Source organism: Pseudomonas fontis, from assembly GCF_028656955.1.
Lineage (GTDB): Bacteria > Pseudomonadota > Gammaproteobacteria > Pseudomonadales > Pseudomonadaceae > Aquipseudomonas > Aquipseudomonas fontis.
In genome coordinates this window covers 1-56,752 of the sequence record NZ_JAMDGY010000032.1, presented here as the reverse complement: position 1 = coordinate 56,752, position 56,752 = coordinate 1, and the positions used below count along the sequence as shown (strand labels likewise).

The window sequence follows — 56,752 nt, the reverse complement described above, 5'->3', positions numbered from 1 at the left end:
AGCCGCATGTTCAGCCGCAACCCCCGCCCACTGTTCTGTGCCCACAACTGCCCGGCCTGACGCTGCAAGGCATTGCGCGCAATACTCAAGCCCAGGCCGAAGCCGCCATCGCCAGGCCGCGAATCGTCGAGCCGGGCAAACGGCGCGAAAATCCGCTCCAGCTCTTCTTCAGCCACACCACCGCCCTCATCTTCCAGCCACAGCAACCAGTAGTCCCCCTGGCGCCGCCCCTCCAGACGAATCACCCCGTCCGCCGGCGAATGGCGGATGGCGTTGCGCAAAATGTTCTCCAGCGCCTGCGCCAGGCTGTTGAGGTTGCCCTGCACCCAGCACTCGGCACCCAGGCCACAATGCAGGCGCTGCGGCGACCAGCCACTTTCATAGCAGGCGTCCTCGCACAGCATCTCCCATAACGCCTGGACCTGAATCGGCTCGCGCGACAACGGCGCCCGCTCGGCATCCAGCCAGGCCAGTTGCAGGCTGTCTTCGACCAAACGCTGCATGCAGTCGATCTCGCGGTGCAAGCGTTCGCGCAGGCAATCGGCATTCTGCTCGCCCTCACAGGCCACCTTCAGCCGGCTCAGCGGCGTGCGCAGTTCATGCGACAAATCGCGCAGCATTTGCTGCTGCAAGGCCACCGTGCCCTGCAAGCGCTCAGCCATATGGTCGAACGCCCGCCCCAACTCACCGAACTCGTCCTGCCGACGCGTGGTTGCACTGTCCACCCGCGCCGTCAGTTGTTCGGCGCGCCAGGCGTTGGCCTGCTCGCGCAACTGGTGCAGCGGGCGGATCAGCATGCGGTACAGGCCGACACAGAACAGCAAGGCCAGCAGCCCGGGAATCAGGCCATTGGTGACCATCTTCCAGAACAGCAGGGTCCAGCGGTCCGGCAGCAACCGTTGCGGCAGCTCGATCACCAGGCTGCCCAGGCTCGGGTCCTGCGGGAACGGTACTTTCATCCAGGGTATGCGCTTGGAGTTGCGGCTCATCGGCCAGTCGGGCCCGCGCAGGAAGGTCAGGTGCTGCATCTGCACATCGCTCAGCGGCTCGCTGGCCAGGCTTTGCAGGTCGCTACCGATCACCCCGACAAAGCCCGGCTCACGCTCGCGCATCTGCGCCAGCCAGGCATCCACGCCCGGGCGTCCGTCACGGCGCAACGCGCTCTCGGCCTCCTCGGCATAGTGGTGCAAGGTCGCCCGCGCCTGCGGCGAAAGGAAACCGTTCTGCACCTCCATGTGCTGGCCCCACGACCAGCTCAGGCCGATCATCAGCAGGCAGAAGCCCACCATGAGGATCGCCAGCCTCCAGAACAGCGAATGACGGTTGGGCACCCTAGCTGACCTCACTGGCGCTCAGTACGTAACCTTTGCCCCACACCGTGCGCACTTCACGCTCGGTGTAGCCGATGGCCTTGAGCTTGCGGCGGATCTGGCTGACATGCATGTCCAGGCTGCGGTCATGCCGGGCATAACCACGTTGCAGGACATGCTGATAAAGGAAGGCCTTGCTCAGCACCTCTTCATGGCTGCGCTGCAAGGTGTCGAGCAGGCGGTACTCGCTGGGGGTGAAGCCGGCCGGCTGCCCTTTGAAGGTGACATCGCAGGCTTCGTCGTCAAACTGCAACGCGCTCGCATCGGGTTCCTGCACCGGCTGGAAACGCCGCTCCAGTGCCACCCGACGCAGGATCGCTGCAATGCGCACTTCCAGCTCGACCATGCTGAACGGCTTGGGCAGGTAATCGTCCGCACCACGCTGGAACCCGCTGATGCGGTCCGCCTCGGCGCCCAGCGCCGACATCATGATCACCGGGATCGAACTCTGTCGGCGCAGTTGCTCCAACGCATCCAGCCCGGTCATGCCGGGCAGCAGGATATCCATCAGCACCACGTCGAAACGGCCGGTGCGCGCGGTTTCCAAGCCCTCGCGACCATTGCGGCACCAGGTCACCTGAAAGCCGCTGCGCTGCAGCTGCTCGTGCAAATAGGCACCCAGGACCGGGTCGTCCTCGATGGCGAGTATGTTTGAAGGCTGCATAGCGACGGGAGTCATTGGCGGGTGCTATCAATTCTCAATTGCACGATTATTGAGCATTCCCTCCCTAGCAGGCAACTTAAGCCTACAAAAGAATTAGATCCGTCCTGCAAATCTACAAAAGCAGATACAAATGAGTGCATTGAATCGGCAGGCGCGGTAATTTTCCGGATTGGTTTGTCAGTTACGTCTGATAAACGTCCTACAGAATTGCCGTACACAGGAGAGTGGGCGTGCTGAATCGTTTGGGAATCAGAAGTCGCGTGCTGCTGCTCGCCCTGTTGCCTGCCGGGATGATGGCACTGGTGCTGGGTGGCTACTTCACCTGGTTGCAACAGAGCGAATTGCAAACCCAGCTGTTGCAGCGCGGCAAGATGATCGCCGAACAGCTGGCGCCACTGGTGGCCCCGGTACTGGCGCGCCACGAGCCGGCGCAGCTTGAGCGGATTGCCGCCCAGGCCCTGGAGCAGACCGACGTGCGCGCCGTGGCCTTCCTCGCCCCCGACCGCAGCAGCCTCGCCCACGCCGGCCCGAGCATGCTCAACCAGGCCCCGGCGGGCGGCGGCACGCAAATGCTGCAACGCACCGGCAATGACGCCACGCGCTACCTGCTGCCGGTGTTTGGCCACCACCGCGACCTGGCCGGCGAGTTGATCCCCGGTGAAAGTGATCGCCTGCTTGGCTGGGTCGAGATCGAGGTGTCCCACGACGGCACCCTGCTGCGCGGCTACCGCAGCCTGTTCACCAGCCTGCTGCTGATCTTCTTCTGCCTGGCGGCCACCGCCCTGCTGGCCCTGCGCATGAGCCGCACGATCAACGGCCCGATCGGGCAGATCAAATACGCGGTCAACCAGCTCAAGGACGGCAACCTCGAGCAACGCCTGCCTGCCATGGGCAGCTATGAGCTGGACGAGCTGGCCTCGGGCATCAACCGCATGGCCGAGACCCTGCACAACGCCCATGAAGAGCTGCAGCACAGCATCGACCAGGCCACCGAGGACGTGCGCCAGAACCTGGAGACCATCGAGATCCAGAACATCGAGCTGGACATGGCGCGCAAGGAGGCCCTGGAGGCCAGCCGGATCAAGTCCGAGTTCCTCGCCAACATGAGCCACGAGATCCGTACCCCGCTCAACGGCATCCTCGGTTTCACTCACTTGTTGCAGAAAAGCGAGCTGACCCCGCGCCAGCTCGACTACCTGGGCACCATCGAGAAGTCCGCCGACAGCCTGCTCGGGATCATCAACGAGATCCTCGACTTCTCCAAGATCGAGGCCGGCAAGCTGGTGCTCGACAGCATTCCGTTCAACCTGCGCGACCTGATCCAGGACACCCTGACCATCCTCGCCCCGGCCGCCCACGCCAAGCAGTTGGAACTGGTCAGCCTGGTCTACCGCGACACGCCGCTGTCGCTGGTCGGTGACCCGCTGCGGCTCAAGCAGATCCTCACCAACCTGGTCAGCAATGCCATCAAGTTCACCCGTGAAGGCACCATCGTTGCTCGCGCGATGCTTGAAGAAGAACACGAAGACAGCGTGCAACTGCGCATCTGCGTGCAGGACACCGGGATCGGCCTGTCCTCGCAGGATGTACGCGCGTTGTTCCAGGCTTTCAGCCAGGCCGACAATTCATTGTCTCGCCAGCCCGGCGGGACCGGCCTGGGCCTGGTGATTTCCAAGCGCCTGATCGAGCAGATGGGCGGCGAGATCGGCGTCGACAGCGTACCGGGCGAAGGCTCGCAGTTCTGGATCAGCCTGAGCCTGCCCAAGGCCCGCGACGATGCCGAAGACCTTCCGCTGCAACCGCTGCAAGGCCGCCGGGTGGCCATCGTCGACGGCCATGCGCTGTCCTGCCAGGCACTGGAACACCAGCTTGAAGACTGCGGCCTGGCGGTAACTACCTTCGCCAGCATCGACCAACTGCTCACTGGCGTCGAAGCCGCCGGCCTGGGTGGCCAGCCCTTCGAACTGGCGGTGCTCGGGGTCAACCTGCACGACCTCTCGCCGGAACGCCTGGGCTTGCATATCCAGCACCTTGAGCACTTCGCCTGCCAGGCACTGGTGCTCTGCCCCACCACCGAGCAGGCGCTGTACCACCCCTACCTGCCTAACGCCCACGGCCAACTGCACGCCAAGCCGCCGTGCACGCGCAAGTTGCGCCGGGCGCTGGTCGACCTGGTGCAACCACGGCGCAGCAGCTCGGGCGAAGTGCGCATCCCGACCGGGCAGCGCTTGCCCAAAGTGCTGTGCGTCGACGACAACCCGGCCAACCTGCTGCTGGTGCAGACCCTGCTCGAAGACCTCGGCGCCGAAGTGCTGGCCGTGGACACCGGCCTTGCGGCAATCAAGGCGGTACAGGACGACGCTTTCGACCTGGTACTGATGGACGTGCAGATGCCCGGCATGGACGGGCGCGAGTGCACCGAGCAGATCCGCCGCTGGGAAACCGGCCAAAGCGGTGCCGCGCTGCCCATCGTGGCGCTGACCGCGCACGCCATGGCCAACGAAAAACGCGCCTTGCTGCACAGCGGCATGGACGACTACCTGACCAAGCCGATCAGCGAGCGCCAGCTGGCCCAGGTGGTGTTGAAATGGACCGGGCTGCAACTGGGCAAGCCGCGCACCGAGCGCAGCAGCGAGCGGGCCGAGGGCAGCCAACTGCTCAAGGTGCTCGACCCGGAAGAAGGCTTGCGCCTGGCGGCGGGCAAACCGGACCTGGCCGCCGACATGTTGGCCATGTTGCTGGCCTCGCTGGAGGCCGACCGCGAGGCGATTCGTGCTGCGCGCCTGGCCGAAGACCGCAGCGCGACCATCGAGCGCGTCCACCGCCTCAATGGCGCCACCCGTTATTGCGGCGTGCCGCAGTTGCGGGCCGCCTGCCAACGCAGCGAAACCCTGCTCAAGCAGGATGACCCGGATGCCCAGCAGGCCCTGGATGAGCTGGAGCAGGCCATCGACCGCCTCAGTAGCGAGGCGCGCCTGAGCGCCTGACCTGAGGCAAACCCCACGGCCCGCCGCCTGGCTACACTGGCGGCAATCGACTTCGGGAAGTACACCATGCGCGCCTTGTTCTACAGCAGCCAGCCCTATGACCAGGACAGTTTCAACCAGGCGCCGGCCGTGCCGGGCCTGGAGTTGCACTTCCAGCCCGCGCGGCTGAGCGAAGACACCGCGCCGCTGGCCGAGGGCCACGAGGTGGTCTGCGCGTTCATCAACGATGATTTGTCGGCCCCGGTGCTGGAACGCCTGGCGGCCGCCGGCACGCGGTTGATCGCGCTGCGCTCGGCGGGCTACAACCATGTCGACCTGCCGGCGGCCAAGCGCCTGGGGCTGACCGTGGTGCGGGTGCCGGCCTATTCGCCGCATGCGGTTGCCGAACACGCGGTGGCGTTGATCCTGGCGCTCAACCGGCGCCTGCACCGCGCCTACAACCGCACCCGCGAGGGCGATTTCAGCCTGCATGGCCTGACCGGCTTCGACCTGCATGGCAAGACCGTCGGCGTGGTCGGCACCGGGCAGATCGGCCTGGCCTTCGCGCGGATCATGGCCGGTTTCGGCTGCCAGCTGCTGGCCTACGACCCCTACCCCAACCCGCAACTCGAAGCCCTGGGCGCACGTTACCTGGCCTTGCCGGAGCTGCTGCGCGAAGCGCAGATCATCAGCCTGCATTGCCCGCTCACCGAGCACACCCGCTACCTGATCAACCAGCAGAGCCTGGCGACCCTGCAACCGGGCGCGATGCTGATCAACACCGGGCGTGGCGCGCTGGTCGATACCCCGGCGCTGATCGAGGCGCTGAAGAGCGGCCAGCTCGGCTACCTGGGGCTGGATGTTTATGAAGAGGAAGCGCAGATCTTCTTCGAAGACCGCTCCGACCTGCCCTTGCAGGACGATGTGCTGGCCCGCCTGCTGACCTTCCCCAATGTGATCGTCACCGCGCACCAGGCCTTCCTCACCCGTGAGGCGCTGGCGGCCATCGCCGCGACCACCCTGGACAACATTGCCCGCTGGACGGCAGGTAATCCGCAGAATCTGGTCGAGGGTTGATGCTAGGATACGCGGCAGATTTGGAGGACCCATGGTCGAACACGATTTCCGCTACACCCTGTTTAACCCGCAACACACCTTGATCGAATGCCGTTCGCTGGTGCCGGGGCGTTATCAAGTCACCGGCAACGGTGGCTCGATCCAGAAAGGCGACGTCCTGCTGGTCAGCCTCAAAGGCAGCAAGACCCTGTCCATGCGCTTGTTGGTGGAGTCGGTGCGTCACCTGATCAACCCGACCGGCCAGTGGGTTGCCGTGGCCAGTGGCCCGGTATTCGGCGAGTTGGCGATCCACAGCTGGCAGGTCAACTGCGACAGCTGCGAGGCCACCCTGGACTTCGAGTTCGCGGTCGATGCCAAGCTGGGCCACAAGGCGCAGAAGCCGGCGGCGGTAGCGCGGATTGCCGAGCTGGGCTGGCGCAGTCAGGGCGAGAAGCATCAGTGCCCGAAATGCCAGGAGGCGGCAAAGTGAAAGCCTTGCTGGTCAGCGGCCTGATCGCCGCCGCGTTGGTGGGGTGCGCCGCCGAACCGATGAAACTGGAGCAGGAACGCAGCTATGTGCTGGAGTGGATCGGCGAACGTCCGCTGATCGACTACAGCCATTTGACCCTGACCCTGGCCGAAGATGGCCGGGCGTATGGCAATGCGGGCTGCAACCACTGGTTCGCGCCGTACACCCTGCAGGGTGACAAACTCAGCTTTGGCGCCGTGGGCAAAACCCGCAAGCTGTGTGCGCCAGCGCTGATGGAGCAGGAAAAACACTTCCTGAAGGCACTGGAAACCGTGCAACGCTGGGATGTTTCGCCCATCGAGCAGGTGCGTTTCTGGCCTGAGCAGGGCAAGCCGCTGCGCTTCTGGCCTGAGGAAGGCTGAAGCCTTGCAGTGAAGCTATCGCCGGCCAGGCCGGCTCCCACAGGGTTCAGTATCACACCGACCACTGTGGGAGCCGGCCTTGCCGGCGATGGCCCCAACAGAATCAAGCGCCTTTCAGTGCCTTGATCTTCTCGTGCAAACCTTCTGCCGTTTGCTCGCCCATCAGTTGCTCACGCACCTTGCCCTTGTCATCGATGATGTAGGTCACCGGCAAGGCTTCGCTGCGTGGCAGGTCATACCGCTCGGCCGGGTCATCGGCCAGAACGGTGAAGCTGATCCCCAGCGCATCACTGGCCTTCTTCAGCTCATCGCCCTGCAAACCGTCGAAGTTCACCCCGACCACGGTCACACCCTGCGCCTGCCAATCTTTGGCGGCCGCATTCAATTCCGGTATCTCGGTACGGCACGGGCCACACCATTCTGCCCAGTAGTTGAGCACTACCCATTTGCCGTCGAGTTGCTCGGCCTTCACCGTGCTGCCGTTCTGGTCCAGGCCGTAGTCCGCACCGCAACCTGCGAGCAACAGGCTCGCGGTAATGGCCAGGGCTGCTGCCAATCGCCTTGTCATGGGTCAATCCTTCTTCAAGATTCAGGCAAAATGCCAATTCGCTGCGGTTAGAATAGCTGCCACCCCCTGCTGGATGCGACCCTTACATGACCGATATGACCCTGTACCACAATCCAGGTTGCTCGAAATCGCGCAGCGCCCTGGAACTTCTGCAAGCCCGCGGCCTGACCCCTAGCGTGGTCCGCTACCTGGAAACCCCGCCAGATGCCGCCACCCTCAAGGCCATCCTCGGCAAACTGGGCATCAGCGCCCGCGCCCTGCTGCGCACTGGTGAAGACGAGTACAAAAGCCTCGAACTGGCCAACCTGGCCCTCAGCGACGAACAGCTGATCGCCGCCATGGTTGCTCATCCGAAGCTGATCGAGCGGCCGATCCTGGTTGCTGGCGACAAGGCGGTGATTGGCCGGCCACCGGAAAACGTCCTGGAGCTGGTCTTGTGAGTGCGCCGTACATCCTGATTCTGTTCTACAGCCGCCACGGCTCGACCAGCGAGATGGCCCGGCAGATTGCCCGTGGCGTCGAAATGGCCGGCTTTGAAGCACGCCTGCGCACCGTACCGGCGATTTCCGCCGAGTGCGAGGCTGTCGCCCCGGACATCCCGGAAACTGGCGCGCTGTACGCCAGCCTCGACGATTTGCGCCATTGCTCGGGCCTGGCCCTGGGCAGCCCGACGCGTTTTGGCAACATGGCGGCGCCGCTCAAGTACTTCATCGACGGCACCAGCAGCCTGTGGTTGAGCGGTGGCCTGGTCGGCAAGCCGGCGGCGGTGTTCACCTCCACTGCCAGCCTGCACGGTGGGCAGGAGTCGACCCTGTTGTCGATGCTGTTGCCGCTGATGCACCACGGCATGCTGATCATGGGCTTGCCGTACAGCGAGTCGGCGCTGCTGGAAACCCGTGGCGGCGGCACGCCGTATGGCGCCAGCCACCATGCCGGTGCCGACGGCAAGCGTGACCTGGACAGCGACGAAATCGCCTTGTGCCGTGCGCTGGGTCAGCGCCTGGCGAGCACCGCCAAACTGCTGGAGAACGGCCGTGGCTAAGAAGCCGAAGATCCTCCCGTCAATGGAGTGGCTGGCGCCACGTTTGCGCCTGAGCCGGGCCTTGAGCCTGGCCGGATTCTTCGGGCTGATTGCCTTGCTGACGGTCAACAACCTGCTGTTTGCCGACCTGCACGGGGCCCGGCCCGGGGTGATCCTGGCGATCGAGCTGGTGCCGTTGCTGCTGTTGTTGCCGGGCATGCTGATGGGCAGCGCCCGGGCACATGCCTGGACCTGCTTTGTGGTGAATGTGTACTTCATCAAGGGCGTGCTGGCAGCGTTCGACCCGGCGCGAGCGTTGTTTGGCTGGGTGGAAGTGGCGGTCAGCCTGCTGCTGTTTGTCAGTGCGCTGCTGTATGTGCGCTGGCGCTTCCAGTATGAGCGGCGGGTGGCCGGGGAAGGCTTGGTCTAGGGGTGCGGCTATCGCCGGCAAGGCCGGCTCCCACAGGGTTCAGTATCCACGCCGCCCCTTGTGGGAGCCGGCCTTGCCGGCGATGCGGGCAACACAGCACTCAATGATTGACGGTATACGCCAGCATCAACGACAGCTGGCACAACGGCCGCCCGCTCTCCCCCTGCCACTGGTTGAACGCCTGCTGCACCAGCGCCAGGTCGCGCTGGCTGGTCGGCTGCTTGTCGATGATGCCCTGGGCCACCAGCGCCGCAACCATGTCATCCGTCGGGATGAAGGTATCCTTGCCGACCATGCGCAAGAAGCGTGGCGCCGACAACCCGCCCATCTGGTTACCATGCTTGGCCAGGTACTTCCACAACCCGACGATATCGCTCACCGGCCAGTCGGCGATAAACGCGCCGAAACTGCCCTTCTCCTGCGCCACATCGAGAATCATCTGCGCATTGCGCGGCACGCTCTTGAGCTTGCCCAAGTGGCGAATGATGCGCGTGTCCTGCATCAGCCGCTCCAGGTGCTCGGCGCCCATCAGCACCACCTTGTGCGGCTCGAAGCCGAAGAACACCTGCTCGAACGCCGGCCACTTGGCGTCCACCAGGCTGTGCTTGAGCCCGGCACGGAACACCCGCAAGGCCAGGGTCGACAGGTAGCGGTCATCACTAATCGCTCGCAACTGAGCCGCTGACTTGGGCTGCGGCAGGTGCGCTTCAAGCGCCGCCACCGAGCCGAAGCGGTTCAGGCAGTACTCATGCAGCCACTGATAGTCGCGCATGCCGGGTCAGATATTCAGCACGTTGACGAAGCGCGAGGCAGCGCTCTCGTCAATGCGCAGGTTGGTGAAGTCGAACAGGTTGCGGTCGGCCAGCTGCGACGGCACCACGTTCTGCAAGCCACGGAAGATGCTCTCGGTACGGCCCGGGGTCTTGCGCTCCCACTCCACCAGCATGTCCTTGACCACCTGGCGCTGCAGGTTCTCCTGCGAGCCGCAGAGGTTGCACGGGATGATCGGGAATTCCTTCATGTCCGAGTAGGCCTGGATGTCCTTCTCGTTGCAGTACGCCAGCGGGCGGATCACCACGTTGCGCCCGTCGTCGGCGCGCAGCTTCGGCGGCATGGCCTTGAGCGTGCCGTTGAAGAACATGTTGAGGAAGAAGGTCTCGACGATGTCGTCGCGGTGATGCCCCAGGGCCATCTTGGTCGCGCCGATTTCGTCGGCGAAGGTGTACAGGGTGCCCCGGCGCAGGCGCGAGCACAGCGAGCAGGTGGTCTTGCCTTCCGGGATCAGTTCCTTGACCACCGAGTAGGTGTCTTTCTCGACGATGTGGTACTCGACGCCCAGGGTTTCCAGGTAGGCCGGCAGCACGTGCTCGGGGAAACCCGGTTGTTTCTGGTCCATGTTCACCGCGACGATCTCGAACTTGATCGGCGCCACTTTCTGCAGGTGCAGCAGAACATCGAGCATGGTGTAGCTGTCTTTGCCGCCGGACAGGCAGACCATGACCTTGTCGCCCTCTTCAATCATGTTGAAGTCGGCGACGGCTTCGCCGGCGAGACGACGCAGGCGTTTTTGCAGTTTGTTCTGGTTGACCGAAAGGGTGCCCATAGCGCTTGGAATCCGCGAGGTATGACAAAAGCCGCACATTTTACGCATAAACCCCGGCGGGGCGAAGACCCCTCCGATAAAGACTGCAAGGGAATCAAGGGGGGCCCTTAGAGCGCGATTTGCTCTAAAAAACCGGTTTTATGCGGTGAACACCTTCCTATACTGCGACATAGGGCCGCAGTACCTGTGACCTCATGTCAGGCCTCACCGTGGAGGCCTGCAGACGCTCCGCTGGGGGGCGATGGCAACGATGAAGGAGTGACTGGCATGATCCATCACGTTCTGGGGCTGTTCACCCATCCCGATCAGGAATGGCGAGAGATTCGTGGCGAAGAAGAAACCATCAGCCACATGTACCTGACACACACCTTGGTATTGGCGGCTATCCCCGCCGTTTCGGCATTTATCGGCACCACCCAGGTCGGCTGGGTTATTGGCGGCCGCGAACCGGTCATGCTGACCGTCGAAAGCGCGGTGTGGATGACCGTCATGTCGTACCTGGCCATGCTCGGCGGCGTGGCCGTGATGGGTGCCTTCATCCACTGGATGGCGCGCACCTACGATGCCAATCCAAGCCTTGCCCAATGCATCGCCTTTGCTACCTACACCGCCACCCCGCTGTTCCTCGGCGGCCTGGCGGCGCTTTACCCCCACCTGTGGCTGGGGATGATCATCGGCACGGCAGCCATTTGCTACACCGTCTTCCTGCTGTACGTCGGTTTGCCGACTTTCATGAACATCCCTTCCGATGAAGGCTTCCTGTTCTCGAGTTCGGTGCTGGCGGTGGGCCTGGTGGTGCTGGTCGCCATCATGGCCTTTACGGTGATCGTCTGGGGACTGGGCGTGGGGCCCGTCTACACCAACTAGAATCAGAAAATACGCCAACATAGGTGCAGTAGTACCCTCAGGCCGCCGCAAGGCGGCCTGATGCTGTGTGCAGACCAGCGGTCTCGGCAGCGCCGCCCCGCTTGCGGCATAATCGCCGGCCAGGAGTGCGTACCCTATATGCCAGAGTTGCTCAATTCCCGTGTCGAACGCTGTTATCAGCAAGCCGAAGACTTCTTCAAACGATCCTTCCCCCGTCCCGAGGTCAGCTTCAAGCTGCGCGGGCAGAAAGCCGGTGTGGCCCACCTGCATGAGAACCTGCTGCGCTTCAATCTGCAGCTGTATCGTGAAAATGCCGAACACTTTTTAAAGCAGACGGTGGCCCATGAAGTGGCCCACCTGGTCGCGCACCAGTTGTTTGGCGAGCGTATCCAGCCCCATGGCGAGGAATGGCAGCTGATCATGCGCGGGGTGTACGAGTTGCCACCGGACCGCTGCCACAACTATGCGGTGAAGCGCCGCACGGTGACCCGCTATATCTACAAGTGCCCGTGTGCGGGCAGTGATTTTGCGTTTTCGGCGCAGCGCCATGGGTTGGTGCGTCAGGGGCGGCGGTATTTGTGTCGGCGGTGTCGGCAGACCCTGGTGTTTACCGGGGAAAGTCGGGTGGAGTGAAGGGCATCGCCGGCAAGGCCGGCTCCCACAGGTTGATGTCTAGCCACTGAATGCTTAGCCACAATCCTTGAAACGCCCCGGCGTCACCCCGACCACCTTCCTGAATGCCCGCGCCATATGGCTCTGGTCAAAGAACCCGGCGCAAAACGCCGCATCGGCAATGCCCATGCCTGCGCGCAAAAGCTGCTGCACATGGGCCACGCGCTTCTGGATCTGGTAGCTGTGCGGTGACACCCCGACGCTCTTCTTGAACACCCGGATCATGTACAGCGGGTCCATGCCGACCAGCCCCGCCAGTTCATCCAGGCTGACCGCCCCGGCCACATCGTCATCCAGCCGGCTGCGAATCCGCCGCACCGCCTCGCGCTCGCTCGCCACCCTGCACTCCCCCACTGCCCCGCAGCGCTGGAACAACGCCGCCAACAGCGTCAGCAACAGGCTGTCGCGTTCAAGCTCCGAGGCTGATGCCTCGATCAGTTGATGGTGCTGCAAAAACACCTGGGCAAACACTTCATCGCGGCTGAAGGCATGCTGGAACAAATGGATGTGATCCTCCGCGCAGCGCCCCTGCAGCACTACCCGGTTGAGCCACTGCGGGTCGATGTAGAGCATGCGGTACCTCCAGCCCTCAGCGCTGCCTGGCAGCCCGTCGTGGATCTCGCCGGGGCTGATGGTCACCACGCTGCCGGCACTGCCCAGGTAGCCGGCGCCGCGGTAATAGAGCTTTTCAACCCCGCCACTGATGGCCCCCACGGCATAGCGCTCATGGGCATGGCGGCCGAACGACTGGGTGCTGAAGCGCGCGCTCAGCAGCTCGCAATGCCCTTGGGCAATGCGCTGGAAGCGGGTGAAATCCGTGTCGTGGCGCGTGTCCATCATGACCTGTCCAGTTTCGTCCAATACGCCGGCATGGCGGCTCGGCAAAATTAGCACTCACTTCTTCCGTCAAACAAGTCGAGACGCCGTTCATGTCACCCAACCGCGCAATTGCAGAACTGACCATCGGCGGCCTGATGCTGAGCCTCTCTGCACTGGCCGTCGCCTTCGCCAACATCGGTGCCGGGGGCGCGGGCTTCTACCGCATGCTGATCGCCTCGTTGCTGTTCTATATCGCGCTGAGGGTACGCAAGGTGCCCGCAGCACTGAAAAATCCCAGGGCCCGGCTGCTCACCGCCCTGGCCGGCGTGTTCCTGGCCATCGACCTGATTCTCTGGCACCAGAGCATCTACATCGTCGGCCCGGGCATCGGCTCGATCCTGACCAACTGCCAGGTGTTCTTCATGACCCTGCTGGGGCTGGCGCTGCTCAAGGAGCGCCCGACGGTGTACTTCGTGGTGTCGATCGTGCTCGCCTTTGCCGGGCTGTACCTGTTGCTGATTCCGGAAATGAGCAGCACTGCCGGCGCCAAGGGCGTGGCCTATGGCGTGCTGTCGGGCCTGGCGTATGCGGTGTGCGTGTACTTCATGAAGCTCAACAGCGCCCAGCCGGAATCGGGCGGCGATACCCTCGCGCAGATGCTCAACCTCAGTGTCTGGGCGGCCCTGGTGCTGCTGGGGTATGCCCTGGCCAACGGCGAAAGCCTGGTGATCGTCGATGGGCAGACGCTGTTGATGCTGGTGATCTACGGGGTGCTGGTGCAGTTCGTCGGCTGGTTGCTGGTCAACCGCTCGATCGGCGCGATCAGCCTGGGGCTGGCCGGGTTGATCCTGCTGCTGGAGCCGGTGATCACCTATGCCATCGATGTGGTGTTCCTCGGCAAGGCCAGCTCGCTGATGCAGATTGCCGGGGCACTGTTGACGCTGGGGGCGGTGTATATCGGCTCGATCAAGCCGCCGCAGAAGTCTCCCGCCAATCACCCCGAAGCAGCCTAATGGTGCGGGGCTGCGGCGATCCGCTGGCCCCGCGATTCAGGCCTAGACCTTACGTATTTCCCAGATGTGGTTGATGCCCTGGTAATCGCCATCCAGCAATTTGTTCAGGGTCTTGATCATCTCCGCCCGCCCATTGCTGAGGAGCATCGCCTTCAAGTTTGAGTCGTAGTAGTAAACCATGCCATTGGTACCAAAAAGCCAGGGGCTCTTGGTACTGACCAGCCCCAGCACATGGGAAGCATCGGCCCTGGCCTTTACACTGATCAGGTAATAACGCGGCGTGTCTTCCACGCGTTGAAGCTCCTCACCCAACGTCTTGAGGCTCGCCGGTTCCTTGACTGCCAGCACCTCCAGACGACGCATCTCCAGTAGCTTGACCTTATCGGTGGTCTTGTTCAGCAAGGACTGCGTGATCAGCGACGTACTTTCCACCACTGACAGTTCCTGGGCCAGCACAGTTTGGAACGTCGTCTTGAAGACGGTCACATCTCGCCGGATACCTTCAAGTGTGGCGGCGTCCTGCTCGTCTACCGGCAACCGCTGGTAGTCCTCAAATCGCTGGAGGACGTCTTTTTGCTTCAGCCTCATCTCTTCCTCGAGCTTTTCACGCTGTACCTGCTTCGCTCTGGCATCATCGATGACGACCATGCTGGTCAACTCGGCCTGTTCACGCAGGTGCCGGGTATAGAAAGCACTGTGTTCCTGCTCACGCGAAGCCTTTCGGCACCACTCCAAGCCAGCGTCCGGGCTGGTCATCATGTGCACCAGCCACTCTGAAGTCAGTGACAGGCAGATATCAGGTTGATGTGCATTGGCCGCTTGCTTGTACATGGTCGCGCATCCTTGTCGGTGAGTGTTGCTTGGGGTGCAGATCAGGTCGCGCCGTCAAAGGCTCAAAGCACCCCCATCAAGGTCCACAAGCGCCGCGCCTCGGCATCCGAGGCAATCAGCTCGGCGAGCAGTTCGCGCAACGGCTTGTTGCCCCACTCCACACCACGCCGGATCAGGTACGGCACCGGGCTGTGCGGTTCGCTGCGGGCCAGGTAGTCGGCAATCACCAGCAACTGCCGATACGCTTCCTCGCGGTTGCGTGGTTCGGCAAAGGGTTGCCTGGGTTGCGATGCGGGCACCTCCATCTCTGCCTCCGTTTCCAGCGGTTGGGTTGGCTCGGGAAAGTCCTGTGGCGGGTGCAGGGCAATGAAGTCCTTGAGCAACCCCTCCAAGGTCTGCATGACCTTGCGCAGCGGCGCAAAATTCGGCGCGCAATCGAGCAGGTAGCGATCGCACCAGCCTTCGAGCAACACCAGTTGGGCAAGCCCCAGTCGGACTGCCGCGGCCCCTTGCAGCCACCAGGCCAGAGGCGTGTTGCGAACCCGTTCATTGACCTTTTGTTGCAGGCTCTGCGCCTCTTGCGCGGCGACCTTGGCCGGCTTGCTCTCATTGATCAGCACCTGGCGCAACTTCATCTGTTGCCAGTCATGCAGGGTGAAAGGCTCCTGCTCGTGCGCCGACACCGGGAACAACGCCAGGCGTGCCAGCAATAGCGGCTCATAGCACCGCACCATCGACTCAAGCGGCGCCGCTCGCCACTCCAGATCGCCGTCTTCGGGCAGCGGATGCACGTCGTCGGGGTAGCGCTCGCACAGCCCGCCCACCAGCGCCAGGGCGTCAACGATGCTTGCCAGGCCGTCCTTGTGCAGCCAGGCCTCGCCCAGCCACACGGCGACCATCAGCTCTTTGCTGCGCTCACGCAGAATCTGCGTGGCCAGACGCTGGAGTTCGCCCCAGTCCGCGCGCTTGGGGTCGGAGGACCAGATACCCGTGGGCAGGCTGGTATCGTCTTCCCTGCGCAGCTCGCGCAGCCGGTCGAAGGCAGCGTCGTAGCGCATGCTCACGCCGCAGGGCGGGTCGGCGTCGATGGGCTCGAGCAAAGGGCTGACCCGCGGGGAAAAACCTGATGATGACGCGGTCATGGCTGCTCTCCGCTGTCTGCCAGCGAACGTGGTTCGTAGCCGAACGGTGACAGCGGCGCCTGCTCCGGCAGTGGGTGAATGGCCAGCGGGGCCTTGCCACCCTGGCTCATCAGCGACAGGCGCAGGAACATCAATGTCTGGTTCACTTCAGTGGGCTGTGCATGCACAGGCACCTCCAGGCTCAAGGGGAACTCGGTGTAGTTCAGGTTCGGCTGGCGCACCCTCGAACCGTGGGCATTCATCAGCCGCAGCAAGGCCCAGGGCCCCCGGTAGTACCATTCGGCTTCCACTCCGCTGACGTGCAACTGCTGCTGCAACGGGTCGTTCACTGGCCGCTGGGTACCGTCCTTGGCCCAGCGCAGGCGCAGGTTGACCGGCTGCCCGACATTCCAGTGCAGCACCTGGTCTTCGCCGGGGTGGGCGATTTCGCGGTTGCCAGCGCCCAGGGTCCAACTGATCACCTGGTCGGCACCGCGCTCGCTGTCGCGGTCGGTGCGCCAGCGGACTTCCAGGTCGACCCCCGACAACCCGGCCGGGTCACGCATCAACATCGCCCCCAGCCACGGACGGGCCTGGGCCAGACGCTCGAGAAAGGCCTGTGCGGGGCCCCGCTCAGCAGAGGTCAACTGGCGCAGGCCGTCTTGTGCCAGGGGTAGGTGGCTGTCGATCAGGCTCAGCAAGTACTGCACCCGCGCCGGGTCGGCATCGGCAGCGCGCAGGTCGTTGCTGAACGGAAAGCGTCCGGCCAGATACTGGTTGAAGTAGCCCGCGAGCGTGTTCCAGGCACTGGAAACGGCTTGCCGCTGCAAAACCTGGCAACGCTGCAATGCCGTCTGCTGCAAGCTGACCCAACGCTGGGCCAGTTGCCCGGTAGCGTGTGGCGCCGTAGCCGAGAGGAGGATTTTCTGGCAACTGGCGTCGTCCATTTCGTTGAAATCGCGCACGATCAGTTGCGCAATCAGCGCTGGCGAACTCGACGGGTTCTGCGCCTTGTACTTGCTCATTTCCTCACTCAGGGAGTGAAAGCGGGTCACCACTGCGGCATCGGCCAGGGTCAGGCTCGATTGCTGGGTCATCAGCCATTCCATCGCCGGGGTGTGCAGCTCGGTGATTTTCGCGATGACCGTGAACTGCTGCTCAAGGCTGCCCTTCAGGTCCTGGACGTCCACTGCACGAAACAACCGCAGGCCCAGATCCTTGCTGCCGTCCCATTGGCCGATATTGGCCCGGTCGCTGAACAATGGTTGCTCGAATACGCTGTCCAACCCCTGCGTGATGTCGGTGAGCGCGCTCTGGTTCAGGTAGCTCTGCAAGCTGCTGGCAAGGTCCGGACGCTGCAGCTGGATAAACGCCTTGTGCAAGGACAACGCCTGGTCGGCCCTGACCTCGAACATCGGCGGGCGCTCCAGTTCGTCCTGGGCCGAGTGACGGTTCAGGCTCAGCCACATGGCGTCTGCTGCGGTGTTTTCGGCGGTTTTCAGCAGTGCGTTGCGGTACACCGGTGGAATCCCGGGCAACGACTCATGGGCATACAGTTTGTAGCTGTCGTAGTAGTTCAGCGCCAGCCGCAGGCCGTCACTGTCAACGTTGCTCAACTGCTCCGGTGCGTTGGCGCCCTCTTCGCGCAGTGAGCGGGCGACAAAGTCGCGCTTGAGCAACAGGTTGATGGCGCTTTGCAACTGGGTGATGCGCTCCTGAAAGGCCAACTGCCCGCTACCGCTCTGGATCATCAGGTTCTTGCTCGATGCGCTCTGGGCGATCCACTGGTCCTTGAAGCGGTATTGCATCTGCTCGGCCAAGCGTTCGACTTCCAGCGCCTGCGCCGGGCCGAGCACCTTGCTCTGGCGGACCTTTTCCATCAGCTCGGTATAGCCCGCGACCAGGTCCTGGCCCTTGCCACGGCCCCAGGTCGCGTTGGTCAGGTCGATAGAGGCCTGCAAGTCTTCGACCAGCGAATCCAGGTGTTCAAGTTCCTTGAGGGTCTGTGGCTGACCGTTTTCGATACGGTCCAGGTAGAGTTTCAGGTAGCCGGCCGAGCTGACAAAATTCTCGGTGCGAAAATAATGCCCCAGCCAGTTCGCCATCAGGGCATTGAAATTTGCTGAAATTGCGCTGCGGTACATCGAGAGATCCAGCGGTTTGAGCGGCGAAGGGCCCTTCTCGACCAGCAGCCGGTTGTAATACGCCGCGCGCGGCAGGGTGCCGGCGTTGAGGTTCAGGTCCAGCGCCAGGTTGCTCAGCGGGATCAGTTCATCCAGCGGGGTTTTCTGGTTGCTCAGTGCCTGGGCATAAAGCTGGCTGATCTGCTCCAGGTGGGTGACCTTTTGCACCAGCTCCCGGGCCTTCAGGTAGCTTGGCCACTGCGCCGGGTCGCTGCCTTCCGGAGCACCACGGCGCGCGGTGTCGTTGATCGCCAGCAACGCCCTGAGCTGCGCTTGCAGCAAGTCATGGATCGGCTGGTGCATGTGGCTCATGGAGGTGTGTTGCAGGACTTTGTCCAGGCGATCGTCCAGCGACGAGAACCATGAACTGGGGTATACCAGCGAGGCGAAATGCCAGCGCGGTGCATGTTCCAGCACCGTCCAGAATGCCTTGACGTTGTGCCGGGTCAGCTCCTGGCGGTGATTGTCGTCGCTGATCACTACGTATTCGCTCTGGGCGTTCTGCAACAACCGCGACAATTCGCCGGCATCACGCACCGAACGCTGCCAGACCCAGATCATCGCCACCATCCAGCACACACCCACCACCAGCAGGCCCAACGCAGTCATGCGCTGCCAGCGTTGTCGCAACTGCAACAGGCGCGGAATCGGTTGCGCCAGGCCGCGCTCGGCGTTGATCCGCTGCTGCCAGAGCTGCTGGGCAAAAGCCTCCTGCGCCAGCGGCGAGTCGAGTGCCGAAAGGGCCTCGGCATCGGCCTGGCCAGCATGGCTTGCGGTGAAATACAGGCCACGGAACGCTGGCGCTTCACCGTGGGTATTGCCCTGGAACACCGGCCACAGAAGCAATTGCAGGTTGCGCCGCAGGCCGTCTAGACGCTGAGGCAAAAAGCCCAGTTCGGCAGGCAGCTGACCATTCAGCGTGCCAACCTGGATGATCGCTTCGGACAACGCCTGGATGATCTCGTCCAGCGCCCTGTCGCTCCACTGTGACTGCCATGCCACGTCCGGGGCAAAGGGTGCAGACCAGCCCAGGACCTGCTGGCGATCCTCCTGCGGCAGCACACTGATCAGCTCCTGGAAGCCCGGCAGCTGGTCCATCCCGGTCACCACCACATACACCGGCAGGCGGATACCCAGGCGCTGCAGCAGGTCGATGAAACGCCGGCGCGCTTCCAGGCCAAGGGTTGCAGCCTTCTCGGTATCAAGCAGGTCGGCTGCAGCGATGGTCCAGATCACTGCATCCAACGGGCGCCGCGCGCGTATGCGCAGGAACAGCCCGAGCAGGTTCCACCAACCGCTGCTCTGCGCCTGCATGCCCTCGCCAGGCATGAACAGCGACTGCGGCACCACCAACACCGCGCCATTGGGGTCAGACCACCAGCGGCCGAACCAGGCCGGCTTGTCGATACCGCGCAGGTTCCAGCTGGCGCACAGCCGTGCCCCTTGCACCTCGTCACCGACCATCAGTACCCACGGCGCCTGATAACGGTTGCGTACGCCCTGGTCGTGCTCCATCTGCCGCACGGCGTAGTAGAAACTGCGGATGGCCACGCCGTTGCGATTGCGCAGCCACCACAGGCACAGCAGCACTACCAACAGCACCAGCACAATGCCGATCACCCAGGCCAGCCATGACAGGCTCATGAGGTCGACTCCAGCACCTGATACGGCGTGGCCAGGTGCAGTACGGGTGACAGTTCCTCGCCGATATCGCGCCAGAACAGATGACCGATGCCAATCAGCACCAGCACCGCAGCCAGCGCCAGAAGCCCCAGGCGCATCCCGTCGGGCATTGATTCGCGCAGTGGCAATTGCTGCGCTGGGGCGCTGGACGGCTCGGCCAGCAGCGCACTGACGTTGGCGTAGTCCGGCTCGCGCTGACGGGTGAAGGTGAACAGCGCATGCCGCCACTTGCAGTGCAGAGCCTCGCCACGCGGCCCCCGCAGGCGGCCGTAGAAACCGAGGATCAGGCATTGCAGGTAGACATTCGCCAGGTCGCGGCTGGTTGGTGCCTGCTCATCAAGCAGGCGCTTGATCTCCACTGGCACCCGCTCACCGGCTTGGCGACTGGAATACAAGCGCAGTTCAAGCGGGCGCTCCTGCCAAGCCGCTTGCCCGGACCAGTCGCTGTACAGCAGGGTTTCGTCCACCAACGCGACAAAGGCGTAGACCGTGGCCTTGATCTGCAACGGCGCGGAGTCGCCAACCGTGGCGAAGGCATCTCGCCACAGCCTGCGCGTGGTGCGAACGGAAAACTCGACCACCGCATCGAGCAACGGCGTGCTCTCGCCGCTTTTGTCGATCTCGCTCCAGGCCGTCAGCCACGCCTGCCAGGCTTGGCCAAAGGCAGCGCTCAACGGTGCTTCGCGCAGGCCGTAAAAGCGCGAAACGGCAATCCCTTCAGTCATACGATTCCTTTGTACGCGAGCGACTCATTGATTGTCGGGAACCAGCAGAACGATTTGCCACGGCCCGGTTAGCTCACTGGACGCTGGCGCGACGATGCGCAACGGCTTGGTCGCAACGAACGACGGCGAGGCGGTGTCGATTTCAAACAGATAGGTCTGCTCACCCGCAGCAAACACCCCCTGGGCCTCACGGGCCATGGGCACTGGCACCAGGCCGCGTGCGCGCTGGCGGATCATCTCGTCGACATGCTCGAGCGCACCGATGGTGGTCTGCGCCAGCCAGAGACTGGCGTCCTGCTCCAATGAGCCGGCACGCATGCGCAAGCCAATCACCAGCGTAGCCCCCGCTTCGAGCGTTGGCAGTTGAATGCCAAAACCGTTGGCGGTCTTCTCGAACGGCAGGCTGCGATACCCCACCCGCAGCAGACTGAGGCACTGCTCCAACCAGTCGAGGACTTCGTCGAAGCCCTGATACAACGCCAGGAAATCCAGCGGGGCAAAGGCCGGCACGCTGTGGTTGGCGCTCAGCACCGACCAACTGCCGGCCATCCCCAGCAACAGCCCATGCAGCTTCTGCGGGCTGGCGATGCGGCTTTTCAGGGCGCCTTCCACCTCTGGCAAACGTGCCCACAGCGCTGCCGACTGGCGAAAGGCGTGTGTTGCGCGCAACGGGTCGCTGGCCATTTGTTCGGGGCGCAACTGATTGGCCAGCGCCTTGCCTGCCTCACGGACGTCGGCGCATAGCCGCGCAACCCGCTTGCCCAACGGCGATTCCGGGACGATGCGCGGCGTAGGCGCGACGTAATCGCCCACGCATTCAAAACCGCCGTCCTTCTTCTGCACCCGTAGCAACGGCAAGCACACCGCATCGCCCTTGTCCGCCTCGGTGACCAGACGCGGGCAGGGCTTCCACAGTTCAACCAGCTCATCGTCAAGGCCGGTCACCAGGTTGGGAAACGCCTGATCCTTGACCGAGTGCATCCGCCCGTTTAGCCCCAGCAGCTTGTTGCCGCGCCATAGCCGGTCCAGTGCCAGGTAAACCGTTACGCAGGCATCCGGGGCATTGGCGACGGCCTCGGCAATCTTCAGCTCGACCCGCGGCCCCTCGCCGTCGCGAATGCCCAGTGCCAGGCCATCGGGCATCGTCGCCTCCAGCCTGAGGATGCGCAGCGTGCCGGCGACCAGCTCGGCCGGGTCCAGCTCAAGCTGTGTAACCCCCCAGTACCAGGGGTTGCCGGCCTGGGCCAGGTGCGCCGCCAACGCCTCGGCCCGCAACCCTTGCAACTGAAAATGCTGGGGTAGCAATTGCATGCCTTCGTACCAGCAAACCACATCAGGTCGCACGCTCATAAGTTCTCTCAACATCCTGTTGGCGTAAGGCTAAACGCTAGCGGTTCAGCGCGGGTTCGGTTCGAGCGAGGTCATTTCCCGGTTGTCGAATTTCAGCCGGATCGTGCGTTGCTCCTCAAGCCGCAGACGATGCGCGCCCGGGCTCTGGAAATTGGCAAAGACCAGCAAACCAACCGCAGGCTTGCCCTCGAGCGGAAAGTCCGTGGATTCGATCAACTGCCCCGGCACCAGCTCCAGCCCCCAGACATACAGGTGCTGGCGAAAATCACGTTGATACTGTTCTCGCGTGGCGAACCATTGCCGTGCAGTCAGCTCGGACAACCGTGCCAGCAGCTCGCTGTCATTGGCGGCGACAAAGTCCACCGCAATGGGCGAATCATCATTTGCCCGGGGCGCAACATCGAGCGACAGGCTATCAATGTCGACCCGGGGCCCGAACAGTGAACAGCCGGCCGGTAACAGGGCTGTCATTATTAAAGTCAACAGCCTGATATATATGAACTTTCTTATTGGCATGACAGTCCAGAAAAAGTTTATCTTGCATTTCGGCATGCCTGTTATAGCATCCATGTCAATTCGCCACCACGACGAATTGAGGTGATTACGGAACAGCAACCTCAACTAGAGTGTGTCTGCTCTGTGATCTAGCAAGGGAATGCGATCAGTGGGAAACCGTTGCATTGCGCCCGACTATTGCAACGGAGTCAGCCACTATGGAAGAAAGTACTCAGCACAAGCTGGACAGGGTTCGCCCGCCCCGCGTGCAGATCACCTATGACGTAGAAATCGGTAATGCCATCGAAAAAAAGGAATTGCCTCTGGTGGTTGGCATCCTCGCCGATCTATCGGGCAAACCTAAGGAAAACCAGGCAAAGCTAAGCGAACGTCGCTTTGTCGAGATCGATAGCGAGAACTTCGACAAGGTGCTTGAGTCCATCGCACCGAGCATTAGCGTCGACGTCATCAACACCATCAGCAACGACGACAAAAGGCTTTCCACCACCCTCAGCTTCAACAAAATCGAAGACTTTGATCCGATCAATGTGGTCAAAAAAGTCGAGGCGCTAAAAGTGCTCTTCGATGCCCGTGAACGCCTGCGTGACCTGCAAACCAAACTTGATGGCAACGACAAACTCGACGAATTCCTGAAAGAAGTTCTCTCCAGTACCGAAAAAGATCTCGAAGCGCTCAAGGCCGCACGTTCAACTGGCACCAGCGACACTATAAAAGTTGATGGAACGCCCACCGAAAATAAACTTACGCCTTCGGAAGTAGACGCTGTAACGCCAAAAGAAAAGAACGACTAGTTACCAACTAACGTGCCCGTCTAACTTTTCCAGCGCCTCGCTGATCCATCTATCTGTTCCGGAGGATTAACCATGCCCGCCTCATCCAGCACCGAGAATCAATCCGGTGAAGGCAGTACCCAGACCCTGACCCTGCTTGAGAAAATCATCAAGGATGGCCAGATTGCGCACGACGACAGCCAGAAAGTCTACGCCCAGGACCTGATCGCCGAGTTCGCCACCCAAGTGCTCGACAAGGCCCTGGTGGTCAGTCAGGGCCAGGACCCCGACACCCGAGCACTGATCAACCAGCGGATAGGCCAGCTCGACAAACTGATCAGTGACCAGCTCAACGAAATCATGCATGACAAAGGCTTCCAGGAACTTGAAGCGTCCTGGCGTGGCCTGCACATGCTGGTCTGCAATACCGAGACCAGTACCCGCCTGAAACTGCGCCTGCTCAACGTGTCGAAACAGGAACTGGCCAACGACCTGACCAAGTCCGTGGACTTTGACCAGACCGTCCTGTTCAAGAAGATCTACGAGGAAGAGTACGGCACGTTCGGCGGCTTCCCGTTCAGCGTGTTGATCGGCGACTACTACTTTGGCCGACGTTCACCGGATGTCGCCCTGCTCAAGCAACTCTCCGGTGTTGCCGCGGCGGCCCATGCGCCGTTCATTGCTGCTGCCAGCCCGCTGCTGTTCGATATGAAACAGTTCACCGACCTGGCGGTGCCCAAGGACCTGTCGAAGATCTTTGAAAGCCTGGAAATGGGCTCGTGGCGCGATTTCCGCGCAACCGAAGACTCGCGCTATGTCTCGCTGGTACTGCCACGCTTCCTGCTGCGCCTGCCATACGGCGAAGACACCTTGCCAGTCGACGGCATGGACTTTACCGAGGATGTCAGCGGCCCGGACGCCAGTAAATACCTGTGGGGCAACGCCGCCTGGGCACTGGCCCAGCGCATCACCGATGCCTACGCCAAGTACGGCTGGGGCGCGGCCATTCGTGGCGCCGAGAGTGGCGGCGCGGTTGCCAACCTGCCGCAACATACCTTCAAGACAGCATCGGGTGACATTTCACTCAAGTGCCCGACCGAAGTGGCGATCACCGATCGGCGCGAGAAAGAGCTCAACGACCTTGGCTTCATCTCCCTGTGCCACAAGAAGAACACCGGCACCGCAGTGTTCTTCGGCGGCCAGACCACCAACAAGCCGCGCACCTACAACACCAATGAAGCCAATGCCAACGCCCGGATTTCCGGGATGTTGCCCTATGTCCTGGCGTCCTCGCGCTTTGCCCATTACCTGAAGGTGATCATGCGCGACAAGGTCGGCGGCTTCATGACCCGCGACAACGTGCAGACCCACCTCAACAACTGGATCGCCGACTACGTACTGATCAACGATAACGCCCCGCAGGAAATCAAGGCCCAGTACCCGCTGCGCGAAGCGCGTGTCGATGTGACCGAGATTCCCGGCAAGCCAGGCGCCTATCGGGCAACGGTGTTCCTGCGCCCGCACTTCCAGTTGGAAGAGCTGACTGCGTCGATTCGCCTGGTTGCCACCCTACCGCCACCCGTGGCCGCTTGACCCCTGCTCCTGTGGGTACAACCACAGGAGCCCCCCTTCATTCATATTTCTAGTTGCAGGAGCTTCATGCGATGGATGCGATCATTCTGGACCTGGGCGACGAGATCAAAGGTGACTGTCTGCTCGAAGGCTACAAGGACAAGATCGAGGTCATGTCTTTCAGCCACAACGTCGCCATGCAGGTGACCAACGACGTCAGCAACTCCGAGCGGACCTCAGGTAAACCGCATATTGGCGAGTTCACCCTGACCAAGTTCGTCGACAGCTCCACTCCGACCTTGAACCTCACCTGCTGCTCCGGCAAGCCGATCCCCCTGGCCAAGATCGTCATTGGCCGTAACGCCGCCGAAGGCAGCGGGCAGATCATGGCGTTCATCACCTACACCCTGGACAACGTCGTGCTGTCCAACGTCAGCGTCAGCGGCGGTACCGGTGGCAAGCCCGTGGAAACCATTTCGTTGAACTTCACCAAGATCAAGTGGGAACTCACCGCGCAAAAAGACGATGGCACCAAGGAAGGCGTGGCTGGCACCAGCTGGGACTTGGCCGCCAACAAGAAAGCCAGCTAAGCCCGGTAGCCGATCATGCCCGCATCCGGCCAACGCCCGCTGTTGTTCGATCGCCTGGCCAGCAGCGCCGACGAGTCGCCGTATCTGGACCGCTACGCGCTGGCCGACTCGGTCCGCGAGGAACTGCTGCGGCTGCTCAACAGCCGTCGTGGCGGCCCATTGCAAAGCACGCCGCCAACCCTGCTCGACTACGGCATCGCCGACTGGAGCGCGCTGCAAGCCAGCAACAGTGATGACCGCAGGCGCATCGGCCGGGAAGTCAGCGCGGCGGTGAAACACTTCGAACCACGCCTTGAGGTCAGCCGGGTCGACGTCCGTCAGGTACCTGGCCAGCCCAGAAGCCTGAGCATCCTGCTGGAGGGCTACATCCGTCACGAAAAACAGCAATGGCCAGTGGCATTCGTTGTGGAGAAAACCGACGCGGGCCTGGAGGTCAGTCATGAGCGACTCGATTGACCCGCACCTGCTGGACTACTACCAGCGCGAACTGACCTGGCTGCGCAATGCCGGTAGCCAGTTCGCCAGCAGCTACCCCAAGGTGGCACGGCGCCTGGAGCTGTCACCGGGGGAAAGCCAGGACCCGCACGTCGAGCGTTTGCTTGAAGGTTTTGCGCTGCTCTCGGCGCGCCTGCAGCGACGCCTGGATGACGATTACGCCGAATTCAGTGACGCCCTGCTGGAACAGCTGTACCCCCTGGCCATCAGGCCGCTGCCTTCGTGCAGCATCGTCCGTTTCACGCCAGACCCGACCAAGGGCAACCTTGAGGCCGGCTATGAGCTAGCGCGAGATACCCCACTGTTCGTCACCACCACCAAGGGCGAGAGCATCTACTTTCGCACCGGTGCCGACGTCACCCTGTGGCCCCTGAAAATCAGCGAGGCACTACTGCTCGATACCAATGAGGCCAGGGGCCTGACCGGCGTTGCCAAGGCAGGCTCGGCGCTGCGCCTGCGCATCGAATGCGAGGGCAAGGCAACCTGGTCGACGCTAAGCCTGCAGCAACTGCGCCTGCACCTGGATGCCTCACCGGTGGTCAACGCGGCACTCTACGATTTGCTCGCGGCCCATGCCATCGGCGTCCTCAGCTCCACGCCAGAGGGCACCGTGCAAGTGCAGGAAGGCCTGCCGCAGATCGTCGGTTTCGCCGACGATGAGGCCCTGCTGCCCGAGGAAGATGGCGTCCACCCTGGCTTGCGCCTGCTCGCCGAGTACTTTGCGTTCCCCGAGAAATTCAATTTCTTCGATGTCCCGCTTGATGCGCCCGGCATTGATGTCGATGGCAACAGCCTGCACCTGTATATCGTCTTCGACTGCGCGCTACCCAGCCACTTGCACTTGCAGGCCAGCGATATCGCCCTGGGCTGTGCACCGGCGATCAACCTGTTTCGACGTACCTCCGAGCCCTTGCGCCCGGATGGCAAGCACAGCGAGTACCGCCTGGTTGCCGACAGCCACCGTGAGAACAGCGTGGAAATCCACAGCATCCGGGGCATCCGCAGCCTGTCGGCCGACGGCATTGTACGCCCGCTGGCACCTTACTACGGCAACCAGCACAGCACGGGCGACCACCCCCTGTACTGGCACGCCCGCCGTATCAACGGCCTGACGCCAAACCGGGTCGGCAGCGACATGATGCTCAGCCTGGTAGACCCCGACTTCAACCCCCGCCACAACACCTGGGACTACAACCTGACTGCCGAGCTGATGTGCACCAATCGTCATTTGGCACAGAGCCTCGGCGCCGGTACGACCCTGAACTTCGAACGCCCCGGCGCACCGGCCAGCGCCTGCCTGATCAACCCGCCCAGTGCACAAAGCCAGCCAGCCCTTACGGGCGAATCGCGCTGGCGGCTGGTGTCGCAACTGACCCTCAATCACCTGTCGCTGGTCGAGGGTCCCGAGGCTCTCGATGCACTGCGTGAAATGCTCAGCCTGCACAACCTGCGCAACGAGGCCAGCGCTCGACGCCAGATCGACGGACTGAAAAGTCTCAGGTGCGAGCGCAAGGTCGCGCATGTCGGCAATGATGCCTGGCGCGGTTGGCGCAAGGGTCTTGAGGTCCGGGTGCAATTGGCGCCAGGCAATTTCGTCGGCCATAGCACGGTGCTGTTCTCGGCAGTGCTGGCGCAGTTTTTCTCGCTCTATGCCACCGCCAACCGTTACGTCAGCACGGTGCTGGTGGATGCCGACGATGCCACCAAGGAGGTCAAAGCATGGAGCCCGCAAGCCGGCATGCCCCTGTGCCTCTGAGCGAGACACTGCGCCAGCAGCCCCACGGCTTCGAGCTGTTGCAGGCGTTGCTGATCCTCGAACACGAAAACCCCCAGGCCACGCCACTGGGCCAGGGCAGCGTGCCGCAACACGAGGCAGTGCGCCTGCGCGGCCCCTTGACGCCGGTGTTTCCTGCCAGCCAGATCGACCGGTTGACCGACGAAGAGCAGCAGCGCCCGGTACTCAGCACCTCGGTGTTCGGCCTTGGCGGGCCCGACGGGCCATTGCCCTATGCGTTCCAGGAGTGGCTGCAACAAAGGGCCCTGGCCAAGGACCATGCCCCAGCCGAATTTCTCGACCTGTTCCAGCATCGCCTGCTCAGCCTGCTCTATCGGGTCTTGCGCAAACACCGTGTCGCCTTGGGCTTCGATGCCCCCGACAACACCCCGGTTCAGGCGCAACTGCGCGCATTGACCGGCTTGCTGCCCAAGGGCTTGCAGGGACGCCAGGGCCTGCCCGATGCCGTACTGCTGGGGCGCAGTGCACTGCTCGCAGGAGGACGGCGCTCGCTGGCCGGGTTCAGTTCGATCGTGCGCCACCACTTCGGGCTGGCGGTGCAAACCAGCCCCTATGAAGGCGCCTGGTGCGAGATCCCGCGTGCCAGTCGCAGCGTGCTCAAGCCCGGTGGGCGCAACCTGACGCTGGGCCGCGATGCCATTGCCGGTACACGGGTCTGGGACGAGCATGCCGGGGTCCGCCTGACCCTCGGCCCACTCACTGGCGCACAGGCAACATCGCTGCTGCCCGGAAGCGACCGCCACCAACAACTGGCCGACCTCGCCGCACTGTACTTCGGCCCGGACCTGGACTGCATGCTGACCTTGATCATCAATGGTGCGCAGCCACTGCGCCTGAAGCGCAACAAGCCGGTACAGCTGAATTGGAACACCGGCCTGCATCGTCAGGACACGCCACATCATCAACAGCGTATCAATACCCGACTGCTTCAGTCGCAAAGGATCTGAACATGGAACTTGGCAGCCTGATCGCGTGGTTGAACAGCGACACCCGCAATGCTCTGGAGCGTGCCGCGCAGCGCTGCCTGCAACGCGGCCACTACTTCGTGGAAATTGAACACTTCGTGCTGGAGCTGCTGGATATCGAGGGCGGTGACCTGGCCTGCCTGCTGCCGCGCTTCGGCCTTGAGCGCGATACCCTGGCTGCCGAGATCAACCGGGCGCTGGAGCTGTTCAAATCAGGCAATACCCGCACGCCATCATTGTCGGCGCAGACCGTCGGCCTGCTCGAAGACACCGTGGTGCAGGCCAGTGTGCGCGGCCAGCAGAGCATCCGCTCGGGGTTGTTGCTGTTGGCGCTGCTCGACCGCGAAGAGCGCCGCAGCCTGTTGCTCAACAGCGCCGCATCGTTGCTCAGGATCCCCTGCGAAGCACTGCGCAGCAACCTTCAGGAGTGGACCCTGGCCTCCCGCGAGCAGACCACCAGCGCGGCACCGGGCAAGCGCGGCAACGCTGCAGCGAAACCTGCTGATGCCGCGCTCCTGGAGCAGTACACCCAGGACCTGACTGCCGACGCGCATGCTGGACGCATCGACCCGATCATCGGTCGCGAAGGCGAGATCCGCCAATGCATCGACATCCTCCTGCGCCGCCGGCAGAACAACCCGATCCTGGTCGGCGCGCCGGGAGTCGGCAAAACCGCGTTGGTCGAGGGCCTGGCGCTGCGCATCGCTGCCGGCGATGTGCCCCCTGCCCTGCAGAATGTCTGCCTGCGAGTGCTCGACCTGGGCCTGTTGCAGGCCGGTGCCGGGGTCAAGGGCGAGTTCGAGCAGCGCCTCAAGGGCGTGATTGACGCCGTGCGCAACGCCCCCACACCCACCATCATGTTCATCGACGAAGCCCACACCCTGATCGGTGCTGGCGGCGCCGAAGGCGGCAGCGACGCCGCCAACCTGCTCAAGCCGGCCCTGGCGCGTGGCGAACTGCGCACCCTGGCCGCGACCACCTGGCTGGAATACAAGAAGTACTTCGAGAAAGACCCCGCCTTGGCCCGACGTTTCCAGCTGGTACAGGTAGAGGAACCGAACGAGGCCACCTGCGTGGAAATGCTCCGTGGCATCGCCACCAAGCTGGAGCAGCATCACGGAGTGCAGGTGCTGGACGCGGCCATCCAGGATGCGGTGAAACTCTCCCATCGCTATATCTCCGGGCGACAATTGCCGGACAAGGCTATCAGCATCCTCGATACCGCCTGTGCTCGGGTCGCCCTGGGCCAGCACGACGTGCCGCCGCCGCTGGAAAGCCTGCGCCATCGCCAGCACAGCCTCAACGAAGAAGTCGAACGGCTACGCCGCGAACAGACTACCGGGCTGGACCACCGCGAGCGCATCACGCGACTGGAGAGTGAGTCCACGGTCAACCTGCAGGCCATTCGGCAACTGGAAGAGCGCTGGGGCGAGGAGCGTGAAGCGGTGCGCGAATTGCTGGATACCCGCCGTGAGCTGCTGGCCTTGAGCGAGCGCGCCGATACCGCCGCGGACCCGCAAAAACCCGAGCCCGACACCGACAGCCGCATTGACTACCTGGCTGCCGAACTGGTGCGCCTGGAGGCCGGGCTGGACGCTATCCGCCAGGACGATCCGTTGGTACCGGAGCACGTCGACTCGAAGATCGTCGCGGCGGTGATCGCCGGCTGGACCGGCATCCCGGTGGGCAAGATGCTGGCCGACGAAGCCCATGCCGTGCGCACCCTGGGCCAACGCATGAGCCAGCGGGTGATGGGCCAGAAGGCCGCGCTCGAGACCATTGCCCAGCGCCTGCAAGCCTACCGAGCCGGCCTCACCGACCCGCAGAAGCCGGTCGGGGTGTTCCTCCTGCCCGGCCCCACCGGGGTCGGCAAAACCGAAACCGCCTATGCCCTGGCTGACGCGCTGTACGGCGGCGAACGCAACCTGATCAGCATCAACCTTTCCGAGTACCAGGAAGCCCATACGGTCAGCCAGCTCAAGGGAGCCCCGCCCGGTTATGTCGGCTACGGCACCGGTGGCGTGCTCACTGAAGCGGTGCGGCGCAAACCCTATTCGGTGGTGCTGCTGGACGAGATTGAAAAAGCCCACCCGGATGTGCTCGAAGCGTTCTACAACGTCTTCGACAAGGGCGTGATGGAGGACGGCAGTGGCCTGCTGGTGGATTTCAAGAACACCGTGATGCTCGCCACCAGCAATGTCGGCGCCGAACTGATCCTTGATACACCGACGGCTGAACTGGGCGGTGACGCCTTCAATGAGCGGCTGCACAAGGTCTTGCTGCAAGCCTTCCGCCCGGCCTTTCTGGCACGTATGACGGTGGTGCCCTACCAACCGCTGGACGCCGCGACCCTGGAAGCGATCGTGCTGAGCAAACTGGAAAAACTGCGCGAGCGCTACAAGGCGGCGACCGGCAAGCAGTTCGAGTTCGACCGCGCCATCGTCAAGGCCGTGCTCGGCAAATGCAGCGGCGCCGGGGCACGGGATATCGAGAATGTGTTGATGAAACAGGTCACCGGAACACTGGCGCAGTGGGCGCTGGAATAAGACTGGGGATTGCTGGTCTGTGTGATGCAAAGGCGATCAATCGACTACGACAGGGACGAACCATGAGCACCAGGACCCGCCTCGGCGAACTTAAAGACCTGATAGAAAAGTTGCTTGAAAGCCATGACGCGCTGTCGCTGGCACAACCAACCAACCCGGTCGATACGTTTTACCTGGGCAAAATAACCGAGTGGACCAACAAGATTCACGGCGTCTCCAGCGGCTATGCCAGCGAATTTCAGGAAATGTACAAGCACCGCACAGTGAAGGGACGGGCAATTTATGGCGGCTACGCCGACGTCTCGGTTGGCGAACCGACTGACCTGACCTCCAAGTCCGTCCAGGTCAAAAGCACAAACCAGGATAAACACAGCGTGGTCAACTCGATGATCAGCGAGGCCGCCAACCAGCTGACAGGCGAACGAGGCGAACTGCCAAGGCCCGGTGACCGTCTGGTGATCGATATGTCGATCGTCAATGCGAACAACCTCTGGCCCCTAAGCTCACGAGGCATTGGCCTGACCATCGACGATCTGGAGCGCGTAGGGGGCGCACAGCTGTGTTCACTGATAATGAAATATACCCCCCATGTAGTGGCCAACAGCAAAGCCAGCCCGCCGCAGCCGGGCGCGCAGGGCCATGGCATGAGTGCCGGCCAGTTGATGAGCTTTACCGACATGAAAGACCCAACTTTGATATCGCGCTTCAGCGGCCACAGCAATGTACGCAGTACTCAATACATTCACACGGTCAGCACTATGACCGGCGTCACTCATGTACCCGCTTTACACCTGACCGTAAAAATCCGCTACAAGGAGGGCTACGTGTTGAAACACAACAATGGCAGTGAGTACATCATTCGCCTTGCGGTATTCAACCTGCACCGCCAAGGCAATCAGTTGGTATCAAAACTGGTGAAATACACCTGACGGCAGGGACCGTACGGGCCTGAACAGGCCACGCCCTCATTGCACCGCCTCGAGGCCCTTTGATGCCCCGCTCGACCGACACCACGACCAGCCTGTCGCTGACCGGCACCGCCCTTGCGGACCTTTACCCCGAGTCGATCAGCGCTGACGAAGCGCTCAATGCCCTGGGCCTGCACCTCGTCAACGGGTTGAGTGATACAGCGCTGACGCTCGGCTCGGCCATCGCCAGCCACCTCACCATCACCCTGCACAACGATGCCCAGCAACGCCCGCTGGATGCGCTGGTAGCCGAAATCCGCCAACTGCCCGCCGATGCCACGGCCGAGCGCTACCAGGTCCTGCTGCGACCCTGGCTGTGGTGGCTGACCCTGGCCAGCAACAACCGGGTGTTCCAGAACCTCACGACCTCGGACATCGTCAGCAAGATCTTCAGTAGCCACGGTTTCAGCGACTACAAGCTGTCACTCAGCGCCAGCTACACACCACGCGAATATTGTGTGCAGTACGGCGAGTCCGACTTTGCCTTCGTCTGCCGCCTGCTGGAAGAAGAAGGCATCTTCTGGTTCTTCACCCATGCAGCCGGCAAACACACGCTGGTACTGGCCGACAGCAACGACGCCTTCCCGGCCATCCCCAACGGGCCGGCAGTGAAGTACTTCGGCCAGCAGCCGGGCAGCCGCGAACTGCATGGCGTTCGCTCCGGGCAACTGGTGCTGCAGGCGGTCGCAGGCGTCTATTCGGCCACCGACCATGCCTTCGCCACTCCCACCACCTCGCTCTACAGCCAGGCCCAAGCCAAGGCCGGGCCGCTGTCGCAGTACGAACATCCCGGTGGCTACCTGACCAAGGCGCGTGGCGATGCGCTGACCAAACAGCGCATTGACGGCCTGCGCAGCCAGGAAAGACGCTTCGTCGGTGAAAGCGACTGCCGCTGGCTGGTGCCCGGGCACTACTTCAGCCTCAGCGGCCATGACGATGACAGCCTGAACATTGACTGGGTGCTGACGTCAGTCACCCACCAGGCCAGCCACGACAGCTACCGCAACCGCTTCGAAGCCATCCCCAAGGCGACGCCCTATCGCCCGGCACGGACGACGCCCAAGCCGCACATGCACACCCAGACCGCAAAGGTGGTCGGCAAGGCTGGCGAGGAAATCTGGACCGACGAGTACGGCCGGATCAAGATCCAGTTCCCCTGGGACCGCGACGGCAAGAACGATGAAACCAGCTCCTGCTGGGTCCGCGTGGTGCTGCCATGGAGTGGCAAGGGTTTCGGCATGCAGTTCGTGCCCAGGATCGGCCAGGAAGTGATCATCACGTTTATCGACGGCGATCCAGACCGCCCGCTAGTCAGCGGTTGCGTATACAACGGCGATAACCCCCTGCCCTACGCCCTCCCCGCCAACCAGACGCAATCAGGCCTGAAGACGCAGTCCTCAAAAGGCGGTGAGGGTTTCAACGAGTTGCGCTTCGAAGACAAGAAAGACGCCGAGGAAGTCTTCCTCCAGGCGCAGAAAGACTTCACCAGCAATGTGCTCAACGACGCCAAGGTGACCATCGGCCACGATGAAACCCTGACCGTACAAAATGCGCGTACGCGCACGGTCAAGGAGGGCGACGAGAGCGTCACCCTGGAGAAAGGCAAGCGTAGCGTCGCCATCCAGACCGGTAGCGATACCCTCGAGGTCAAGGACACGCGCAAGGTCAGCGTGGGCGGGGACCAGAGCCACAGTACCGGCGGCAACTTCACCGACAAGGTCACGGGCAACTACAGCCTGACCGTGGACGGCGACCTGACCATCAAGGTCAGCGGCGCCATCACCCTGCAAAGCGGTGCCAGCTTCACCATCAAGAGCGGTGCCGACCTGGCGGTCCAGGCCAGCACTGCGATCAGCCAGAAAGCCGGGACTTCATTGACCAACAAAGCCGGAACCTCGCTGGAAAACAAAGCAGGCACCACCCTGACCAATGATGCCGGCATCAGCCTGACCAACAAGGGCGGCGCCGAACAAACCGTGGACGGTGGTGGCATGCTGACCCTCAAGGGCGGCTTGGTAAAAATCAACTGAGGTCAGCCAGCATGGCGAAAAACCAAGCCGTCAATCTGCACAGCGGGGACGCGCACCTCAGCGGGCAACTGCACGCCGGCCAGCTGGAGGGCCCGTTGCGGATCGAGGAAAACCGTCGGCCGCTGGCGAACCTGAACTACAGCAGCGGCCAGCTCAACGGCATGAGCCAGACCTACCATGCCAATGGCAGGGTCTCGGCGCAGCTGCCCTACAAGGCCGACAAACTCGACGGCCAGGCCAGTTTCTACTCGCCCGAGGGCCAGCTGCAGCGCAAGGCCGGTTATCGTCAGGGGCTGCTGCATGGCGAGGCCGCGACCTATTACCCCGATGGCCAACTGGCCGAACTGGAAAGTTACCGCAACGGGGTGCGCGACGGCGTTTATCAACGCTTCCACGGCAATGGCAAGCTGGCCCACAAGGCGCAATACCTGAACGGCCAACGGCTGGACCAGGGCCAGCAGTTCGCCAACGATGGTCGCCCCCTGGACAGCGACGGCAAGCCACTGTCGAAGCTACGCTGGTGGTGGATGAACGCGGCCTCGCCAGGTAACACCTGAGCCTAGGGGATCAGTGTCTGCACCTGACCTGGCATACCGACCTTGATCACGCCGGCCCAGCTACACATCAACGTACTGTTGGCATCCAGCGCCGGCATGCTGCCGAGCAATACCGTCGGCGCGCCACCGGCAATCCACGGCGCCGCGGTCGCCGGAATGCACGGCATCGGCGTCAACACCCCAAGTGCTGCCGCAGTGGCGGCGATGACCATCGGGTTGGCGGTGCTCATGCACACGCCAAAAGGCAGGATATTGAGCAGTGGAATATGGTCCATGATGGTGGCCGCCGGCATATTGCTGGTCATTACCCGATTGAGCGGCAAGACATTCAACACCGACGGCGCAGCGCCAAAACTGCATTGCAAGGTAGCGCCGGTACAGACTTGCGGGCACGACATCAGGGCCTCCTGGCATCCTGGGGCGAAGTACTGACTGTATCGGGCTTGAGCAGAATCCGTCACGCAGAAACCTGCAGTTTCTTTGTGCAGAGAAGCGCACTGGCGGCGTTATGTTCAGGAAGTGGTGCGATGGACGGGCGGCGGGGGGTGTAGGCGGATCACCGTCCGAGGCCGCGAGGGCCAGGGACGGTGAGGATATCGCAGGCCCGGTGGGGCCTCTTTGAACTCAAGCAACGCTTAGCGGGCAGGACCTTCCGCCACGCCCAGGTCGTCGGTCGGACGGGTGTCCAGCAGCGGCGAACCACCGGAGTTCAACTCGCTGTGCAACTTGTCTTCGTCCAGTTCCTTGACCCACTTGGCCACTACCACGGTAGCCACGGCGTTACCGACCAGGTTGGTCAGCGCACGAGCTTCGGACATGAAGCGGTCGATACCAAGGATCAGCGCCAGGCCCGCCACCGGCAGGTGACCTACCGCCGACAGGGTTGCCGCCAGCACGATGAAGCCACTACCGGTCACGCCCGCAGCGCCTTTGGAGGCAACCAGCAGCACCAGCAACAGGGTGATCTGGTGGGTGATGTCCATGGTGGTGTCAGTCGCCTGGGCGATGAACACGGCAGCCATGGTCAGGTAGATCGAAGTACCGTCGAGGTTGAACGAGTAACCGGTCGGGATCACCAGACCCACTACCGATTTCTTCGCACCCAGGCGCTCCATCTTCACCAGCATGCGCGGCAGCGCCGACTCGGAAGACGAGGTGCCCAGCACGATCATCAGCTCTTCACGGATGTAGCGGATCAGCTTCAGCACGCTGAAACCGTGGGCGCGGGCGATACCACCGAGCACCACCAGGATGAACACCAGGCAGGTCACGTAGAAGCAGATCATCAGCTGGCCCAGTTGCACCAGCGAACCCACGCCGTATTGGCCGATGGTGAAGGCCATTGCACCGAACGCACCGATTGGCGCCAGCTTCATGATCATGTTGATGATGTTGAACATGACATGGGCGAAGCGGTCGATCAGGTCCAGCAGCGGCTTGCCGTAGGCACCCAGGCGGTGCAGGGCGAAGCCGAAGACCACCGAGAACATCAGCACTTGCAGGATGTCGCCGTTGGCGAAGGCACCGACCACGGTGTTCGGGATGATGTTGAGCAGGAAGCCGATGGTGGTCTGCTGCGCGCCAGCGGCGGCATAGGCAGCCACGCTGTTGGCGTTCAGGGTGCTGACGTCGATGTGCATGCCGACGCCCGGTTCAACCACGTTGACCACGACCAGGCCGATGATCAGTGCCAGGGTGGAAACGATTTCGAAGTACAGCAACGCGTAGCCGCCGGTCTTGCCGACCGACTTCATGTTCTGCATGCCGGCGATACCGCTGACCACGGTACAGAAGATGATCGGGGCGATGACCATCTTGATCAGTTTGACGAACCCGTCACCCAGCGGCTTCAAGGCCTGGCCGGTTTCAGGGTAGTAGTGACCCAGCAGAATACCGATGGTAATCGCGACGATTACCTGGAAATACAGCGTTTTGTACAGTGGCTGACGCGTCGTCATGGCTTATTCCTCAAGTGCACCGTGCCATCTCCTTCCTAGGAGTGTCGGGTGCCTAAAGCGCGAACCCTCCTGCATTTGGAGGGATTTGTTGTGTCGAGCTGCCTGGCAGGACTCTGCAAGGTCAATAGCAAGCCCGATGCCAACGTGCGCTTTTCTTGTGCGACTCGCCTGTTTACGGGGTAGGAATGCACGAATACATGGCACAGCCCCAAGGACAAATGGCGGATTTCCGCCCAACACCGTAATAATTCCTACGGTGTTGGCGGTAATCCGCCTACTTGATTGGAGCCGATGTAGGGCCGCCGGGCAGCGGCGCGGTTACTCGAAGGGGAAGCGGATGCGGAACGCCGCACCGCCCAGGGGGGAGTCGTCGAGGGTGAGGGTGGCGTCGTAGCTGTCGATGATGTCCTTGACCACCGCCAGGCCGATGCCCTGCCCCGGGTATTGCCGGTCCAGGCGCTCGCCGCGTTGCAGGATGCGCTCGCGCTGGTCGGGCGGAACGCCCGGGCCGTCGTCCTCGATGCACAGCTCCAGCGAGCCGTTGTGGGTCAGCAGGCTGATGCGCACCTGTGCCAGGCACAACCGATAGGCGTTCTCCAGCAGGTTGCCGAGCAGTTCGAGCAGCGCGCCCTGCTCCATCGGCACTACGGCGCCAGCCGGTACGGCAAAGCTGACGTGCACGGTCTTGTCGCGATAAACCTTGGCCAGGGTGCTGCACAGGCTGTCGAGCAAGGGTTGCAGTTGCACCCGGTGGCGCACCAGGCCGCTCTTGCGCAGGCTGGCGCGTTGCAGCTGGTAATCGATCTGCTGGCTCATGCGCTCGATCTGCGCTTGCAGCACCCGCGCCTGTTCGCGGTCTTCACGACGCTGGGCCATGCTTTCGCTGACCCCTTGCAGCACCGCCAAGGGGGTTTTCAGGCTGTGCGCCAGGTCATCGAGGGAGTCGCGATAACGTCCACGCTGCTCGCGCTCGCTGCGCAGCAGGCGGTTCAACGAATGGGTCAGGCGCAGCAGCTCACGCGGGTGCTCGCCGCTCAGGCCATCGCGGGCACCCGACTCGACATCGTCCAGCTCCACGCTCAACTGGCGCAACGAACGCAGGCTCCAGGTCAACCCGGCCCAGAGCAACAGCAGCAACACCAGCAAGGCGGCGCTGAAGCCCAGGTAGAGCTTTTCGCGCAGGCCATCGAGGGTCTGCTTGTATTCGCGTACCGGTTGCAGCGCGACAATGCTGAACGCCGCGCTCTTGCCACCCAGCAGCTTGACCTCGACGTCATAGACGAAGAACTCCTCGCCGTTGCCCTGGTGGATGCGCGCGAACTCGCTGCCACGCCCGTCGTAGCGCGGGGTGTAGTTGATGTTCTCTTCGGCGGTCGCCCGCGAGCGCCACACCAGGTTGCCTTCACGGTCATAGATGTAGCCGAGCAAGCGGCTGTCGGGCAGGTTGAATTTCTCGTCCGGCAGCAGCTCGGGCATTTCCAGGCGATTGTTCTCGATGCGCGCCGCGGAAATCAGCGTGGTCACGTCCGAGGCCAGGCGCTTTTCGATCGATTCCTGCAAGGCCAGGCTGAAGGCCTTCTGCAAGGCCGGCAGCAGCGCCAGCATGAACAGCAGCGCCAGCACAAAGGCGGCGAGCATCAGGCGCACCCGCAGGGAGCGGATCATCGGCAGCGCTCGGTGAACAGGTAGCCCAGGCCACGCACGGTGTCGATCGGCTTGAAGCCGTTGTCGCCCTCCAGCTTGCGCCGCAGGCGACCGACCAGCACTTCAATCACGTTCGGATCGCGCTCGTCATCGTCAGGGTAGAGTTGCTCCATCAAGCGGTCCTTGGCCACCACCTGCTGGTGATGACGCATGAGGTACTCGAGGATGCGGTATTCGTAGGCAGTCAGCGCCAGCGGCTGCTCGTCGAGCGTGGCCTGCTTGCGGTTGATGTCCAGTACCAGCGGGCCGGCAATGATGGTCGACTGGGTGAAGCCGCTGGAGCGGCGCAGCAAGGCATTCAGCCGTGCCTCCAGCTCTTCGAACTGGAACGGCTTGACCACATAGTCGTCGGCGCCGGTGGCCAGGCCTTCGACCTTGTCCTGCCAGTTGCCACGGGCGGTCAGGATGAGGATCGGGAAAGTCTTGTCGATGCTGCGCAGTTGGCGGATCAGGTCCAGCCCGCCCATGCCCGGCAGGCCGAGGTCGACCACCGCCAGGTCGAAGTTGAATTGCCCGACCTGGTAAAGGGCCTCCTCGGCGTCGGCGACGGCCTCGACCACGTGGCCGGTTTCGGTCAGGCGTGTTTTCAGATGGTGGCGCAACAGCGCTTCATCCTCGACCACCAACAGCTTCATAGGCTCCTCCCTTCACTGCGCCCGGGCCTTCGGTGGCCTGGGCAGAATAATAGCGAACCGGCCGCAAACACGGCCGGCCCTGCGTACGTCGCTAACGTCAGAACGTGTAGTTGGCGGAGAGGTACGTCTGCGCGCTGCTGCTCAGGCGCAGGGTACCGAGTTTGTCGCCGCCGTGTTCAGCCAATTCGGTGGCCGCGTTGGTACGCAGGTAACGGTAGCCCAGCTCGACCGAGGTGTTGTCGGTGACTTTCTGCAGCACCCCGGCCTGCAGGCCGACGGCGTAGCCGACATCGGTGTCGCGGCTGTAGCCGGAGGATTCCTGGCTGAGCTTGGTGATACCGGCGCTGGCGCCACCGAACAGCTTGGTGCTGCTGCCGACCGGGTAGAACAGGTCATAGCTGCCGAGCAGGTTTTCCTGGCGCAGCTTCAGGCCGTTGTGGCTGTTGGAGACGTTGTCGTAGGTGAGGTAGTAGCGGCCCTGATCGTTGTACTGACCAAGGCGTACGCCCCAGGTGCCGTCCTTGTTGATGATGCTGTTGGTGTTGCCGGTCGCGTGGTCGGGGTTGCTGCTGAGCAGGCCGGACTTTTTCACTTTGTCGCTGGTCTGACCATACGTCAGGCCGGCGAACGTGCCGTCGTCCGCCATGGCCAGGGAGCTTGCGCCGAACACGGTAATGGCCAGCAGGAGGGGTTTGAGGCTTTTCATCAGTGTGTACTCCAGTTTGAGGCACGGTGTTTGTCTGGCAGCTAGAGTAAGCAGGCCGCCCTGAACCGCCGCTGAACCCCGGCTGAACCTGGGCTGAACGAATGCATCGCCTCGCACACAGGAGTACCGACCATGCGTTTATTGCTGTCTTTGCTGTTGATGATGGCTGCCGGCCTTGCACAGGCGGCAGTACAGACGCGCGAGATCGTCTATGAGTCCGAAGGCCAGCGCATGGTCGGCTACTACGCCTACGACGATGCGCTTTCCGGCGAGCGACCCGGGGTGGTCGTGGTGCATGAGTTCTGGGGCCTGAACGACTACGCCAAGCGCCGTGCCCGGGACTTGGCGGCGTTGGGCTATGCGGCCTTTGCCATCGACATGTATGGCGATGGCAAGAATACCGAGCACCCTGAGGATGCAATGGGCTACATGAAGGCGGCGCTGCAGGACCCGAAGACCGCCAAGCGCCGCTTCGACCGGGGCGTGAAGATGCTCAGGGAGCAACCACAGACCGATGACCAGCGCATCGCCGCAATTGGCTACTGTTTCGGCGGCAAAGTGGTGCTGGATGCAGCCCGGCGGGGCAAGGAGCTGGCCGGGGTGGTGAGCTTCCATGGTCCGCTGGTGACCAATAATCCGGCGACACCAGGTAGCGTGAAAACCCGGATCCTGGTGGAGCATGGCGCCAGCGACAGCGTGGTGACGCCCGATCAGGTGCAGGCGTTCAAGCAGGAGATGGATGCGGCCGGGGCGTCGTACGAGTTCGTCACCATCCAAGGGGCCAAGCACAGCTTCACCAACCCGGACGCCGACCGCCTGAGCCATGGCGAACATGGCGGGCCGGATATTGGCTACAACAAGGCGGCAGACGAGAGTTCGTGGGCGGATATGCAGGCGTTTCTGAAGAAGGTGTTTGCCCAATAGGGCGCTGCATCGCACACCTATTTTGTAGCCGCTGCCGACAGGCTGCGCTGGAGCCCGTGAGGGCTCCCAAAGGCTACGCCTGCCATGCAGGCGAGCGCAGCCTTACGGCAGCGGCTACATGGCAGCAGCGTTGCGGCGACCCGAGCGATCGCCGGCAAGCCTTTCAAACGGCCGGCTATCCACGGCACAATAGCGCCCATGAACCAACACCCTGCCTGCTGCGCCCCGCTCCAGCACCACTGGCCCCTGCCCCGCCCAATTCCCGGTGCGGTGCTGGTCAGTTGCCCGTTCGACCCCGCCGCCCTCGCCGCCGACGACTTCCAACGCGCCGCCATCGAGCAGACCGCCAGCCTGCAACGCTCCGTCGCCAAGCGCCAGGCCGAATACCTCGCTGGCCGCGTCTGCGCCCGCGCCGCCTTGCAGCGCCTGGACGGGCGCATCTACGTACCCGGCACCGACGACGAACGTGCGCCCGTCTGGCCCACCGGCATCAGCGGCTCGATCACCCACGGCAAAGGCTGGGCCGCCGCCGTGGTCGCCCACAGCAGCGATTGCCAGGGCATCGGCATCGATCAGGAAAGCCTGCTCACGGATGAACGCGCCGAGCGCCTGGCGCGGGAGATCCTCACCGCAGCCGAACTACAACGCATGGACCCCGCCCAGGTCGGGCTGACGGTAACCTTGACCTTCTCGCTGAAAGAGAGCCTGTTCAAAGCGCTGTTCCCCCTCGTGCGCCAGCGCTTCTACTTCGAGCACGCCGAATTGCTGGAGTGGTCCGCCGATGGCCACGCGCGCCTGCGCCTGCTCACCGACCTGTCCGCCGACTGGCAACACGGCCGGGAGCTGGAAGGCCAGTTCGTGCTCAACGGCGACCAGCTATTGAGCCTGGTCAGTACCTGACAGCAACGGGCAGTGCTCGCAGTACCCCACCCACGCCACCTTGTAGCTCAGGCAGCAGGTGCGTCGCCGTCGACGACCCTCAGCCTCATAGCGCACGGCTTCAAACAGCGGGCTGTGCGCCGATGTGAGCAAGGCGCGCGCCTGCGGGTCATCCTTCAGTTGCTGCTCCAGATAGTCGCCGGCATTGCCCCACAGCACGGCTGCCGGTAATTGCCCCAGCAGCGCCAGCCGCGCTATCAGCGGCCGCACATGCTGCTCCAGCACATCGCTGAACGAAGCGCAGTACGGCGCCTGCGCCGCCATGAACGTGACCGGCAGGCCACGCGCATCCAGCTCGACCGTCACAGCATCAAAGCGGGCCGGCACCTGCCCGGCCGAGGCTGCCTGCCAGAGCATAGCGAAGTAATACTTGGACCATTGCGAGACCAGCACCGGCAACTGCGCCGGCATCAGCTCAGGCCCGTACAGCGCCAGCAGCAATGGCTGAAAGCGCGCCGGCTGCAACAACTCGTCCAGGGTCATGACCCGGCCTGCTCCTGCTCTTGCTCCCGCGGCCAGCTCAGGCTGAAACAGGCACCGCCCAGGCGCTCGCTCTTGCCCACCAGGGCCCGGCCCTCGTGCCAATAGATGATCCGCCGCACGATCGACAGCCCCAGGCCATGCCCACCCGAGGCGCGGGTGCGGCTGTTGTCCAGGCGGGTGAAGGGCGTGAAGATCCGCCCCCATTCGGTTTCCGGAATTCCCGGGCCATCGTCCTCGACGTCAATGCGGCAACGTTCCTGCCCCAGGTGATAGCTCAGCGCAACCTGTCCCTCGGCATGACGCATGGCGTTGCTGACCAGGTTTTGCAGGGCCCGATGCAGGTAGCGCGGCTCGGCCTCGACCCACGCCCCCAACTCGCTGCCCTGGCAGGGCCCGCGCACCACCCGCACTTCGCGGCGCAGGGGCGAGAGTTCCTCGATCACCTGGTCGAGCAAGGCGTCCAGGTCGACCCGTTCGAAGTGCAAGGCCGGTGCGCCCTGCTCCAGGCGAGCGTAAGTCAGCATCTCGTCGACCAGTTTGTCGAGGTCCTGGATGTCGTTGTCCATGCCGGCCAGGTATTTCTCGCGGGCCGGCTCGCTGCTGGCGCTGGCGATCATCTCCAGCCCGAAGCGCAAACGCGCCACCGGCGTGCGCAGCTCGTGGGACACCGCCCGCACCAGTTCGCGCTGGATGGTCAGGGAGCGCTGCAAGTGCTCGGCCATGCCGTTGAAGGCCTCAGCCAGGCGCCCGACCGAGTCGGCGTCGTCCGCCTCCACTCGGGTGTCCAGGCTGCCCTGGGCGATCTGTGTGGCGGCCGCTTCAAGGCCGGACAAACGCCACTCCAGTTGGCGCACCAGCAGGTAGACAATCAAACCGATCAGGCACAACCCGAGCGCGGCGATCAGCACCAGCATCTGTGGCGGATAAGGGTTCATCTGGTACAGCGGGCCGACCTCGAGCACCCACGGCGTGCCGACCATGCCGGCAAACACGCGGATCGAGTCACCGTCCTTGCCCAGGGCCATCACCGTGTCGCCCTCATCGACCCGACGGCGCTGGTCATCGTCCATGTCGGTCTCGCCCAGGCCGAGCAGGCGCAGCTCGAAGCCGAAGCCCTTGTCCTGCTTCAACGCCTCAAGGCGCCTGGGTTGCTCGCCGACCGGGTAGCGCACCAACTCATCCACCAGCAGGTAGATGGTCGCGCGTGCCAACTGCTCGCTGATCTGCTGCACCTCGCCGGTCAGCAGCAGGCTCTGCCCGCGCACCTGACGCATGACCTTCGCGGCATGCGGGCCAGTGCGCTCGACCAACACCTGGCCACGCTGCAACTGGCTGCGCTGGCTGCCATCGAGTGCGGCCTGCTCGATGGGCTGCAGGTCCAGCGGAATGCCCAGCAGGCGCTCCCAGATCGCCAGCGCACGGGTGCGCTCCACGCCATTCATCAGCGCCAGGTTGTCAGCCATCAAGGTAAAGGTGCCGTGGGCCAGCCGTTCGCGGTACTGGCCGGCGCGCACTTCGTTGAGCAGGTGCAGGCTGAGCACGCCGAGCACGGCCACCAGCACTAGCGCGGCGAGCATGCCGCCATAGATACGCAGGAAGATCGAATTCATTCAGGCTGGCCCAGGGCCTCGGCGGCCTCGCGAACGAACAGGTAGCCCTTGCTGCGCAGGGTCTTGATCATGCGCGGGTGGATCGGGTCGTCGCCTATTTTGGGGCGGATGCGCGAAATGCGCACGTCGATGGAGCGGTCCTGGCCGTCGTAGCCCACGCCACGCAGCGAGGTGAAGATCTCCTCGCGGGACAGCACCCGCCCGGCATTGCTGACCAGCAGCCAGAGCAGGTCGAATTCAGCGCTGGTCAGCTCGATGCCCTGCTCGCCCAGCCAGGCCTCACGCAAGGTGTTGTCGACCCGCAGCGGGCCAAATTGCAGGCTCTGGCGCTCATTGCCGAGCACCGGGGCATCGCTACGGCGCAGCAAGGCGTTGATCCGCGCCAGCAACAGGCGCGGGCGTACCGGCTTGCACACGTAATCATCGGCGCCCATGTCCAGGCCCTGCACCTGGTCGAGGTCGTCGCTGCGCGCGGTGAGCATGAGGATCGGCCCGGGGTAGTCGTTGCGCACCTTGCGACAGATGCTCAGGCCGTCTTCACCGGGCAACATCAGGTCGAGGATCACCAGGTCCGGCTGCTCGCCGATGATCCGCGCGGCGGCCTTGGCGCCGTCGCCCTCCACCGCCACATCAAAGCCATTGGCTTGCAGGTACTCGCGGGTCAGCTCGGCGAGCCGCTCGTCATCCTCGACGATCAAAACCTGACTGCGCTGCTGTTCCACGGATCACCTCGGCTGGGCCTGTTGTTGTGTATAGATGAAAGGCCAGTGTCACCCTTTCACCAAAGGGCAACATCGGCCCCGGATACTACGACGCGCACCCCGCCCTGCCAACCGCTGCCGGGGATGGAAAAGCGCAGGCCAGATTCGGTTCGGAGATCAGGTTTTTTTGTGATAGGGTTCGCGCCCGCAAAAATCTGCCGAAGGGGATTTTCGGACACAAAAAAGCATAAATGGCGGTGGGACGCGGCCTACAAGGGCTGCAGGCAAAACACACACAAACTACCCACAAGTTATCCACAGAGCGCCATCTTGCAATAGCCCCAATACCGCATTATCTTGTATCCCCATCGCAGCAAAACACTACATGTTGGGGTTTCATCAAAAACCCAAGCACAAGTCAAGCATCAAACTCAAGCCCTCAGACGGTGCTTTTTTTGCTTGAACTTTAGAAGAATTCAGCAGCCAAACCGCTCCTGCGGAGGCGAACGTTGCAAGCCCTGAGTGGGCCTTGTTTCGGGTACGGGTGTTGCAGGCAAATGCCGCACACGGTACCGCAACAGTTTCAGGCCTGGGGGCCTGGAGCCTTTGACTTCGGCCAGGGAGCGGCAAGCGATTGCCCCTTACTCCTGAACTGTCCCGAAGTAGGTATGCCCGACCCGGTCGGCGCACGAGCCCTTGTGGTGTTCCGTGCCCCCGGGATGGTTGTCGAGCTTTCGGACGGAACGGTTGGCGCCCACCAGGCGCCTCAACAAACTTAGAGAACGTGGAGACACCCATGCAAACCGACACAACTCGCGAGAACCCGCAGGCCAAGGCGCCGCAGGCCGCCGATTCGAATCAGGATCTGGCTGCTACCGCCCCTGGCCAACTGCGCGTGATCAAGCGCAATGGCACTGTCGTCGCCTACACCGACGACAAGATCACCGTAGCCATCACCAAGGCGTTCCTCGCAGTTGAGGGCGGCACCGCTGCCGCCTCGTCGCGCATCCACGACACCGTTGCCCGCCTGACCGAGCAGGTCACCGCGACCTTCAAGCGTCGCATGCCGTCCGGTGGCACCATCCATATCGAAGAAATCCAGGACCAGGTCGAACTGGCCCTGATGCGTGCCGGCGAGCAGAAGGTTGCTCGCGACTACGTGATCTACCGTGACCAGCGTGCCAAGGAGCGTGCCACCCGCGCCCCGGCCGATGACGCCGTGCAACCGCACCCAAGCATCCGCATCACCCTGGCCGACGGCAGCCTGACGCCGCTGGACATGAACCGCCTGAACACCATCATCAGCGAAGCCTGCGAAGGCCTGGCCGAAGTCGATGGCGAGCTGATCCAGCGCGAAACCCTGAAGAACCTCTACGACGGCGTCGCCATGAAGGACGTCAACACCGCCCTGGTGATGACCGCCCGTACCCTGGTCGAGCGTGAGCCGAACTACTCGTTCGTTACCGCCCGCCTGCTGATGGACACCCTGCGTGCCGAAGGCCTGGGCTTCCTCGGCGTGGCCGACAGCGCCACCCACCACGAGATGGCTGAGCTGTACGCCAAGGCCCTGCCGGCCTACATCGCCAAAGGCGTTGAGTTCGAGCTGCTGAACCCGGCCCTGGCGGCCTTCGACCTGGAGCGTCTGGGCCAGGCGATCAACCACGAGCGCGACCAGCAGTTCACCTACCTGGGCCTGCAGACCCTCTACGACCGTTACTTCATCCACAAGGATGGCGTGCGTTTCGAGCTGCCGCAGGTGTTCTTCATGCGTGTGGCCATGGGCCTGGCGCTGGAAGAGCAGGACAAGGAAGCTCGCGCGATCGAGTTCTACAACCTGCTGTCGTCCTTCGACTACATGTCGTCGACCCCGACCCTGTTCAACGCCGGTACCCTGCGTCCACAGCTGTCGAGCTGCTACCTGACCACCGTGCCGGATGACCTGTCGGGCATCTACCACGCGATTCACGACAACGCCATGTTGTCCAAATTCGCTGGCGGCCTGGGCAACGACTGGACCCCTGTACGTGCACTGGGCTCCTACATCAAGGGCACCAACGGCAAGTCCCAGGGCGTGGTTCCGTTCCTCAAAGTGGTCAACGACACCGCCGTTGCGGTCAACCAGGGTGGCAAGCGCAAAGGCGCGGTCTGTGCCTACCTGGAAACCTGGCACCTGGACATCGAAGAATTCATCGAGCTGCGCAAGAACACCGGTGATGACCGTCGTCGTACCCACGACATGAACACTGCCAACTGGATCCCTGACCTGTTCATGAAGCGTGTCTTCGATGACGGCAAGTGGACCCTGTTCTCGCCATCGGAAGTGCCAGACCTGCACGACCTGACCGGCAAGGCCTTCGAAGAGCGTTACGAGTACTACGAAGCCCTGACCGAGTACAACAAGATCAAGGTATTCAAGACCGTCCAGGCCAAAGACCTGTGGCGCAAGATGCTTTCGATGCTGTTCGAAACCGGCCACCCATGGTTGACCTTCAAGGACCCGTGCAACCTGCGTAGCCCGCAGCAGCACGTGGGCGTGGTCCACAGCTCGAACCTGTGCACCGAGATCACCCTGAACACCAACAAGGACGAGATCGCGGTCTGCAACCTGGGCTCGATCAACCTGCCGAACCACATCGTCGATGGCAAGCTGGACACCACCAAGCTGCAACGCACCGTGAACACCGCCGTGCGCATGCTCGACAACGTGATCGACATCAACTACTACTCGGTGCCGCAAGCGCGCAACTCGAACCTCAAGCACCGCCCGGTCGGCCTGGGCATCATGGGCTTCCAGGACGCGCTGTACCTGCAGCACATCCCGTACGGTTCGGACGCTGCGGTCGAGTTCGCCGACAAATCGATGGAAGCGGTCAGCTACTTCGCCATCCAGGCTTCCTGTGACCTGGCCGACGAGCGTGGCGCCTACGAGACCTTCCAGGGTTCGCTGTGGTCCAAGGGCATCCTGCCGCTGGACTCGCAACAGATCCTGATCGAAGCCCGTGGCCAGAAGTACATCGATGTCGACCTGAACGAATCCCTGGACTGGGCGCCAGTACGTGCCCGTGTACAGAAAGGCATTCGCAACTCGAACATCATGGCCATCGCGCCGACCGCAACCATCGCCAACATCACTGGCGTATCGCAGTCGATCGAGCCGACTTACCAGAACCTGTACGTGAAATCGAACCTGTCGGGCGAGTTCACCGTGATCAACCCGTACCTGGTCCACGACCTGAAGGCCCGTGGCCTGTGGGACTCGGTCATGATCAACGACCTGAAGTACTACGACGGTTCCGTGCAGCAGATCGAGCGTATCCCGCAAGAGCTGAAAGACCTGTACGCCACTGCGTTCGAAGTTGACACCAAGTGGATCGTTGACGCTGCCAGCCGTCGCCAGAAGTGGATCGACCAGGCGCAGTCGCTGAACCTGTACATCGCCGGCGCTTCGGGCAAGAAGCTGGACGTGACCTACCGCATGGCCTGGTACCGTGGTCTGAAAACCACCTACTACCTCCGTGCCCTGGCTGCAACCAGCACCGAGAAGTCGACCATCAACACCGGCAAGCTCAACGCCGTCTCCAGCGGTGGCGACAACGCCCCGCAGCAGGCCGCGCCAGCAGCAGCCCCCGCTCCAGCACCGGTACCAAAAGCCTGTGCGATCGACGAGCCGGACTGCGAAGCCTGCCAGTAAGTGATAAGCGGCGCTTGATCTGAGCGCTGGATGAACAAGGGCCGGGATTATTCCCGGCCTTTGTTTGTGTGGAGGAAATGCCATCCGCTGTCGGCGTGCTGGAGGAGCTTGTAGGTTCTGCAGTTCACCCAGCCACGGAGACACCTGATGAGCAAAAAACCCACCACCAGGAAGATTGGCCGCGATGCCGAAAGCGGTCGTTTCACCAGCGTTGAAAAGGCGCGCAAGCACCCACGGACCCACATCGTCGAGACGCTGAAAAAGTCCAAGTGAAACCCCAGCGCCGGCGGCTCAATCGACGACCGGCGCTACCCTGCCCCACGCCCCCGCTCTACCCTGTGTTTTAACGCCTTGCCGGAAAAAACCCATAGCGTGATCTGGCGCACGACTTCGGGCACAAACACCCATATGCAGTGTTTTTTTCACAAGCACTACACCATATGTAGGATTTTTCGTCTAAACTCCCACACCGTAAACGCAAGCGACAAGGCGTGAACGACTCCAGCAATATCTGGTCAAAAATACGTATTTTCGAGGGTTGCGAGTCCCCCGGCCGGCAATGATTCCGGTATACTCCGACCCCCCAAAAAAAGGCCGTAAGCCATGCCTGTTTTGGTGAGTTTTCAACGTTCGCGGCCCCTGGTTCCAGGATTGGCCCGACGCGCAAAATGAACAACTTCAAGATGTCTCGGAGGCGAGTCTTCCGAGCTGCCGTATTGCCTCTGGGTCGTGCGAAGTAAAGGCATCACCTTTTTTAAAATCCAAGCGGTTGCCTGCGGGCGACCCTCAAGCAGGAGCCTCACTATCATGCTGAGCTGGGACGAATTCGAAAACGACGACGGCGAAGAAGCTGCCAAAGGCGTCACCGCCACTCAAGCCGCTGCTGCCGGCATCGACAAGCTCGACAGCGCCGGTGGTGCTGCGGCGCTGGAAGCCCGTGCCGTGACCTCGACTGACTCGGCGGCGGTGATCCGCGCCAAGGCTGCCCTGGACAAGCTCGACATCGCTGAAGGCCTGGCTGAGCTGGAAGGTTCGGCGGCCCGTGTTGCCGTTGACGAAAAGCGCATGATCAACTGCCGTGCCGACTTGAACCAGCTGGTGCCGTTCAAGTACGACTGGGCGTGGCAGAAGTACCTGGATGGCTGTGCCAACCACTGGATGCCGCAAGAGGTCAACATGACCGCGGACATCGCCCTGTGGAAAGACCAGGACGGCCTGACCGATGACGAGCGTCGCATCGTCATGCGCAACCTGGGCTTCTTCTCTACGGCTGACTCGCTGGTTGCCAACAACCTGGCGCTGGCCGTGTACCGTTTGATCACCAACCCGGAGTGCCGCCAGTACATCCTGCGCCAGGCCTTCGAAGAGGCGATCCACACTCACGCTTACCAGTACTGCATTGAATCGTTGGGCATGGATGAAGGCGAGATCTTCAACATGTACCACGAGATTCCATCGGTCGCCAAGAAAGCCGCCTGGGGCCTGAGCTACACCCGTGCGATCTCCGACCCGGAGTTCAACACCGGTACCGTCGAAACGGACAAAGAGCTGCTGCGCAACCTGATCGCCTACTACTGCGTTCTGGAAGGCATCTTCTTCTACTGCGGCTTCACCCAGATCCTGTCGATGGGTCGTCGCAACAAGATGACCGGTGTAGCTGAGCAGTTCCAGTACATCCTGCGTGACGAGTCGATGCACTTGAACTTCGGTATCGACGTGATCAACCAGATCAAGATCGAGAACCCGCACCTGTGGGATGCCGAGATGAAGGAAGAGGCCTCGCAGATGATTCTGCAGGGTACTCAGCTGGAGATCGAATACGCACGTGACACCATGCCACGTGGTGTATTGGGCATGAACGCCGCGATGATGGAAGACTACCTGAAGTTCATCGCCAACCGTCGCCTGTCGCAGATCGGCCTGAAGGAAGAGTACCCAGGTACGACCAACCCGTTCCCATGGATGAGCGAGATCATGGACTTGAAGAAAGAGAAGAACTTCTTCGAGACGCGGGTTATTGAGTATCAGACGGGTGGGGCGTTGAGCTGGGATTGATTTAATTATGGCCACTAAAATATTAGTGGCCATTTTTTTACTTTAAATAGTTCGACAGTAGTTGAGCTCACAAGTAACGATGGCGTCGTTGGTGCACATCACGGTTGCGTTACGGCTTGCCGAGTAGAATTTAACGCTCTTGCAAAAAATCATATCGTCCATCTAACCTCCAATTACAAGCCGTTTTTTATGATGGGGCGCACCTCTGACAGAGTGAATTTCAGAAACGGCCTACAGGGGAACTATTGATCCTTAGTTACAACCCCTGTAGCTTTATTTCTGGCGCCTAAGAAACGCCTCTCACGGCGGTCGAGCCCGCTCCCGACAGATGCGGCATTTTGTGCCTGTAGTCTACTTCTGCGCACAAAACTCTCTGTTATGTCGGGAGTGGACTAATACAAGACCCGAAAGGGGAATATGTCCGGCCCTCCGTGAGGGGTTTCTTAGCTCCCGACACCCAGTCCTAAGAGAACTGTCATCAATAGAGGTAATAGAAATGCCTACCGACGCTCACGCTCGCAGGCCTTTCGCAGACGCGGCTCGCCTAGCTAATCACTCCCGCTTGGAGGTCAGCCATGACTGACCTCTACGACCCCCTACTATTCACTCGCCACAACCGCCCTCTTCACGCCCTTTGGCTCGAATCCCAAGCCTGGTTCTGCGCACGTGAGCTAGGCCGTCTGATTGGCCGTTATCTTGATGAGCAGATCATCCGCAGGCTCGACGCGGATCAGCATCGCGTTCTCACGCTGCTGCGCTATGGCGAATACCGGGAAACCATGATGATCAGTGAGTCTGGGGCCTACACCGTGCTGGCCCACCACTACATCCCGGAAAACCGCGTGCTGCGACATTGGCTTACCCATGATGTGGTCGCAGTGTTGAGGGACCGTCGGGATGGGGCAAAAGCTGTTGCACCGCATGTCGACCGGCTCAATTGGTCCGGTCGATCACTGGCCTTGCTGCACTGGCAAAGCGAGCCGTGGATTCGGCTTAGGGATATGCCGCAGTTGTTGAGTAAGCCGCCGGGGCGAGAAAGGCGATCAGCCTCGTGGCGTCAGACTGCTGCGCGACTGCTCGGGATTTAATCTGAGGGCTGCACCGGCCCAATCGCCGGCAAGGCCGGCTCCCACAGTACTAATTACTCCTAACCATTGTGGGAGCCGGCCTTGCCGGCGATTGGGCGCGTAGCGGCCACCAGGTATTTCAGTGCACGACGAAAGACCGGATGACACTCTGCCAGTGGCAAATCATCGAGAGGTGCCCAGAAGAACGCGAACGCATGCCCGTGATCATCGAGGGTTTGGTGGGTCCATTGTTCAGGTAGCGGTATATCTACCTCGCACAAGTGAAATGACCAGACCTGATCAAGGTGCTCGGCATTCCAGCAACCCAGGTCACTGACAACGGTGGCGGTTTCGATACCTGATTCTTCTCGCAACTCACGCAGGGCTGCCAGGGCCGGTGCTTCACCTGCCTCGATGGTGCCTTTGACAAGCTGCACGCCAGCCTGCGGATGGCGGAACAAGAGGATACGAGGTGCAGATGAGTGTGAAAGGACTACCGGACAGGCTTTGTTAGGTGACATGACGATTTCCATGGGTGTCTGCGTTGCGCACGGCAGCCTGCTTCCTGGCGTAGAGCGGTGATACATATTCTGGCCCCATCGCCGGCCAGGCCGGCTCCCTCAGTGGTACTCATGCTCCGGACCATTGTGGGAGCCGGCCTTGCCGGCGATTGAGCGCGTAGCGGTCTGTGCCAGCCCATTCGCTGGCAAGCCTATAAACGGCCTATTGCACTCATTGTTCGCACCGGCTACGCGCTCGTCAACGCCCCATCATCAATGCGTTGCCGCCAACAGCGAACAATGCTGACGCTAAGCCGTACGCAGCGCCAGTGAATGCCGATACAGCGCTCGCATCGCATACGTAACGCCGTCTATAGAGTCCCTGTGCTCATCTGGACTCATGGCCTGGACCTTGGCGTAGTTGCTTTCCAGACCATGCAGCGCGATGAGCGAGAGGTGCTTGGAATAAGGTGCCGGCAATCCGGTCCACTGGGCCAACGACACGCCGCGCATATAGCCCTGACACCAGTCCTCGACGACGAACACCGGCTCGCCCGACGTTGGGCTGGCAACGAACAAAGGCTCGAACTCTTCACAGGCCTCGAACAGATCATTGGCGACACTGTTCATGTAGCGCATCAGCAAGGCATGGAAGGCCTCCTCCTCCGCCTCTCTCCTGAGCTTCTGCACCCTGCCGCCCACTTCGTGCAACCACTCATCCGGGTCGATGTACTCGGCAGAGCTGATCAGCGCAACGAAGAAGCCATCCAGTTCCGATAAGGTACGGATGGCCCTTTCGTTACCATATTTGAGCAGCAGGTCGTCCAGCCGGCCCATCTCCTTTTCACTCAAAGGCTGCAGAAATACGTGGTGCATGGCGTCGTCCCGAATCAGCTTCGTTCCTGACACCTTAGCTCAAGCAGCCGCCTTGGCAGGTTACATTTAGAGTGGATTCATGCAATTGGCTGCAAAAAATGCCTAAGTTCACGTTGCATGCCGCTACCAATCAGCAACCACAGCAGCACGCGGCACTTACGCGGACAGAGAAAACCCGCCATTGTCGCCCCCTTCCCCTGCAAGTCGATTTCGCCGCCGGCAAAGCCATAGGTTTGCAGAGCCGTTGGGCCGGCGCCGGCCCGAGAGGCGATAACGACGGCCATTTCCCTGGCAAGGGTTTGCACCCATTGCGCCCACGCCTGCGACACATGCCCGGCACCAAAACCCGCAATCACCAAGCCCTCGTAACCAGCGCAGGCCACCTGCTCCAGCAATAACGTGTCGGCATCGAGGCTGGCCTCAAGCAGCGCCACGCGGTGGTCCCACCGCGTGGGCTCAGGCAATAAGGTACGCGCCACAACAGGCCTCACGTAGCAAGGTTGGCCCTCAACCACCAGGCCATTGACCCCAACCTGCGCCGAGCTGAAGGCAGCCATCGCCAGGCTGTCAGTCTTGCGCACATGCTCGGCTGCATGGATCTGGTCAGTGATCACCACCTGCACCCCGCGACCTCGACTGCTTTGCGCCAATGTCACCTGAACCGCGGCGAGCACATTGGCCGGGCCATCCGCACCAGGCTGGCTTGCAGCACGCATCGCCCCGGTGAGTATCAGCGGTGCATCGTAGGGCCAGAGCAAACCAAGGAAATACGCGACCTCCTCCAGGGTGTCCGTCCCCTGTGTGAGCACAACCGCCACGGCGCCCGACTCCACCTGGGATTTTGCCCATCGGAGCACCTCAAGCAGTTGGATGAACGTCAGCGACGCACTGGGCACCAGGCACAACGTCTCGACGTGGATCTGCGCCATTCTTCCAAGCTGAGGTAAAGCGACCAACAGCGTTTCGCCAGACAACACCGGTGTGACGCCCGGTTCCGTGTCCCCGGACTGCATGCTGACAGTACCGCCTAGCGCGCCAAAGGCCAGACGCGGCATAGCAACAGGCGTGATCATCAGGCGCCTCCACATAGCAGGCCAATCAGCGGTAACAGCACCAAGGTGCAAATCGCCATGGACAGCACATTGCCTATGTAGCCGTGCATATGGCTCGGCAGCCGGTTGCTGATGAACACGGCCAAGGGCGGTGCCGTCAGCGCACCGAGCGTGGCACTGAGCAACACAACCTGCCAACTGCCACCCAATGTCAGCACGGCTGCCGGCACGATGGACACAATCGGAATGTAGGTGGGATACCAGCCAAGGCACATCCACTGCCTGCGCCACACCAACACGCCGATCAACGATGCCAGCGCCTGACCTGAGACCATCTCCAGGAGCAGTTGTGAACCATAAGCAGGCCCGCTGGGTGAAATCGCATAAGCCAACAAAGCCCCTAGCAACAAGCCGGCACTGGCCAACTCGTTACCAAAGAAGGGTGCCTCGCTGAAATCAGCCAGTACGCGACGCAAGGTCCACACGACGCCGTAATCCGCAGCCGCACTGACACAAGGTGCCGGCAGCGGTGCAGTGGACGGTGGCACGGAGCGGACCAGCCCCGGGGTCAAGCGGTACAACGTGAAGGCCAGCACACTGGCAATCGCCATTCCCCCAACATTGCCGATCACAACTGGCAAGTGCAGTGGGTAACACAGGTAATTGACCAGCAGCAGGCTTGCCGGTGTCACCAACAGCGCGCCCAGGAGCGCCCCATTGATCGCCACCTTCCAGCCCGCGCCAAACAGCAGCACGGTCGCTGCAGGCAGCGACACAAAGGCGACGAAAGTGGGCTGCCAGGTGCCGTTGCCCAGTGTCCAGCCCCACAAAAGGTGGCTGAACATCAGCCCCAAGCACGAGCTGATGACCAGCCAAGGCCACAAGCCGGTGCCATAGCAGATCGCAAAGCCCTGCCAGCGCATGCCGTTTCGGTTGGCCCAATGAGCCAGGCCTGCCCCTGCGAGCAACCCTAAAGCCGGTAGCTCATGCTTGTAGAAGGCTACTTCACTGATATCGCCGATGATCCAGCGTAACCGCGCGATGGGCTCCTCCAGGTGAGCGAGCATGTGCGCGTAGTCTGGCCAAGGGCCGATCCAGCCTGCTGCGCGGCCGCTGATAACTTCGATCAGCACACTGATAAGCAGTGAAGTGCTTAAGCACATAAGCAGCAGCGGTACAGCACTGTCTCGGCGGTGTTCAATTGTTTTATCCATGACAAACGCCCTCAGCGCGGCAACGCAGGATGCAGGTGGTAGCCCAGCATTGCGTCGTACAGGTCAGTACGTCGGTCACGTGGCAGATCGTTCAGGCTGTTCCAGATGGGTGCGCTACGGGCGCTGCTGAGATCAACATCGGCGTAGACGATGCACTCGCTCTCTGGCCCCGCGACATCGCCAAGCGGCCAGCCATTGGTGCCGGCAATCAGCGAGCAACCAAGAAAGCGCCCGCCTCGCTCGCTGCCAATACGGTTTGCGGCAGCGATGTAGACGTTGTTGACGTGGGCTGCCGTGATGGTCAGGTAGGACGCCATGCACTTGCCGCTAGCGTCGAACAGCGGAGGTGGCGTCCACACCCAGTTGTTCAGGCTGCAAATGATGTCCGCACCTTGCTGGGCCAGTAGCCGTGGCACTTCAGGGAACCAGATGTCCCAGCAGATCAGCAGGCCGATACGGCCAATGGGGGTTTCAAACACGGGGAAGCCCAGGTTGCCTGGCGTGAACCAGAGCTTTTCCTGATCCCATAGATGCGCCTTGCGGTAGTGGCCAAGCAGGCCGTCCGGGCCAAACAGTACTGCACTGTCGTAGAGTTTCAGGCCATCACGCTCAGCGAAACCTGCCGCCAGGTAGACCTGGTGCTCCCTGGCGAATGCCGCCCAGGTACGAAGGCTTGGGCCATCCTCGAGGCTCTCGGCATGGGCATAGGCTTCTACACGCGTGGTGAAGGTGTAGCCGGTGTTGCACAACTCAGGCAGCACGATCAGGTTCGCACCTTCGCGGACGGCTTGCTCGGCAAGCTCAAGGCCTTTGCACAGGTTGTTGTCGCACTGCTCAAGCCCGACCTGCGGGTCGAACTGGATGACCGCGATGCGCACCGGGCTGACGGGAGTGGGTTGCGTAGGCATGCTGGCGTCCTTCTTGTTGTTCTTGGAGGAACGCCAGTAAAGCGAATTCGTCGGCAAGTCCAACAGTCAGCCACGTCCGTAGGTAGTGCGCGAAAATTCCTACTCGAAGGAAAGGGAGATCCCGAGCGCAGCCTTTCCGGTTGCAGGGGGTTAGGCAATACTCCCAGCGCCGCTCAGCTCAAGTCGGCTCTAAAGCTGCATTTCCGCCAGCGCCCTTTCCAGCGGGAGGTCGGAAATCTGGATAACGCCGGAGAACGGCATATCCATGTCGAGCACCAAAAACACCGACGCAGCCAACAGCAACGCTGACACGGTGAACATCCCGACAACCATTGAGTTTCGCGGCGCTCGGTAGCCAAAGCTGGCGAAAATAAGCGTCATCCAGGCGACCAGCATTCCGATCAGCAGCCCCGGAATTGCCCCTTCCGATTGCTCGACGATCCTCCAACGCTGCTCAATGATCGAGTGATACTGCTGACGCAGATCCGACAGCATGGTTTCGTGAAAACGGTCAGGCGGTGAAATCGCAGCCAATGCGCCACCGATGCTGTCCAGGTATTGAACGGCTGCGCTTTTCTGATGCTGCAGTGCCTGGTCGCCGGTGTAGGGGGTATCAATTGCGTGCTTTAGGTAGACCAGTAGATGTTCACGGGTGCCGAGGGCGTCGGCGCCGTATGTCTTGAGGGTGCGGTCGAAGATGATCAGGCTGGTGGCGTAAGCGTGATAGTTGGCATCGACGCCTTCGTAGGTGTTCTTGGCCGAGTTGATCAGCAAGCCGAACACCAGGGAGGTCATGACCACGAAGATGTTCGCGACCAGGCGCACCACGGTGTTGGTCTCGTCATCCCTGTGCCGGGCAGAGAGCTTGGGGTACAGGTGCATCATCAACAGGGCTGCCGCGAGCAGGCAGATGAAGACAGCTACTGCGATCCAGATAGACTCCATGCGCTCACGTCCCCTGCTGTTAGCGATAGTGCGTGCGGTTGGGGGAACCTTAGCATGGTGTTAGGGCTTTTCGCCGGCAACGCCGGCTCCCACAGGGGGATATGACGTGTGGATGTTTTTCGCGCCAAAAGACAAAACCCCAACTGC

At 62.2% G+C, this 56,752-nt stretch carries 52 protein-coding genes (1 of these 52 cut by a window edge); 26 read left to right on the top strand and 26 right to left on the bottom strand.

The features are described 5' to 3' along the window. Positions 1-1,289, bottom strand: the 5' portion of a protein-coding gene (locus M5G11_RS13845; protein ID WP_420793814.1) for a histidine kinase sensor domain-containing protein. It extends 19 nt beyond the left edge of the window; the window shows 1,289 of its 1,308 coding nt (coding positions 1-1,289); it begins with the start codon at positions 1,287-1,289; its stop codon lies beyond the left edge, outside the window. A 43-nt stretch (positions 1,290-1,332) separates the two neighbouring features. Beyond that, complete coding sequence (locus tag M5G11_RS13840) at positions 1,333-2,049, bottom strand: response regulator transcription factor (RefSeq protein ID WP_273910999.1); 717 nt, start codon at positions 2,047-2,049, stop codon at positions 1,333-1,335. Positions 2,050-2,264: 215 nt separating this feature from the next. Between M5G11_RS13840 and M5G11_RS13835 the strand changes: the two genes are divergently transcribed. From M5G11_RS13835 to M5G11_RS13820, 4 genes are all read left to right on the top strand, one after another. Beyond that, on the top strand, positions 2,265-5,021 hold the full coding sequence (locus tag M5G11_RS13835) for a response regulator (protein WP_273910998.1): 2,757 nt from the start codon (positions 2,265-2,267) through the stop codon (positions 5,019-5,021). A 66-nt stretch (positions 5,022-5,087) separates the two neighbouring features. Next, positions 5,088-6,077 carry a 2-hydroxyacid dehydrogenase gene (locus M5G11_RS13830; protein WP_273910997.1) on the top strand — a complete coding sequence of 330 codons (990 nt, stop codon included), beginning with the start codon at positions 5,088-5,090 and terminating at the stop codon, positions 6,075-6,077. A 31-nt stretch (positions 6,078-6,108) separates the two neighbouring features. Continuing rightward, on the top strand, positions 6,109-6,546 hold the full coding sequence (locus tag M5G11_RS13825) for a hypothetical protein (RefSeq protein ID WP_273910996.1): 438 nt from the start codon (positions 6,109-6,111) through the stop codon (positions 6,544-6,546). Continuing rightward, positions 6,543-6,947, top strand: a complete 405-nt coding sequence (locus M5G11_RS13820; protein ID WP_273910995.1) for an META domain-containing protein — start codon at positions 6,543-6,545, stop codon at positions 6,945-6,947. The genes M5G11_RS13825 and M5G11_RS13820 overlap by 4 nt, the downstream gene beginning before the upstream one ends. A gap of 103 nt (positions 6,948-7,050) precedes the next feature. Here M5G11_RS13820 and M5G11_RS13815 read toward each other — a convergent pair whose 3' ends face one another. Then, entirely contained in the window at positions 7,051-7,515 is a 465-nt protein-coding gene (locus tag M5G11_RS13815; RefSeq protein ID WP_273910994.1) for a TlpA disulfide reductase family protein, read from the bottom strand. Between the two features lie 86 nt (positions 7,516-7,601). Between M5G11_RS13815 and arsC the strand changes: the two genes are divergently transcribed. From arsC to M5G11_RS13800, 3 genes are read left to right on the top strand one after another with little or no spacing between them, the layout of a single operon-like run. Next, entirely contained in the window at positions 7,602-7,955 is a 354-nt protein-coding gene (gene arsC, locus M5G11_RS13810) for an arsenate reductase (glutaredoxin) (protein WP_273910993.1), read from the top strand. Next, on the top strand, positions 7,952-8,557 hold the full coding sequence (gene wrbA, locus M5G11_RS13805; RefSeq protein WP_273910992.1) for an NAD(P)H:quinone oxidoreductase: 606 nt from the start codon (positions 7,952-7,954) through the stop codon (positions 8,555-8,557). The genes arsC and wrbA overlap by 4 nt, the downstream gene beginning before the upstream one ends. Continuing rightward, a complete protein-coding gene (locus M5G11_RS13800) occupies positions 8,550-8,966 on the top strand; it encodes a DUF2069 domain-containing protein (RefSeq protein WP_273910991.1) in 417 nt (138 codons plus the stop codon). Before wrbA ends, M5G11_RS13800 begins: the two co-directional genes overlap by 8 nt. A 100-nt stretch (positions 8,967-9,066) precedes the next feature. Here M5G11_RS13800 and M5G11_RS13795 read toward each other — a convergent pair whose 3' ends face one another. Both M5G11_RS13795 and ttcA read right to left on the bottom strand, forming a co-directional pair. Then, on the bottom strand, positions 9,067-9,738 hold the full coding sequence (locus tag M5G11_RS13795) for a DNA-3-methyladenine glycosylase I (RefSeq protein WP_273910990.1): 672 nt from the start codon (positions 9,736-9,738) through the stop codon (positions 9,067-9,069). 6 nt (positions 9,739-9,744) lie between these two features. Then, positions 9,745-10,569 carry a tRNA 2-thiocytidine(32) synthetase TtcA gene (ttcA, locus tag M5G11_RS13790; protein ID WP_273910989.1) on the bottom strand — a complete coding sequence of 275 codons (825 nt, stop codon included), beginning with the start codon at positions 10,567-10,569 and terminating at the stop codon, positions 9,745-9,747. 267 nt (positions 10,570-10,836) lie between these two features. On the opposite strand from ttcA, the gene M5G11_RS13785 reads away from it, so the two are divergent. Together M5G11_RS13785 and M5G11_RS13780 are read left to right on the top strand one after the other, a co-directional pair. Further along, positions 10,837-11,436, top strand: a complete 600-nt coding sequence (locus M5G11_RS13785) for a Yip1 family protein (RefSeq protein WP_273910988.1) — start codon at positions 10,837-10,839, stop codon at positions 11,434-11,436. Positions 11,437-11,574: 138 nt separating this feature from the next. After that, on the top strand, positions 11,575-12,069 hold the full coding sequence (locus M5G11_RS13780; RefSeq protein WP_273910987.1) for a SprT family zinc-dependent metalloprotease: 495 nt from the start codon (positions 11,575-11,577) through the stop codon (positions 12,067-12,069). Positions 12,070-12,123: 54 nt separating this feature from the next. On the opposite strand, the gene M5G11_RS13775 is transcribed toward M5G11_RS13780, so the two are convergent. Further along, the gene (locus M5G11_RS13775; protein WP_273911015.1) at positions 12,124-12,948 is read right to left on the bottom strand and encodes a helix-turn-helix domain-containing protein; all 825 of its coding nucleotides are present in this window, start codon (positions 12,946-12,948) and stop codon (positions 12,124-12,126) included. 89 nt (positions 12,949-13,037) lie between these two features. On the opposite strand from M5G11_RS13775, the gene M5G11_RS13770 reads away from it, so the two are divergent. Then, the gene (locus M5G11_RS13770; protein ID WP_273910986.1) at positions 13,038-13,940 is read left to right on the top strand and encodes a DMT family transporter; all 903 of its coding nucleotides are present in this window, start codon (positions 13,038-13,040) and stop codon (positions 13,938-13,940) included. Between the two features lie 42 nt (positions 13,941-13,982). On the opposite strand, the gene M5G11_RS13765 is transcribed toward M5G11_RS13770, so the two are convergent. The 6 genes from M5G11_RS13765 to M5G11_RS13740 all read right to left on the bottom strand — a co-directional run bounded on the left by M5G11_RS13765 (position 13,983) and on the right by M5G11_RS13740 (position 22,304). Further along, a complete protein-coding gene (locus tag M5G11_RS13765; RefSeq protein ID WP_273910985.1) occupies positions 13,983-14,771 on the bottom strand; it encodes a hypothetical protein in 789 nt (262 codons plus the stop codon). A gap of 62 nt (positions 14,772-14,833) precedes the next feature. Beyond that, positions 14,834-15,913, bottom strand: a complete 1,080-nt coding sequence (gene tssA, locus M5G11_RS13760) for a type VI secretion system protein TssA (protein ID WP_273910984.1) — start codon at positions 15,911-15,913, stop codon at positions 14,834-14,836. Next, entirely contained in the window at positions 15,910-19,719 is a 3,810-nt protein-coding gene (locus tag M5G11_RS13755; RefSeq protein WP_273910983.1) for a type VI secretion system protein, read from the bottom strand. The genes tssA and M5G11_RS13755 overlap by 4 nt, the downstream gene beginning before the upstream one ends. Beyond that, positions 19,716-20,483, bottom strand: a complete 768-nt coding sequence (locus tag M5G11_RS13750) for a DotU/TssL family secretion system protein (protein ID WP_273910982.1) — start codon at positions 20,481-20,483, stop codon at positions 19,716-19,718. Before M5G11_RS13750 ends, M5G11_RS13755 begins: the two co-directional genes overlap by 4 nt. Positions 20,484-20,507: 24 nt before the next feature. Further along, positions 20,508-21,833, bottom strand: coding sequence for a type VI secretion system baseplate subunit TssK (tssK, locus tag M5G11_RS13745; RefSeq protein ID WP_273910981.1), 1,326 nt, complete (start codon positions 21,831-21,833; stop codon positions 20,508-20,510). Positions 21,834-21,878: 45 nt separating this feature from the next. After that, a complete protein-coding gene (locus tag M5G11_RS13740) occupies positions 21,879-22,304 on the bottom strand; it encodes a type VI secretion protein (protein ID WP_420793813.1) in 426 nt (141 codons plus the stop codon). A 242-nt stretch (positions 22,305-22,546) separates the two neighbouring features. Between M5G11_RS13740 and tssB the strand changes: the two genes are divergently transcribed. The 10 genes from tssB to M5G11_RS13690 all read left to right on the top strand — a co-directional run bounded on the left by tssB (position 22,547) and on the right by M5G11_RS13690 (position 34,637). Continuing rightward, positions 22,547-23,140 carry a type VI secretion system contractile sheath small subunit gene (gene tssB, locus M5G11_RS13735; RefSeq protein WP_273910980.1) on the top strand — a complete coding sequence of 198 codons (594 nt, stop codon included), beginning with the start codon at positions 22,547-22,549 and terminating at the stop codon, positions 23,138-23,140. Positions 23,141-23,212: 72 nt separating this feature from the next. After that, positions 23,213-24,712 (top strand): type VI secretion system contractile sheath large subunit, encoded by a 1,500-nt coding sequence (tssC, locus tag M5G11_RS13730; RefSeq protein WP_273910979.1) that lies wholly within the window; start codon positions 23,213-23,215, stop codon positions 24,710-24,712. A 71-nt stretch (positions 24,713-24,783) separates the two neighbouring features. Further along, positions 24,784-25,281: an Hcp family type VI secretion system effector gene (locus tag M5G11_RS13725; RefSeq protein WP_273910978.1), complete on the top strand. Its 498-nt coding sequence runs from the start codon at positions 24,784-24,786 to the stop codon at positions 25,279-25,281. Positions 25,282-25,296: 15 nt separating this feature from the next. Beyond that, positions 25,297-25,737: a type VI secretion system baseplate subunit TssE gene (gene tssE / locus M5G11_RS13720; RefSeq protein WP_273910977.1), complete on the top strand. Its 441-nt coding sequence runs from the start codon at positions 25,297-25,299 to the stop codon at positions 25,735-25,737. After that, positions 25,721-27,532, top strand: coding sequence for a type VI secretion system baseplate subunit TssF (tssF, locus tag M5G11_RS13715; protein ID WP_273910976.1), 1,812 nt, complete (start codon positions 25,721-25,723; stop codon positions 27,530-27,532). Before tssE ends, tssF begins: the two co-directional genes overlap by 17 nt. After that, entirely contained in the window at positions 27,496-28,518 is a 1,023-nt protein-coding gene (gene tssG / locus M5G11_RS13710) for a type VI secretion system baseplate subunit TssG (protein ID WP_273910975.1), read from the top strand. Before tssF ends, tssG begins: the two co-directional genes overlap by 37 nt. 2 nt (positions 28,519-28,520) lie before the next feature. Continuing rightward, on the top strand, positions 28,521-31,082 hold the full coding sequence (gene tssH / locus M5G11_RS13705) for a type VI secretion system ATPase TssH (protein ID WP_273910974.1): 2,562 nt from the start codon (positions 28,521-28,523) through the stop codon (positions 31,080-31,082). 62 nt (positions 31,083-31,144) lie between these two features. After that, a complete protein-coding gene (locus tag M5G11_RS13700; RefSeq protein WP_273910973.1) occupies positions 31,145-32,011 on the top strand; it encodes a hypothetical protein in 867 nt (288 codons plus the stop codon). A gap of 62 nt (positions 32,012-32,073) precedes the next feature. Next, positions 32,074-34,080, top strand: a complete 2,007-nt coding sequence (locus M5G11_RS13695; RefSeq protein WP_273910972.1) for a type VI secretion system Vgr family protein — start codon at positions 32,074-32,076, stop codon at positions 34,078-34,080. An 11-nt stretch (positions 34,081-34,091) separates the two neighbouring features. Continuing rightward, a complete protein-coding gene (locus tag M5G11_RS13690; RefSeq protein WP_273910971.1) occupies positions 34,092-34,637 on the top strand; it encodes a toxin-antitoxin system YwqK family antitoxin in 546 nt (181 codons plus the stop codon). 2 nt (positions 34,638-34,639) lie between these two features. Here the strand turns inward: M5G11_RS13690 and M5G11_RS13685 are convergent, their stop codons facing one another. The 5 genes from M5G11_RS13685 to M5G11_RS13665 all read right to left on the bottom strand — a co-directional run bounded on the left by M5G11_RS13685 (position 34,640) and on the right by M5G11_RS13665 (position 39,640). Further along, entirely contained in the window at positions 34,640-35,035 is a 396-nt protein-coding gene (locus tag M5G11_RS13685) for a DUF4280 domain-containing protein (protein WP_273910970.1), read from the bottom strand. 237 nt (positions 35,036-35,272) lie between these two features. Next, a complete protein-coding gene (locus tag M5G11_RS13680; RefSeq protein WP_273910969.1) occupies positions 35,273-36,595 on the bottom strand; it encodes a dicarboxylate/amino acid:cation symporter in 1,323 nt (440 codons plus the stop codon). 318 nt (positions 36,596-36,913) lie between these two features. After that, on the bottom strand, positions 36,914-38,260 hold the full coding sequence (locus M5G11_RS13675; RefSeq protein WP_273910968.1) for an ATP-binding protein: 1,347 nt from the start codon (positions 38,258-38,260) through the stop codon (positions 36,914-36,916). After that, positions 38,257-38,934: a response regulator gene (locus M5G11_RS13670; protein ID WP_273910967.1), complete on the bottom strand. Its 678-nt coding sequence runs from the start codon at positions 38,932-38,934 to the stop codon at positions 38,257-38,259. Before M5G11_RS13670 ends, M5G11_RS13675 begins: the two co-directional genes overlap by 4 nt. 97 nt (positions 38,935-39,031) lie before the next feature. Beyond that, on the bottom strand, positions 39,032-39,640 hold the full coding sequence (locus tag M5G11_RS13665; RefSeq protein WP_273910966.1) for a hypothetical protein: 609 nt from the start codon (positions 39,638-39,640) through the stop codon (positions 39,032-39,034). Positions 39,641-39,772: 132 nt separating this feature from the next. Here M5G11_RS13665 and M5G11_RS13660 point away from each other — a divergent pair, with 132 nt between their 5' ends. Together M5G11_RS13660 and M5G11_RS13655 are read left to right on the top strand one after the other, a co-directional pair. Further along, a complete protein-coding gene (locus tag M5G11_RS13660) occupies positions 39,773-40,564 on the top strand; it encodes a dienelactone hydrolase family protein (protein ID WP_273910965.1) in 792 nt (263 codons plus the stop codon). A gap of 198 nt (positions 40,565-40,762) precedes the next feature. After that, on the top strand, positions 40,763-41,464 hold the full coding sequence (locus tag M5G11_RS13655; RefSeq protein ID WP_273925295.1) for a 4'-phosphopantetheinyl transferase family protein: 702 nt from the start codon (positions 40,763-40,765) through the stop codon (positions 41,462-41,464). On the opposite strand, the gene fhuF is transcribed toward M5G11_RS13655, so the two are convergent. The 3 genes from fhuF to M5G11_RS13640 are packed head-to-tail and all read right to left on the bottom strand — an operon-like array spanning position 41,441 to position 44,318. Then, positions 41,441-42,037 (bottom strand): siderophore-iron reductase FhuF, encoded by a 597-nt coding sequence (gene fhuF / locus M5G11_RS13650; RefSeq protein WP_420793889.1) that lies wholly within the window; start codon positions 42,035-42,037, stop codon positions 41,441-41,443. The genes M5G11_RS13655 and fhuF overlap by 24 nt on opposite strands. Then, the gene (locus M5G11_RS13645) at positions 41,983-43,596 is read right to left on the bottom strand and encodes an ATP-binding protein (RefSeq protein WP_273912572.1); all 1,614 of its coding nucleotides are present in this window, start codon (positions 43,594-43,596) and stop codon (positions 41,983-41,985) included. The genes fhuF and M5G11_RS13645 overlap by 55 nt, the downstream gene beginning before the upstream one ends. Next, on the bottom strand, positions 43,593-44,318 hold the full coding sequence (locus tag M5G11_RS13640) for a response regulator (RefSeq protein WP_273912571.1): 726 nt from the start codon (positions 44,316-44,318) through the stop codon (positions 43,593-43,595). The genes M5G11_RS13645 and M5G11_RS13640 overlap by 4 nt, the downstream gene beginning before the upstream one ends. Before the next feature lie 775 nt (positions 44,319-45,093). Here M5G11_RS13640 and M5G11_RS13635 point away from each other — a divergent pair. The 4 genes from M5G11_RS13635 (at position 45,094) to M5G11_RS13620 (ending at position 51,131) form a co-directional block, all read left to right on the top strand. Beyond that, entirely contained in the window at positions 45,094-47,988 is a 2,895-nt protein-coding gene (locus M5G11_RS13635) for a ribonucleoside-diphosphate reductase subunit alpha (protein ID WP_273912570.1), read from the top strand. Between the two features lie 147 nt (positions 47,989-48,135). Continuing rightward, complete coding sequence (locus M5G11_RS13630) at positions 48,136-48,261, top strand: hypothetical protein (RefSeq protein ID WP_273912569.1); 126 nt, start codon at positions 48,136-48,138, stop codon at positions 48,259-48,261. Between the two features lie 534 nt (positions 48,262-48,795). Continuing rightward, on the top strand, positions 48,796-50,043 hold the full coding sequence (locus tag M5G11_RS13625) for a ribonucleotide-diphosphate reductase subunit beta (RefSeq protein ID WP_273912568.1): 1,248 nt from the start codon (positions 48,796-48,798) through the stop codon (positions 50,041-50,043). A 575-nt stretch (positions 50,044-50,618) separates the two neighbouring features. Further along, positions 50,619-51,131: a BRO-N domain-containing protein gene (locus M5G11_RS13620; protein WP_273912567.1), complete on the top strand. Its 513-nt coding sequence runs from the start codon at positions 50,619-50,621 to the stop codon at positions 51,129-51,131. Positions 51,132-51,190: 59 nt separating this feature from the next. On the opposite strand, the gene M5G11_RS13615 is transcribed toward M5G11_RS13620, so the two are convergent. The 6 genes from M5G11_RS13615 to M5G11_RS13590 all read right to left on the bottom strand — a co-directional run bounded on the left by M5G11_RS13615 (position 51,191) and on the right by M5G11_RS13590 (position 56,605). Further along, positions 51,191-51,631: an NUDIX hydrolase gene (locus M5G11_RS13615; protein ID WP_273925296.1), complete on the bottom strand. Its 441-nt coding sequence runs from the start codon at positions 51,629-51,631 to the stop codon at positions 51,191-51,193. Positions 51,632-51,919: 288 nt separating this feature from the next. Continuing rightward, on the bottom strand, positions 51,920-52,486 hold the full coding sequence (locus tag M5G11_RS13610) for a UPF0149 family protein (RefSeq protein ID WP_273914088.1): 567 nt from the start codon (positions 52,484-52,486) through the stop codon (positions 51,920-51,922). 77 nt (positions 52,487-52,563) lie between these two features. Then, entirely contained in the window at positions 52,564-53,559 is a 996-nt protein-coding gene (locus tag M5G11_RS13605) for an asparaginase (protein WP_273914087.1), read from the bottom strand. Then, a complete protein-coding gene (locus M5G11_RS13600) occupies positions 53,559-54,752 on the bottom strand; it encodes a hypothetical protein (protein ID WP_273925293.1) in 1,194 nt (397 codons plus the stop codon). Before M5G11_RS13600 ends, M5G11_RS13605 begins: the two co-directional genes overlap by 1 nt. Positions 54,753-54,763: 11 nt before the next feature. After that, positions 54,764-55,660, bottom strand: a complete 897-nt coding sequence (locus M5G11_RS13595) for a nitrilase family protein (protein ID WP_273925292.1) — start codon at positions 55,658-55,660, stop codon at positions 54,764-54,766. Positions 55,661-55,849: 189 nt separating this feature from the next. Next, positions 55,850-56,605 carry a bestrophin-like domain gene (locus tag M5G11_RS13590; RefSeq protein ID WP_273925291.1) on the bottom strand — a complete coding sequence of 252 codons (756 nt, stop codon included), beginning with the start codon at positions 56,603-56,605 and terminating at the stop codon, positions 55,850-55,852. Positions 56,606-56,752: the final 147 nt, after the last annotated feature.

Bases quoted from the DNA above. Each gene is read 5' to 3' on its own strand.
- M5G11_RS13840 (WP_273910999.1), bottom strand. From the start codon at position 2,049: ATGACTCCCGTCGCTATGCAGCCTTCAAACATACTCGCCATCGAGGAC.
- M5G11_RS13595 (WP_273925292.1), bottom strand. From the start codon at position 55,660: ATGCCTACGCAACCCACTCCCGTCAGCCCGGTGCGCATCGCGGTCATC.
- arsC (WP_273910993.1), top strand. From the start codon at position 7,602: ATGACCGATATGACCCTGTACCACAATCCAGGTTGCTCGAAATCGCGC.
- M5G11_RS13680 (WP_273910969.1), bottom strand. From the start codon at position 36,595: ATGACGACGCGTCAGCCACTGTACAAAACGCTGTATTTCCAGGTAATC.
- M5G11_RS13665 (WP_273910966.1), bottom strand. From the start codon at position 39,640: ATGAAAAGCCTCAAACCCCTCCTGCTGGCCATTACCGTGTTCGGCGCA.
- tssE (WP_273910977.1), top strand. From the start codon at position 25,297: ATGCCCGCATCCGGCCAACGCCCGCTGTTGTTCGATCGCCTGGCCAGC.
- M5G11_RS13590 (WP_273925291.1), bottom strand. From the start codon at position 56,605: ATGGAGTCTATCTGGATCGCAGTAGCTGTCTTCATCTGCCTGCTCGCG.
- M5G11_RS13655 (WP_273925295.1), top strand. From the start codon at position 40,763: ATGAACCAACACCCTGCCTGCTGCGCCCCGCTCCAGCACCACTGGCCC.
- M5G11_RS13625 (WP_273912568.1), top strand. From the start codon at position 48,796: ATGCTGAGCTGGGACGAATTCGAAAACGACGACGGCGAAGAAGCTGCC.
- M5G11_RS13645 (WP_273912572.1), bottom strand. From the start codon at position 43,596: ATGAATTCGATCTTCCTGCGTATCTATGGCGGCATGCTCGCCGCGCTA.
- M5G11_RS13660 (WP_273910965.1), top strand. From the start codon at position 39,773: ATGCGTTTATTGCTGTCTTTGCTGTTGATGATGGCTGCCGGCCTTGCA.
- tssC (WP_273910979.1), top strand. From the start codon at position 23,213: ATGCCCGCCTCATCCAGCACCGAGAATCAATCCGGTGAAGGCAGTACC.
- M5G11_RS13605 (WP_273914087.1), bottom strand. From the start codon at position 53,559: ATGATCACGCCTGTTGCTATGCCGCGTCTGGCCTTTGGCGCGCTAGGC.
- M5G11_RS13825 (WP_273910996.1), top strand. From the start codon at position 6,109: ATGGTCGAACACGATTTCCGCTACACCCTGTTTAACCCGCAACACACC.
- M5G11_RS13795 (WP_273910990.1), bottom strand. From the start codon at position 9,738: ATGCGCGACTATCAGTGGCTGCATGAGTACTGCCTGAACCGCTTCGGC.
- tssK (WP_273910981.1), bottom strand. From the start codon at position 21,833: ATGAGCGTGCGACCTGATGTGGTTTGCTGGTACGAAGGCATGCAATTG.
- M5G11_RS13635 (WP_273912570.1), top strand. From the start codon at position 45,094: ATGCAAACCGACACAACTCGCGAGAACCCGCAGGCCAAGGCGCCGCAG.
- M5G11_RS13600 (WP_273925293.1), bottom strand. From the start codon at position 54,752: ATGGATAAAACAATTGAACACCGCCGAGACAGTGCTGTACCGCTGCTG.
- M5G11_RS13740 (WP_420793813.1), bottom strand. From the start codon at position 22,304: ATGACAGCCCTGTTACCGGCCGGCTGTTCACTGTTCGGGCCCCGGGTC.
- M5G11_RS13770 (WP_273910986.1), top strand. From the start codon at position 13,038: ATGTCACCCAACCGCGCAATTGCAGAACTGACCATCGGCGGCCTGATG.
- M5G11_RS13690 (WP_273910971.1), top strand. From the start codon at position 34,092: ATGGCGAAAAACCAAGCCGTCAATCTGCACAGCGGGGACGCGCACCTC.
- M5G11_RS13615 (WP_273925296.1), bottom strand. From the start codon at position 51,631: ATGTCACCTAACAAAGCCTGTCCGGTAGTCCTTTCACACTCATCTGCA.
- M5G11_RS13675 (WP_273910968.1), bottom strand. From the start codon at position 38,260: ATGATCCGCTCCCTGCGGGTGCGCCTGATGCTCGCCGCCTTTGTGCTG.
- tssB (WP_273910980.1), top strand. From the start codon at position 22,547: ATGGAAGAAAGTACTCAGCACAAGCTGGACAGGGTTCGCCCGCCCCGC.
- M5G11_RS13670 (WP_273910967.1), bottom strand. From the start codon at position 38,934: ATGAAGCTGTTGGTGGTCGAGGATGAAGCGCTGTTGCGCCACCATCTG.
- M5G11_RS13610 (WP_273914088.1), bottom strand. From the start codon at position 52,486: ATGCACCACGTATTTCTGCAGCCTTTGAGTGAAAAGGAGATGGGCCGG.
- tssA (WP_273910984.1), bottom strand. From the start codon at position 15,913: ATGACCGCGTCATCATCAGGTTTTTCCCCGCGGGTCAGCCCTTTGCTC.
- M5G11_RS13815 (WP_273910994.1), bottom strand. From the start codon at position 7,515: ATGACAAGGCGATTGGCAGCAGCCCTGGCCATTACCGCGAGCCTGTTG.
- M5G11_RS13750 (WP_273910982.1), bottom strand. From the start codon at position 20,483: ATGACTGAAGGGATTGCCGTTTCGCGCTTTTACGGCCTGCGCGAAGCA.
- M5G11_RS13695 (WP_273910972.1), top strand. From the start codon at position 32,074: ATGCCCCGCTCGACCGACACCACGACCAGCCTGTCGCTGACCGGCACC.
- M5G11_RS13780 (WP_273910987.1), top strand. From the start codon at position 11,575: ATGCCAGAGTTGCTCAATTCCCGTGTCGAACGCTGTTATCAGCAAGCC.
- M5G11_RS13620 (WP_273912567.1), top strand. From the start codon at position 50,619: ATGACTGACCTCTACGACCCCCTACTATTCACTCGCCACAACCGCCCT.
- M5G11_RS13725 (WP_273910978.1), top strand. From the start codon at position 24,784: ATGGATGCGATCATTCTGGACCTGGGCGACGAGATCAAAGGTGACTGT.
- ttcA (WP_273910989.1), bottom strand. From the start codon at position 10,569: ATGGGCACCCTTTCGGTCAACCAGAACAAACTGCAAAAACGCCTGCGT.
- tssH (WP_273910974.1), top strand. From the start codon at position 28,521: ATGGAACTTGGCAGCCTGATCGCGTGGTTGAACAGCGACACCCGCAAT.
- tssF (WP_273910976.1), top strand. From the start codon at position 25,721: ATGAGCGACTCGATTGACCCGCACCTGCTGGACTACTACCAGCGCGAA.
- M5G11_RS13830 (WP_273910997.1), top strand. From the start codon at position 5,088: ATGCGCGCCTTGTTCTACAGCAGCCAGCCCTATGACCAGGACAGTTTC.
- M5G11_RS13630 (WP_273912569.1), top strand. From the start codon at position 48,136: ATGAGCAAAAAACCCACCACCAGGAAGATTGGCCGCGATGCCGAAAGC.
- M5G11_RS13775 (WP_273911015.1), bottom strand. From the start codon at position 12,948: ATGATGGACACGCGCCACGACACGGATTTCACCCGCTTCCAGCGCATT.
- M5G11_RS13765 (WP_273910985.1), bottom strand. From the start codon at position 14,771: ATGTACAAGCAAGCGGCCAATGCACATCAACCTGATATCTGCCTGTCA.
- M5G11_RS13785 (WP_273910988.1), top strand. From the start codon at position 10,837: ATGATCCATCACGTTCTGGGGCTGTTCACCCATCCCGATCAGGAATGG.
- M5G11_RS13685 (WP_273910970.1), bottom strand. From the start codon at position 35,035: ATGTCGTGCCCGCAAGTCTGTACCGGCGCTACCTTGCAATGCAGTTTT.
- tssG (WP_273910975.1), top strand. From the start codon at position 27,496: ATGGAGCCCGCAAGCCGGCATGCCCCTGTGCCTCTGAGCGAGACACTG.
- M5G11_RS13755 (WP_273910983.1), bottom strand. From the start codon at position 19,719: ATGAGCCTGTCATGGCTGGCCTGGGTGATCGGCATTGTGCTGGTGCTG.
- M5G11_RS13700 (WP_273910973.1), top strand. From the start codon at position 31,145: ATGAGCACCAGGACCCGCCTCGGCGAACTTAAAGACCTGATAGAAAAG.